Source organism: Umboniibacter marinipuniceus, from assembly GCF_003688415.1.
Classification (GTDB): Bacteria; Pseudomonadota; Gammaproteobacteria; order Pseudomonadales; family DSM-25080; genus Umboniibacter; species Umboniibacter marinipuniceus.
In genome coordinates this window covers 170,610-228,280 of the sequence record NZ_REFJ01000001.1, presented here as the reverse complement: position 1 = coordinate 228,280, position 57,671 = coordinate 170,610, and the positions used below count along the sequence as shown (strand labels likewise).

Sequence of the window (57,671 nt, the reverse complement as noted above, 5' to 3'; positions counted from 1 at the left end):
ATGGCGTTATCACGCGAGATTACTTCCTGCGGATGAACGTCCAGAACTTGCTCCATGATATTCTGCTTACGGCCAATCTTATCCACAACTGGCACAATGAAATTGATACCAGGGCCAATGGTCTTGGTGTAACGTCCAAACCGCTCAACGGTATACATCCAACCTTGATCAACCATTTTGATTGACATTAAGACAGTGATTATCGCTACGATCAGTATGACTATCGAAACTATATCCATCGAAAAACTCCTTTTCTGTATTATTTGTTAACTATTATTAACACATAGTTAATATAACTTCAAATTAATTATTTAGTATCGTAATATTAAGTATGTTTAACAAAAGGTGATTTGGAAATGGCTGGCAGTAATTATGATACCCCTGCATTGCGTGAGACGCTCAAACGCCTTATTCGCTCACAAATGGTACTTAAGGGGATGGAATATAAAGAACTCTCCGAAAGGCTGGAAGCCATGGGCATTCATCAGCGCCCCGGCACATTGCGCACAAAGATAACCACGGGCACCCTTGGCGCTCAGCTACTCCTTGCTATTCTTATTGCAATTGGCATGCGTACGTTGGATCTAGAACAGGTTCAGGATGTGATTGAAGATATCGAAAATGAGCTAGTACAGGATCACTCGAACAACCCCGCAACGCCCACCATGTAGTCGCCGCTCTTAAAACTTCGCAAGAGCACGTTGCGGATAAGCTAGCAGACACAAAAAAGACGTCCAATTGGACGCCTTTTTCTTTTCTACGCGCTTACTACGCTTCGAAAGGGTGACGCAACACCACCGTCTCTACACGGTCAGGACCGGTTGAAACGATATCAATGGGCACACCACAAACCTCTGAAAGACGAGCAATATAGTCTAATGCTGCCTGCGGGAGTTGCTCCATTGAAGTTGCACCTACGGTGTTTTCAGTCCAACCCGGCATTGACTCATAAACAGGTTTAATTAGCTCGTACTCGTCGGCGGAGGTTGGCGCCGCTACAGACTCGCCATTCGCATCATGGTAGGCAATACAGATTTTCACTTCTTCTAGGCCGTCCAGTACGTCCAACTTAGTTAGACAGATACCAGAGATAGAGTTGATACGAACCGCTTGCTTTAGCGCCACCGCATCAAACCAACCACAGCGGCGAGCTCTACCAGTAGTGGTGCCAAACTCGTGACCGCGCTCTGCTAGACGAGCACCTACATCATCAAACAACTCGGTTGGGAAAGGCCCCGAACCTACGCGCGTAGTGTAAGCCTTGGTGATACCTAAAATGTAATCAAGGTAAAGCGGCCCAACACCAGATCCGGTTGCGGTACCACCGGCAGTGGTATTCGACGACGTTACAAACGGGTAGGTACCGTGATCAATATCTAATAATGAGCCCTGTGCACCTTCAAACATGATGTTCGCACCATTTTCACGATAGGTGTGAAGTAGCTCTGTAACATTAGCAATGAGTGGACGAAGGTCTTCAGCCATCGCCAGCGTCTGCTCAAGTGTTTCTTCGTAAGAAATTGCTTCCTCACCGTAGTATTCAGTTAACATGAAGTTGTGGTACTTCATGACGCCCTTCAATTTTTCAGCGAACAACTCAGGATTAAGCGCATCACCCAAGCGCAAGCCGCGGCGTGCAACCTTATCTTCGTAAGCTGGGCCAATTCCACGACCGGTAGTACCAATCTTCTTGGCACCGCGTGCTTTTTCGCGCGCTACGTCAAGCGCTACGTGGATAGGGAGAATAAGCGGGCAAGCGTTAGAGATGCTTAGTCGCTCACGAACTGGCACGCCGTTGTCCTCTAGACCCTTCATTTCTTTATGAAGCGCATCCAGAGCCAGCACCACACCATTACCAATGGCACAGTGAACTTTATCGCGCAAAATGCCCGATGGAATTAGGTGCAAAGCGGTCTTTTTGCCGTCGATAACCAACGTGTGCCCTGCGTTGTGGCCGCCTTGAAAGCGAACAACCACCTGTGCGCGGTCTGTTAGTAGATCAACGATTTTACCCTTGCCCTCGTCACCCCATTGCGTGCCAAGTACAACTACGTTATTTCCCATGGTATCTCTGCCAGTCGTTTTACAAGTTAAAGATTAATCAGCGCTGCGCGCTGATCTCGATAAATTAATTGTCGGCCGCCCTCAGGCGCATTGCCTTCAACTACCGTTTCGCCGTTTTGACGACGCACTTCAATTTCTTGCCACAAAGCTTCTACATCCGATGATGCGACATAGATTGGCGCCAACATCTCTGGCGGCTCAACGGTTGCAACGAGGCTCAGCGCCTTCAAGTCACAGTTAAACCCAGTGGCCGCACGATCTCGGCCAAACTGGTGGCTGATATTGTTATATCGGCCGCCGTTCGCGAGCGGCTTTCCTGACGAACTAGATAATGCCGAAAAAACGAGCCCAGTGTGATAGTCAAAGCCACGCATCTCTGTAAGGTCAATAAATACGGCAACCGATGGAAAGCGCTTAGCGATGGTCTGAAAACTAACTTGTAGCTCATCTAAAGCTATATCCAGATTGGCGCTCGTGCCTCGCAATAGCTCATCTAGTTGACGGAGCGCGTCACTGCCACCTTGAATAGTAGCAACAGCACGAAGTTGTTGCTGAATTTTTGTATCAATCGTCAGTTGAGCGAGGACCGCATCAAACTGCGCCATCGACTTAGTCTTTAGCGCCGCTGCGAGCGCATCGCGATCAGTGGCACTCAGCTCAGCGGCTAACTGCAGCTCTTCCAGAATGGAAATATGCCCCAAATCTAGGGTCAAATCAGCCACACCGATGGTGCTGAGTGTCTGCAACATTAATGACATCACTTCAACATCACCACTAACAGACGACTCGCCGTATAGCTCACAGCCTATCTGTATGGGCGAGCGCGATGCCAAAGGTGCTGACGGAGTGGTATGCACCACAGAACCTGCATAGCAGAGACGATTGGCACCTTCGTTACGCATCGCATGTGCATCAATACGGGCAATTTGGGCAGTAATATCAGCCCGAAGCCCCATCATCTTGCCACTAATTCGATCCATGACCTTAAGGGTCTTAAGGTCTAAGTCGCTATTTTGATCTAGTAGCAGCGACTCAGTAAATTCAACTAATGGAGGAATAACTAATTGATACCCCCAAGAGGTATAGAGGTTGAGTAAATGTCGACGGAGAAACTCTACGCGACGCGCTGTCTCAGGCAAAAGTTCTTCGATGCCCTCCGGAAGCAACCAACGATTAACGCTACTCATTTCAACTCTATCCTTTAATGGTTTCGCTATACCGAAGGTCGATTTTAGCGCCTTCAGCTAAGCGTTTTTTTCGCACAAAAAAACCGGGCAAGCCCGGTTAACGGATTCTACCACCCTATAGACGGGGCGGCTAACCTTTTTTAGTCAGCCTTTCCGTTAGAGTCCTTCAGGTAATTGAAGAATTCTGAATCAGGCTGCAAGACCATGATGTCCCCGTCACGATTAAACGTATGACGGTAGGCATCAAGTGAGCGCCAAAACGTATAGAACTCGGTGTCTTTGCCGTAAGACTCAGCATAGATAGCCGCCGCGCGGGCATCACCTTCACCTCGAAGAATTTCGGCGTCGCGATAAGCGTTCGCTTCAATCACAATCTTTTGGCGATCAGCGTCGGCACGGATACCTTCAGCAACTTCTTGACCCTGCGAGCGGTATTCACGAGCCTGTCGCTCACGCTCTGCACGCATACGGCGGAATACGTCACTGGATACATCGTTAGGCAGCTCAATCTTCTTGACGCGAACATCAACAATTTCAATGCCCAGCTGCTCACGAGTCGCATCAACGAGGCCGGCCGTTAGATCTTCCATCATCTCGTCACGTTCGAGCGCTACGGCTTCAGAGAGTGAACGCAAGGCGAACTCGTTACGCAAGCCTTCAGAGATTCGCTGCGCAAGTAACGACGCCGCTCGGCGAACATCACCGTTGGTTGAGGTGTAGTAACGATCAACGTCAATAATACGCCATTTCGCAAAGGAATCGACCGTTAGTAGCTTTTTCTCAGCGTTGAGGAAGTCTTCCGGTGGCGCGTCAAGTGTCTGTACTCGTGCATCGAAGAAACGGACGTCTTCAACAAAAGGCACCTTTAAGTGTAAGCCGGGTGCAATATCTGCCTCTTCCATTTTACCGAAACGGAGCTTTACCGCTCGCTCGGTTTCCGACACCACATAGAGTGACTTCGATGCGATGAAAGCAAGTACTAGCAGGCCAATTAGGATAAAAACTGGTTTATTCGAGTTCATCGACGTGGCCCCCTTGTATTAGTTGGAACTTCTGTTGGTTGTGTCCGTAAAGACTCGAGCGTTGCCTGTGCTTCGCGCATGCTTGTTTCACTAAGATTTAGACGTGGCGCATTAGACTGCATAAGACGATCCAGCGGTAGGTACATCATGTTGTTACCCCCTTCCACATCAATCAACACCTTATTACTGTCACCCAAGACATCTTGCATCATATCGATGTAAAGGCGCTGGCGAGTTACCTCTGGTGCACGCTGATACTCAACGAGTAACGCATTAAAACGCGCGGTCTCACCTTCTGCTTCGGCAATCACACGATCACGGTACGCCTCAGACTCTTGATAAACACGCTGTGCTTGACCACGAGCAATAGGGACAATACCCAAAGCGTACGCTTCGGCTTCCTGTCTTAGACGGTCACGATCTTCCAATGCGCGACTCACGTCGTTAAATGCGTCGCGAACATCGGCAGGCGCTTCCGATTGCTCAATAGCAACTTTCGTTACCTCGATACCGGTAGCATAAACTTCCATCAATTCTTGAAGACGAACACGCGCCTCAGTAGCAATGGCTGCACGACCATCCGTTAGCACCGCGTCCATATCCGTTGCACCAATGACTTGGCGTAACGCTGAGTCCGTTGCTTCACGTAAGGAACGCTCTGGGTTGTCGACTTTAAGAACGAAGTTCTGAATATCTGAAATGCGATATTGCACCGAGATGCTCACTTCAACCAAGTTCAGATCCTTAGTCAACATACGGCCGCTGGTGCGGTGTGGACGGAGATTGGTCACGTTCTCAATCGTCACGTCATCGATTAGCGGTGGGTTCCATTGAAGACCAGGACCAACCACTTCATGGAACATACCTAAACGCAAGACCACGCCACGTTCCTGTTCATTCACCTGGTAGATACCTGAAGCACCCCAAAGTAGAACGACAACAGCGATAACTAAGCCAACAATCCCCATAGAAGATCCCGAACCACCTTTACCGCCATTTGACGAGCCGCCACCAAACAGGCCGCGAAGGCGGTCATTTAGCTGCTTGAGTGCATCATCAAGGTCCGGTGGTCCGTCGTTCTTATTACCGCCACCCCAAGGGTCGCGGCCTTTATCGCCGGGCTCATTCCAAGCCATAATTTTTCTCCAGTATTGATAAGCAAGTTGTTATGTATGCAAATATAGTCATTTGACGCCTCAATTACTACCGCAGTAACCGAAGTGCCCTCTAAAAAATCAGTAGAGTGTTGGCTTTGGCTTGGGATGCCCCGCGGCGGTAAAAGCGTCATCAGCCTCGGCATCATGGGCCCGCATCTGCGCGAGATTTACCGTGCTAATTTTCACCTCTAAACTGACGTTGCCATTGTCCAAGTATTCTTCGTTACTCACGACGCCCCGATTATGGAGTTCCGCGCGAAGGCGCCCTTGAGATGGCTCAAGCTCTAACCTAGCGCTAATCACGCCCGTCCCTAATCGTTCACGCAAGGCGGCCGCCAGCTGACCAATCCCAGCGCCGGTAACCGCTGACACCCAGACGCGCCACGGCACGCCGTGCTCATCGCGATCTATCCGACCTTCTTCGTGCCCTAGAAGGTCAATTTTATTAAATACCATCAAGGTAGGTAACTCGTTGGCCTTAATTTCTTCAAGCACTTCATCTACGTGAGCGATTTGTTCATCGCGCCCCATTTCGCTAGCATCCACAACATGCAAGAGTAAGTCTGCCGTGGCAGCCTCCTCTAAGGTGGCGCGAAATGCCTCCACAAGGCGGTGAGGCAAATGACTAATGAATCCAACCGTATCGGCTAGCACCACTGGGCCCACATCTTCCACCTCTATCCGGCGCATTGTTGGATCAAGTGTTGCGAATAATTGGTTCGCTGCGAAGACATCGGAATCAGCAAGCCGATTAAATAGCGTACTTTTCCCTGCGTTGGTGTAACCCACCAGCGAGACAGTGGGAACTGATGCACGGCTCCGGGAACGACGACCTTCGGCTCGCGTTTTTCGTACTTTATCCAGACGACGTTCTATGTACTGTATACGCTCGCGAAGCATTCGCCGATCAGATTCAAGCTGGGTTTCACCCGGCCCGCGAAGTCCAATACCACCTTTTTGACGTTCTAAGTGGGTCCAACCGCGGATTAGTCGCGTGGACATATGGCGAAGCTGCGCAAGCTCAACCTGCAGCTTACCTTCGTGGGTTCGCGCACGCTGGGCGAAAATATCAAGAATTAGACCGGTGCGATCAAGCACACGACAACCCAGGTAGGCTTCAATGTTTCGCTCTTGCGATGGGCTTAAGTTATGGTCGAAGATAACCAGCTGAGCGCCTTCTTGCTCAACGGTTTCGCGAATTTCTTCCAGCTTCCCGGTGCCAACGAAATACTTGGCGGTTGGCATGGCTCGCTTACCGGTAATAAAAGCGACGGGATCTCCGCCAGCTGCTAGTACTAGCTCTTCAAATTCGCGGGGGTCTTCGGAAGATTCTAATTGAGAGAACTCTAGGTGAACCAGAACAGCAAGTTCACCTGAGTCGGGTCGATCAAAAAACAAAGGAATATCTTTCCTTATTCAGCGTCACTAGCCTCAGCAGGGTTAGCAACTGGGACGCGCACGGCACGAGCAGGTACAATTGTTGAAATTGCATGCTTGTAGACCATTTGGCTAACTGTATTCTTAAGGAGGACAACAAACTGGTCAAATGACTCAATTTGACCCTGCAACTTAATACCGTTGACGAGGTAAATTGATACAGGAATGCGATCTTTTCTAAGAACGTTTAAATAAGGGTCTTGTAGGGTATGCCCTTTTGACATGACTTTCTCCTTGAGTGGTTAAGCAATCTAATACGGCTATAGCAAACTTAGGTATAGCACGACTGCCAAAAAAATGACGAATAAATTATCCGCTCGTCGAAGTGTACCACCGTTAGTCCCGCTGATAGTAGCGCAAAGCAAGATTATTTAACGCCTCCAAGTCAGGGGTTCCCGAAACATCGAGATGATAGACGTCTTCCCAACCACGCAACCAGGTAAATTGGCGTTTGGCGAGTTGACGCGTTGCGGCAAGAATCTGATCACGCATGGTGGCAAAGTTAATCTCGCCAGCAAGGTAGCGCCACATTTGCCGATACCCCACCGAACGCATAGACGGGAGATCCAGGTGAAGGTCTTCACGCTGCATCAACGCCATCACTTCCGCTTCAAAACCTAACTCCATCATCTGATCAAAGCGTTGCTCAATTCGTCCATGTAGGATTTTTCGATCGATTGGCATCACCGCCATCTGCCTGACGTTATAGCGTTCGCATAACGCGTCGCGTTCCTGCTCGGAATGCCACTGCGAGAGCGGCTTGCCCGTTTGCAGGAAGACCTCATAAGCACGTGACAAACGTTGTGAGTGATTGGGATGGATGCGTTCAGCCGCGACCGGGTCAACCTGCGTCAGCAGGGCATGAACAGCTTGCCAACCTTTTTCTTCCGCAATTGCCTCTACTTTTGCACGCACTGCAGCGTCGGCCGAGGGCATATTCGCCACGCCTTCCAATAATACCTTGTAATAGAGCATTGTTCCGCCAACAAAGAGTGGTATCCGATTGCGAGCGTGACTGCGTTCAATTTCTCGTAGCGCGTCATTGCGAAAATCAACCGCATTGTAGGCCTCTGCGGGATCGCGGATATCAATAAGACGGTGAGGCGCCTGGACTAGTTCTTCTTGGGAGGGCTTCGCGCTACCGATATCCAAACCGCGATACACCATAGCGGAGTCCACCGAAATAATATCAAAGCCACCGCTCTGGTAGAGCTCTATTGCTAAGGCGGTTTTTCCCGACGCAGTGGGCCCCATCAGGAAACCCACGCGATTTAAGGCCGAGTTCGCCACCTTACTGCCCTCGCAGGAATAGTTTGTCGAGCTGGTTAAGCGTCATTAGCGTCCAAGTTGGACGGCCGTGGTTACACTGTCCACTGCGCTCGGTTTCCTCCATATCACGAAGTAGAGCGTTCATTTCCGGTACCGTAAGTTTGCGATTTGCGCGAACCGATCCATGGCAAGCCATGGTGGAAAGCAGTTCATTAACGTGGGCTTCGATACGATCAGAGGTGCCGTACTTCTCGAGGTCCACCAGCACATCATAGACGAGCTGCTCAACATTCGCCTGGCTCAACAGCACCGGAACTTGACGAATAATCAAACTCTCATCACTGACGACATCGACCTGAAATCCAAGTTTCACGAACAACTGCTGATGCATTTCTGCGGCTTCTACCTGACCTGCCGACGCAGCCAATCCCTGCGGCACCAAAAGCGGCTGACCCAATAGTCCATTCGCCGAAAAATCAGCCTTCATTCGCTCGTAGGTAATTCGCTCATGTGCCGCATGCATATCTACCACGATAAGCCCTTGCTCATTTTCGGCAAGAATATAAATGCCCTTCAGTTGAGCGATAGCAAAACCAAGCGGCGGGATATCGTCAGAACTTGTCTCACTGAGTGGCTGTGGTGTAAAGGCAGTATTAGCCAAAGAGTCACTGCTACCGTCTGCTGCGCTCGCAGCTGAATACAAACCTTTCCAATCATTATTCTGACTGGGCGGGGCGGGCTGATAACCAGTGTTAAAGCTTCCAGAGCCACCCTGGGGTGTCGAGGCCGTGGCGCTAGCAAAACCTAAGGGACGCTGTTCGTTAATGGCATTCAAGACGGCTTCGTTGGCCATGGCAATTTGTGCCGTTGAGGTATCGACAGCGCCAGGAAGTGAGTCGCTGGGCTTCAACTCGGCAATCACGCGGTGAAGTGTTCTAAACAAAAAATCATGCACTAAACGCTGATCCCTAAAGCGAACTTCATGCTTAGTGGGGTGCACGTTGACGTCAACCGTTGACGGATCTAGCTCGAGGTATAAAACAAATGCAGGGTGGCGGCCATGAAACAGCACATCCCGATATGCCTGGCGAACGGCGTGACTGACTACCCGATCTCGAATGGCACGACCATTGACGAAGAAGTACTGCAAGTCCGCTTGCGACCTAGAAAAAGTAGGCTTCGCTAACCAACCCCAAAGTTTCAAGCCCGATGCAGCGACATTGACGTGTATGGCGTCTTCCATAAATGCCCTACCGCAAAGCTCTGCGATCCGCCGCTCCATTGATAATTGATCTTCGCCAGAGCGGAGTGAATGGATCGTTTTACCGTTGTGCCTCAGGGTAAAGTTGGTACCGAAATTCGCCAACGCAACGCGCTTGAAGGTATCATCAATACGTCCGAACTCGGTCTTTTCGGTGCGTAGAAATTTTCGTCTAGCTGGCGTGTTGAAAAAGAGATCGCGAACTTCTACGGTGGTCCCCTGGGGATGCGCTGTAGGACTCAGCTCTGGCACCATATCAGCGCCCTGAGTACGAGCTTGCCAAGCCTCTTCACCATCCTCACTGGAGCTCATCAATAGCTTCGACACCGAACTGATCGACGCCAAAGCCTCGCCACGGAAACCCAGCGACGTGACCGCCTCGAGATCGTCCAACTGATATATTTTCGACGTAGCATGACGAGACAACGCGAGGGGCAGGTCATCCGCCGCTAAACCTGAACCGTTATCACGCACACGAATGAGCTTGACGCCACCTTGCTCTACCTCAATATCAACTCGCGTCGCCCCAGCATCCAAGGCATTCTCCAACAATTCCTTTGCCACCGAGGCCGGGCGCTCAACAACTTCCCCTGCCGCAATTTGGTTTGCCAGTCGAGGGGTTAGGGTACGAATTTTAGTCATATTACTCGTTTGGTATGATTAGTGTTTGACCGATGTGGATAACGTCGGAAGTCAAGTTATTCGCCGCTCTAATGGCTTGGACTGTCACGCGATTGCGCTGCGCGATCAAACCAAGTGAATCGCCTCGGGCTACCGTGTGCTGGCGAATCAAACCGTTCTTATATGCCGCTAAGAGGGTGCCCGCTGGCGGCAGGGCGCGAAAATAGGCATCGACACCATTAAATATACGCTGCGCCATTTTGCTACGATAATCGCGAGTGGCCAACTTTCTTGCTTCCCCGGGGTTGGAAATAAACCCCGTTTCAACCAAGATGGAGGCAATATCAGGGTTTTTAAGCACCACAAATCCTGCTTGCTCAACGCTTCGCTTATGGAGGCGTGCGATGCCGCCAATTTCTTCAAGCACCTCCGAACCTACCTCGAGGCTATGGGACAGTGTGCCCGTCATAGACAGGTCCAGCAAGACGCCCGCGAGCACCTGATCTTCCATATCTACTAAATTAACACCGCCTACTAAATCCGACTGATTCTCGGTTTCCGCCAAAAATCTTGCCATTTCCGATGTCGCGCCGCTCTCAGAAAGGGCAAAGACCGAAGCACCATTAGCTTGAGGATTGGTGAAGGCATCGGCATGAATGGAGATGAAAAGATCGGCCTGACGCTGACGGGCGATATCGTTGCGCCCTCTAAGAGGAATGTAGTAATCACTGTCTCGCGTTAAATAGGCTTCGTATCCAGCCGTCGCATTGAGCTTATCTACCAGCCGCTTAGCAATATCAAGGACCACATTTTTTTCGCGCAAACCACCTGGCCCAGATGCGCCGGGATCCTCGCCGCCGTGCCCGGGGTCAACCACAACCCGAATATTACGATTGGCAGATGTATCAACCGTTATCACGGAAGAGGGTGCGTCAAGCTCTGGAATATCCACCACGAGGCGCGGTCCAGCATCCGCTGTGGCCCCTAACGTAAGGGTTTTAACGCCCACACTACGATTTAAATCAATTACGATGCGCAGTTTTTCATCGCTGGTTGAGTAGCGTATGCCATCGACACTGCTACTCGCTTCGAAGCTCGGTAGCGCGACGTGAGATAGCAAATCCCCGCGCTCAATATCAATGACAAATCTGCTGGGGCTATCCAGTGCGAATGAGCTGTAGGCAACGGCTTCGTTCATATCGAAGACAATACGCGTGTTATCCGGCGCATGGTAAGTCCGGATTCCCTGCACCGCATTCGCGACAGTCGCGGTGCTCAGCATTAGCAGCAACACGGCGATAAAAGCATTGCGAAGCATCATCATTGCGCACCCCATAACTCAAGCTCGGTAACTAAGTTGTCCGCCTGATCTGTGCAGGCTTCGAAGCTAACCTCTCGCCCGGTGTCCTTGGCATTTAGATTGATGATCAAATCGGGCTGAGGCAACATTCCTGCGCCGCGCTCGTCCCACTCAATCAGGGCAATGCTCTGATCGCTGAAGTAATCGCGAATGCCCATGTACTCTAATTCTTCGGGATCTCCTAGGCGGTACAAGTCGAAATGAAAGAGTTGCCAAGGTTCTAGCTCGTAGGGCTCAACTAGCGTGTAGGTTGGACTCTTCACTGCGCCACTGTGGCCGAAGCCGAGCAAAATACCGCGAGTAAGTGTTGTTTTACCCGCGCCTAGGTGACCGCGAAGGAACACAACGGCTCCACCCTTTAAACCTTTTGCTATTTGCTGTCCTAGCGAAATTGTAGCGGCCTCGTCTGCTAACCACATGTGCCTGATTCTACTCCATTGATCTGTGCCCGAATAAGCACTAATAATTCACTCACGCTTAAACCGCGCTCACCATGTTTCTCTCGCCAGAGATCAGCCGCCCTTCCATGCCAATAGACACCCGCAGCGGCGGCATCGAAGGGAGAAAGACCCTGAGCCTGGAGCGCCGCGATCACACCGGTAAGGATATCACCTGAGCCCGCCACACCTAAAGCAGCATTACCTGTAGAATTGATGATACATCTATCCGGGCCACAAACAATGGTACCCGGGCCTTTTAACACCACCACACCGCCGAATTGCTGCTGGATTCGTTTTGCAGAGCCAATTCTATCAGCATTAACCGCTACCGAAGATTCCCTCAAAAGCGCTGCCGCTTCGCCGGTATGAGGCGTCAGGACCCAGCGCTCCGAATACTTTGGATTGGCGGCCAGTACACGAAGCGCCCCAGCGTCCAACACAGCAGGGCAGGTGAGCTGAAGACATAAGTCTAGCGCAGCCTTATCGCTCGCTGCCAAACCTGGCCCTACCGCCACAACGGATGCCGTAGCGACGCTTGGAACCGCTTGATGACGACAAACCATGACCTCTGGTCGTCGAGCGTTGATTGCCATTTGGCCGGGTTCATCGGTTGCCAGAGTCACCAGTCCAGCTCCACTAAAAAGCGCTGCTTCCGCCGTAAGCATTGCCGCGCCTGCCGTCTGCTGAGCGCCCCCGAAGGTAAGAACATGCCCTGCTTGGTGCTTGAAGTGGTTCAGTGAGCGCGCAGGAAGCGCATCGACCTCGGTGAGCAGCTGAACGTCCGAGTGATAGCTGGATAAGAATCTGGCATGGCAACCCAAATTGAAGCTCACAACGTTGCCTGACGCCGCCTTGCCGTCGCCCGTCAGCAACCCTGGTTTTAGCGCCAGAAAAGTCGCGGTTAGTACAGCTGGAAGAGCGTGTTGGGCATCACCTGTGTCCACATTGAGCCCTGACGGGCAATCCACAGCAAGGACTGGAATACCTGTTTCGCTTACTGCATTGATTAGTTGCTTTAAATCAGCCGTTAAAGGTGGTTTAAAGCCGATACCAATGAGCGCATCAACGAGGAGGTCCGCTTCAATCTGGATGCCATTCGTCCAGCGACCCCAACAAACCTTAGCTGAGGACGCGGCATCGAAGGCCAGTCTAGCGTCCCCAGAGAGCGTTTGCGGATCAACCGAACTCAGCACATTAACGGACCAGCCAGTGGCCTGTAATTCTGCTGCAATCTGCCATCCGTCGCCACCATTGTTACCGCCTCCGCACAGCACCGTACAATGCCGAGGATTGAAGTGGCTTTGGATAAGTTCCACACAGTGATGTGCGGCTCGCTTCATCAGCTGATAGCCAGGCATGCACTCCGTTTGTTGAAAGTCTCTATCAAGCGCTTTCACTTGCGAACATGATAGAGAGGGCTGCCAATGCAACATGGCTCGTCTCCGCTTCGTTTCTAACTAGTGTTTCGTGTTACAAAGCGAGTTGCAAGGCTCGAGTTAAAGTTAGTTCGCCATGGCCGCGAAATACGCTGCCAGATTCTCTATATCAGCGTCTGACAAGGCGGCAGCTTGACCAGCCATCACCGCACCGTTGCCGACAGGCTTGCGGTCACCACTGCGGTAGGCCTTCATGGAATTGACCAGGTAGAGTTCATTCTGGCCTGCTAGATTTGGATACCCTGGAATCACGGCTTTACCATCGGCCCCGTGACACGCTGCGCAGACGGCAGCCTTAGCTTGACCTGCTGCGGGATCTCCTGCACCGAGTACTACAGAACTTGCGGCGAGCCCAAAAATTAAAGTAGCTAACTTAGCTTTATTCATATTGTCATCTCCGTGAATGAAATCGTGATTGTGTATAACTTATACGCTAAAATTCGCAAATCGTCTCTATTGATGATAGCAGCAATTCCACCGTTAACTGACGCGAGTGTTATGACTCAAACGCATTCTCATAGTCTGCAAATAGCCGCCAACCAGATCAAGGCTTGGGGTGCGGAGCTTGGCTTCAACGACGTCCGTATCACTGACACGGATCTTGACTTGGATGCTGCGCGCTTAAAAGCCTGGCTGGGAAAAAGTATGCACATGCCCTTAGAGTGGATGACAGACCACGGCGACATGCGCTATACCCCCAACTCACTGTTAGCTGGGACACAACGTGTGATCTCTGTGAGACTCAACTACTTGCCCGCCGACGTCGACCTCGTGGCACCACTTAAACAAGAAAACACGGCTTATATTTCGCGCTACGCGCTAGGCAGAGACTATCACAAGCTTGTTCGTAAACGCTTAGCTAAACTCGCAGCAAAAATTGCTACCGCCTACCCCGGGAGTGCTCAACGAGCCCTAGTCGATTCAGCTCCCGTCATGGAGAAAGCGCTCGCTCGTAAAGCAGGTCATGGCTGGGTGGGAAAGAATTCATTGATCATCCACCCAGAAGACGGCAGCTATTTTTTTCTCGGCGAAATTTATACTGACCTGGAGTTGCCGATTGATCAACCCGACGACCACGACCGTTGCGATGATTGCGAAGCGTGTCTTAAGGTCTGCCCCACCGACGCCTTCGTGGCCCCCTACCAACTTGAGGTTAAGCGCTGTATCTCGTACTTAACCATTGAGAACTCTGGTCCGATTCCACTGGAGTTTCGCGAGGCTATCGGTAATCGGGTTTTCGGCTGCGATGACTGCCAAATCATTTGCCCATGGAACAAACAGGCCGCCACCACCCAAGAGGAAGATTTTTCCCCACGCAATGACCTCGACAGTGCCGACCTATCGCGCCTCTTCCGCTGGACGGAGGACGAATTCTTAGCGGCTACTATTGGTTCGCCGCTACGTCGAACTGGCTATCATAACTTTCTGCGAAATTTGGCCGTGGGGCTCGGAAACGCGCCTAGCAATGATGAGCATGTAACGCTGCTGAAACAGCGCCTTGATGAAAACCTCAGCGAGATGCTCAACGAACACATCCAATGGGCAATTGAGCGTCAGCAGTCACAGCGCAAGCGCCGGCGCAAAAGCAGACGATCCTAGAGCTTGAACAGCTGCTCTCGATAGACCACCAGCTCAGCAATAGAATCGTGAATGTCGTCTAAAGCGAGATGAGCACCTTTCTTTTTCACCTGATCGAGGGTGGCTGGGCTCCAGCGACGCGCCAATTCCTTGAGCGTGGAGACATCAATCATACGATAGTGAAAATAGGACTCGAGTAGCGGCATATACTTGACTAGAAACCGGCGATCTTGACCTACCGAATTACCGCAGATGGGCGACACACCGCTAGGTACCCACTGTCGCAGAAATTCTAGCGTCATAGCTTCAGCCTGGGCGAGGTCGATTTCACTGTTAAGGCAGCGCTCAGTAAGGCCCGATTGACCATGGTGCTCAACGCACCATTCGTTCATTGCCGAGAGAGCCTCCGCACTATGGCGAATTGCGATACTAGGACCTTCAGCTAACACATTCAGCTGGGCGTCGGTGACGATGGTGGCTATTTCAAGAATGGTATCAATCTCTGGCTCGAGGCCCGTCATCTCAAGATCGATCCAAATTAAACGCTGATCAGCAGACATAGTGAATTCCTAAAAAAGATCCCAGCGATGATAGCACAGCTTAACGCCCCACGTAGAATCCACATTGAAAGGCCATTAGTTTCAACCGCAACTACTGTAACCCTCCCGTTATTTGTGCAATACTAATACCTCGAAAAAAACAACTATGGACTCAAAAAATGAAGAAGCTGCTTGCGTTTTCCCTCGCTATCTTCGTGGTCACTGGTTGCCAGCAAAACAATTCGTCAGACGAACTTGTTTTACCGGCCGGTGTGCGCCTCGTTGAAACCGTCAACTCAACGCCAGATGATGTGGTCATTTCATATCAGAAATTTGAGCTTGATAACGGCCTTACGGTGGTGCTCCACCAAGATCTATCAGACCCGCTAGTAGATGTGGATGTCACTTATCACGTCGGTTCAGCGCGTGAACAGGTTGGCTACTCCGGCTTCGCACACTTCTTTGAGCACATGATGTTCCAGGGCTCAGAGCACGTTGCTGATGAAGAACACTTCGGCATCATCACCGAGTCTGGCGGCACCTTAAACGGCACCACGAATAGCGATCGCACCAACTATTTCAACACCGCACCATCTAATCAGCTCGCCACGCTATTATGGCTTGAGTCGGATCGTATGGGATTTTTGCTGGATGCCATCACCGAAGAGACCTTCGAGAACCAGCGCGAGACCGTTAAAAACGAGCGCGGTCAGCGCGTTGATAACGCCCCATATGGCCGCGTTTGGGAAACCATGGCGATGCACACCTATCCCGCCGGCCACCCATACTCTTGGCCGGTTATTGGTCACATGGACGATTTAAACCGTGCGCAAGTTGATGCAGTCAAACAGTTCTTCCTGCGCTGGTATGGACCTAACAACGCTACGCTGACCATTGGTGGCGACATCGACGTCAGCGAAACACTGGAAATGGTGGTTAAGTACTTCGGCTCTATTCCAGCGGGCCCCGAAGTCGAGAAGATGCCAGCGATGCCAGCGGTACTGGACAGCGATCGCTACGCCACCCTAGAAGATCGTATCTTCATGCCAGCATTGGCCATGTCTTTCCCAACCGTCAGTCTGTTCGATCAAGACGAGCCAGCACTCGATGCCGCTGCGAAGATCATCGGCCAAGGTGCATCTTCTATTCTCTACAAGAACCTTGTGCAAACGGGTCGAGCGCTATCGGCTAGCCTGAATCACAGTTGTTCTGAGCTCGCCTGCACCATGACGGCTATCGTTGTGCAGAATCGCCAAACTGGTGAAAATCTTGCCGATATGGAACAAGCTGTTCGCGAGAGTTTTGACGAGTTCGTAGCCCGCGGTGTAAGCGATGACGACGTCGCTCGTTTCATTACAGATGTTGAACGCAGCCAAGTATTCGGTCTGCAGTCAGTATCCGGAAAAGTCCGACAGCTCGCCTACTACGAGACCTTCCTCGGCACGCCGAATGGTATGGCTAACGAGCTTTCTCGCTACCGCGCTGTCACCGCCGATCAGGTTACCGATGCATTCAATCGCTTCATTGTTGGCAAACCTGCCGTCATCGTGAGCGTTGTGCCAATGGGGATGACGGAACTTGCTGCGGGCGCAGATAACCACGAAGTGGAGCAACTTGCTCCCGAAGAGCCGATGAGTGGTTTGGCCTTCCGTCCCGCTACGGATAGCTTCGATCGAAGTGCTCGTCCAGCCGTCCCAAATGCCAAGCCAATTAGCTTGCCAACTATCTGGGAAGGCGAGCTTGCCAACGGTGTTCGTGTGCTTGGTGTAACCAATACCGAAACACCAACTAGCCGCGTTGTTGTTGGCTTTGAAGTGGGCCAGCGAGACCTCGAGCCAGGGCAAGAGGGCTTATCAAGCTTTACTGCTGCGCTGATGAGCGAAGCGACCACCAACTACAGTCTCGCTGAACTTGATGCCATGCAGGAACGTATTGGCGCGAGCGTTGGCTTTAACATGAGTGACTACCAAGCAAGTGCTAGCTTGTCAGTGCTAACTGATACGCTTGATGGCGGGATGGAAATTTTGGTTGAACGCCTGCTTAACCCAGCCTTCAACGAGGCCGACGTAGAGCGAATTCGCGGAGAAATACTTCAGGGCATCCAGCAGTCAAAGACCAGCGGCCCCGCCCTAGCTCAAGATGCTTTGAACCAAGCAATGGGTAAGCCGAGCAATCCGCTTGCTCACCCAAGCTCTGGTACTACTGAAAGCGTTAGTAATATTAGCCGCGATGACCTCGTCAGCTTTTACTCCGCTAACTTCCCAGAGCAAATGGCAATTGTGCTCGTTAGTTCAAACCTCAGCCAAGAAGAGGTGCTCAGCGCATTATCTCCGCTTGGTGAAATTGCTGTGGCTATGCAAGAGCGTCCCATTGAACAAATCAGCTGGCAAGCACCTGAAGCGAATACCATTTACTTCATGGATAAGCCCGAAGCCGCTCAAAGCTCCATTCGTATCGCTACGAACGGCCCGCTCTGGGATGTTAACGGTGACTACTGGCATGCTCAGCTCATGAACTTCAATCTCGGCGGCAACTTCAATAGTCGTATTAACCAGAACCTCCGTGAGGATAAAGGGTATACCTACGGTGCGAGATCTGGGTTCAGCGGTGATATGGAAACGGGAACCTTTATTGTCAGCGCGGAGGTTCGCGCCGACTCAACGCTAGCTTCCATTCAGGAAGTTTTAGCTGAGCTAGCCGCATTCAAGGCAGAAGGCATGACTGAAGCAGAACTCAACTTCATGCGTTCCGCCTACAGCCAGCGTGACGCTCGCGCCTACGAGACACCATCGCAGAAGCTTCGTTTGATTAGCCAAATGGCTACCTACAACGTTGATGCGTCGTACCTTGATCAGCGTAACGAAGCGCTCGCCAATGCCCAGCTTAATGAGCTAAACGCCTTGGCGAATCGGTTGATAACTGATGATCGCCTCGCCATCGTCGTAGTGGGTGATAAGGCAACTGTTTATGAAGACCTTCAGGCCTTAGGCCTACCCATTGTAGAACTTCAGCCTACAGAGTAACTATTTGTTGCTAAGTACGCTATTATTCGGGTCCCTAGGGACCCGAATTGCATTATGGCTAAAAGAAAGTTAACCCGCCGTCAAAGTTGGCGCATTCAAAAGATTCAAGACGAGCGCAGTGAACGTGCCGGCAAGCGTGCCAACAAGGCCGAATCAAAGCTTCAAGACACTCACTTAGGTGACGAGGAGTTTGGTGTGGTCATTGCTCACTACGGCGTCCAGATCGATGTTGAGTCCAAACTCACTGGTGACGTTGTTCGCTGCCATGTGCGCGCGAACGTCCCTGCTTTGGTCACCGGCGACAGAGTCGTCTTCCATAACGGCAACCCAACGGGTGTTGTGGTGGCCCAGGAGGAGCGTGATAATATTCTTGAACGCCCCGACCACCGAGGGCAGTTAAAATTAGTGGCCGCCAATATCAACCACATGTTGTTAGTTGTAGCGCCCTTTCCCGAAGCTCATGCTAATTTAATTGATCGCTATCTTATCGCCGCCGAAACCAACGATATCGAGCCGGTGTTGCTACTCAACAAGACCGACCTAATTGATCCCGCGAAACACGCAAAGCTGATTCGTATGGTAGATAGCTACGAAGAGCTCGGTTACCGAGTGGTTCGCGCCTCCTGTGTGAATGAGGCAGGTTTAAGTGAGCTAACTGAATTCTTGAAGGATCACACAACGGTATTCGTTGGCCAGTCCGGAGTGGGTAAAAGTAGTCTTATTAACGCCCTTATGCCCGGAACGGATACGCGTGTTGGCGCACTTTCTGAATCCTCACAGAAGGGTCGCCATACCACCACTACCGCGAAACTCTTCCACTTTCCGTCCGGTGGTGATCTGATTGATTCACCAGGAATTCGAGAGTTCTCCCTTTGGCACATGCAACCCGACGATGTGTATGGCGGATTCAAGGAAATTCGTCCCTTTTTAGGCCTTTGTAAGTTTCGCGATTGCCATCATGATCGCGAACCTGGCTGTGCTGTTCAGGCTGCACTGGAAAATGGTAATATATCGGCGAATCGATGGCAGTCTTGCCAGCAGATAATTCAAGGTCTTGGACAACCCAAATAGGAACCAACAATGCAGTTGCCACGCTTAATCGAACCCGAAGCGCTACTCGAGTACCTCGACGACCCACGTCTGGTGATTGTTGATCTGAGTTCCCCCGAGCACTTTGCTCAAGGCCATGTTCCGGGGAGCATCAATTTGAATTTTCGCGAGCTCATCGTGGGCACACTTCCAGCGCCCGGAAAAATACCTCCCGAGGCTAAGCTTATCTCCGTACTTCGACAGCTTGGTATCAATCACGATTCATGGGTAGTGGCGCTTGACGACGAGGGCGGTGGTTGGGCTGGCCGACTCCTCTGGACGCTTGACCTCTTTGGGTTTAGCAGTACCAGCTACCTAAATGGCGGCTTAGTAGCGTGGCGTAATGAGGGTTTCATCTGCTCCACGAAGGGACACGAACCCGAAGAGGGCGACTTTAACGGCTCGATTTCCTCAGAGAAACTCATTGAAGCTAACGAGCTAATTAGCTCGTTCAATTCGCCTAAGCCTATTCAGGTCATAGACGCTAGGTCACCGGCAGAGTTTAGCGGCGAAAAGCAGCTCGCCCAACGCGGCGGGCATATGCCCAACGCCATTAATGTTGAGTGGACCGAATTAATGGACCAGCAAAAGAACTTGCGAATACGAACGGACGCGAAGGAATATTTGCAACAACGAGGTGTTGACCTCGCACAACCAACGGTCACCCATTGTCAGTCACACCACCGGTCCGGGTTTACCTGGCTCGTTGGCACCCTTCTAGAACTCGATATCCGCGCCTACCATGGTTCATGGTCTGAGTGGGGTAATCGCGAAGACACACAGGTAGAATTATGAGCACCAAACTTTCAGATCAACTCTTCGTAGCGCTTCAGCATGTGTTGCCGCAGCATACGCTTTCTCGCGTAGTAGGCCGCTTAGCAGCCAGCGAAACACCCTGGATCAAGGATGCCTTTATTCGCAACTTTGCAAAGAAGTTTGACATTGATATGAGCGATGCGCAGGAGCAAGAGCTCACCGCTTTCGCCTCGTTTAATGACTTCTTCACTCGGGCACTAAAGCCCGATGCGCGCCCAATTGACTCCGGCGACAATACCCTGGTGAGTCCAGCCGACGGCGTAGTTAGCGAGTGCGGAAAAATTGAAAATGGTCAGCTCATGCAGGCCAAGGGGCAATATTTCAGTCTTCATAGCCTGCTTGGCGCCCAACCTGAGCTGACGGACACCTTCGCCAACGGTAGCTTTGCAACCATTTACTTATCACCGCGCGATTACCACCGCGTGCACATGCCATTCGGCGGGACTTTGCGTAAAGCCATCTATGTTCCGGGAGATCTATTCTCCGTGAACGGTGTAACCGCTCAATTGGTTCCTGGCCTATTTTCCCGTAACGAACGCTTAGTATGCGTATTCGACACACCAAAGGGCCCCGTTGCGCTTATTCTAGTTGGCGCGATGATTGTGGCGGGCATAGAAACCGTCTGGGGTGGTCAAGTTTGCCCGCTGAGTAAAGATATTGTGGTCAGCCAATTTGACAGGGCGGGTCGCTCCCCTTCAGTAAAGCTAGCCAAAGGCGCGGAGATGGGGCGTTTTAAGCTTGGCTCTACGGCTATTGTGGTCACCCCTAAGGATGCGAGCGAGTGGATTGATGGCTTCTCAGCAGGCACGCCGGTTCGCATGGGTGAAGTGATTGGCGCATTTAATGATAGTACTGAATTATCAAGTGATGCTTAAGACGCTAGCTCACCCAGCCCCCTTGAATCAGCGCTGATCCACTCCAGCGGTTCGCCTTAAGCGGGGCACAAAAAAACCAAAGGTCGTTTCGGCCTTTGGTTTTTTAATACTTCCAGATAACTATTAAGCGGTCTAGAGACTATGCGCCAAAGCCAAAAAGCTTTTTAAGGCTAAAGCCGCCAGTATTGATATAGCCATCTCGAATGGCGGCAATATCAATATCAATGGTTCCGGGCTCAATATCCGCTTTGATGGTGATGGGTGACTCACCCTTCGACAATTTAAGCTCAGCATCACTGCTCATATCGAGAATTTTCATTTTTTCCAAAGTTTCACCAAGCGCATTGCGAACAATAGCTACTACCGGGCGAAGACGACGCGCGAAGTTCTGCTCGACTACCACTCCAACATCACCCGTTGATAGCTCAACAACAGTTCCCGTTGGATACACACCAATGGCCTGAATAAACTCGACCACAAGCTGCTCTTGAAAGAGACGATTGCGTACCTTATATAACCAACCAATTGCCTTGCTTGGCGATAAGGTTTGGCGAGTTCCACGTGGATTGGAGATCTCATCGTACACGGTGACCAGTCCTGCTATCTTCGCCAGCAGCGGGATCTTATCGCCAACTAACTTATTGGGGAAGCCACTACCGTCAAGTCGTTCGCAATGGCTAGCGACTACTTTGATAACTCGACGATCTAACTCGGGGATTGAACGAAGAATATTGACGCTGTGGTCAACGAACGTACGGTATAACTTTTCTTGCGCGGGATTTCGTTTGCCTACCGTTAGCACTGACGCCGGGATTTTAATCTTTCCCACATCCTTCAGTAGTACGCCGGTTGCTAGAATCTGCAACTCTTCACGCTTTAGACCAATATGACGCCCAAATAACACCGCCCAGACAGACGATCTTACCGAGTGACCCCACGTGTGCTCATCTCGGTCACGGATTCGAGATAGCCAAGTAAAGGCGTCCGGGTTACGGAGGACGCTATCTACCATCTCTGTAGCCGCCTTTTGCGTGCCCGCCAAATTAGGTGAACCGCCGGCCGAAACCTGCTCGTAAACTTTTTCTACCGCGTCAGTCACATGCTTGTGCATCTGCCGCGCTTGTATCACTTCCTTCTTGAGCGGTGTAACTTCGGCGTATTCGTCATGGACTACCGGAATACGCTTAACATCAATGGATTGGTTCGTAATTGAAACCGCTTCCTTTACCGCTCCTTTCATAGAGGGGGCTGCGGCGTCTGCGCGCTTACGGTCGACGTTTATCGGCTCGCGACCTTTCTCGGTGTCGATGTAGACATACTTACAATGAAAGTTTAATTCTTTAATATCGTTAGCGGATTTGATAAAGAAACCCTGAAGCGGAAATGGGGTTTGCGTCCACGGCTTATCCAAACGCGACACATACATGCCCAGCGTTAGATCCGTGGTGAAAACTTTAACCTGCTTTAAACCCATTTTATTATCTCTTTACCAACTGCATTAAGTACTGAATTGCTCCAGTCCTTGTAAATGTAATCCTAATTTCAGGAATCGCTCGGACTAGTGTCACAATTTGACGGTTGGCCAATTCGTGAATGTGATCTAGTTAACATTACCGTTCTGTTAGCGAGATGACAAGTCCACAACCGCATCAAAAAACGCTTTAACCGCATCAGGTTTTACATGCGGGGTAATGCCATGCCCTAAATTGAAAACATGACCAGGATGATCACCAAACTGATCAAGAATTCGCTTCACCTCCGCACGGATCTGTGCCGACTCAGAATAGAGGACTGCAGGGTCCATATTCCCCTGAAGGGCAACACGGTGACCAACTCGCTCCCGCGCCTGATTGATTGGCGTGGTCCAATCTAAGCCCAACGCATCGCAACCTGAATCGGCCATAACCTCAAGCCATTGACCTCCACCTTTGGTGAAGAGAATAACGGGAACCTTACGACCCTCTGATTCACGCTTTAGACCCGCAACAATCTTCTTCATATAGAAGAGGCTAAATTTTTGATAGGCATCATCGGATAGCGCGCCACCCCACGAATCGAAGATCTGAACGGCTTGTGCGCCCGCATCGATCTGCGCATTCAAATAGTCAATCACTGATAGCGCCAGCTTGTCGAGCATGGCGTGCAGTAGCTCAGGCGTACGATACATCATGCTTTTAAGGTTGCGGAAGTCCTTAGACGACCCGCCCTCAACCATGTATGTCGCCAGCGTCCAAGGGCTACCTGAGAAACCTATGAGTGGCACGTCACCAGCCAAAGCATGGCGGATAGACGTTACCGCATCCGTCACATAACTAAGATCTTTTTGGGTATTGACCACGGGGAGTGCGGCGACGTCAGCTTCGGTTCGAACGACCTTTCGAAAGCGCGGGCCTTCGCCGGTTTCGAAATAGAGACCAAGCCCCATCGCATCGGGAATGGTGAGAATATCCGAGAATAGAATCGCCGCATCAGCGGGGTAGCGCCGAAGAGGTTGAAGGGTCACTTCCGTAGCAAGCTCAGTGTTCTTGCAAAGACTCATGAAATCCCCGGCTTGCGCACGAGTAGCACGGTACTCAGGCAGATATCTGCCCGCCTGGCGCATCATCCAAATAGGCGTGCGGTCTACAGGCTCGCGATTTAGCGCGCGGAGAAATCGATCGTTCTTTAATTCGGGGAATGACATAAGGGCTCCTTCTTCACAGGCGCCTATTGTCGTACAAAACGTCGCCAACAGAAAGCCTGTGAAGTAAAAAAGCCCTGAATACTATACGTCGAGGTAATCCATGATTCCGGCCGCGGCCTTGCGACCTTCATCTACGGCCGTCACAACCAGATCAGAACCACGGACCATATCACCTCCCGCGAAGACTTTCTCATTAGTTGTCTGATAGGCAAAGTTGCCTTCGGCCGGCGCCACAACACCATTCCAACTGTTCAGCTCAATCCCGTAATCGGCGAACCAAGGCGCTGGACTTGGCTGAAAGCCAAACGCAACTAAGACAATGTCGGCGGGGATGATTTGCTCGGAGCCTTCAATGGGCTCTGGTCGACGACGACCATTTTCATCCGGCTCGCCTAGGGCGGTCTCAACCACTTTAATCCCTTCAACGTGATCATCGCCAACAATTTCAATTGGCTGACGGTTAAAGAGAAACTGAACGCCTTCTTCTTTTGCATTCGCTACTTCGCGCCGTGAACCCGGCATGTTGGCTTCATCACGGCGGTAAACACAGCTCACCGCGTCAGCCTGTTGGCGAATTGACGTGCGATTACAGTCCATCGCGGTATCACCGCCGCCAAGTACGACTACCCGCTTACCCGCTACCGAAATAAAGTCATCGGCGGACGCTTCCCAGCCCTGATTGCGGTTGACGTTTGAGATCAAGAACGGCAACGCGTCGTAGACGCCTTGCTTATCTTCACCAGGGAAACCGCCGCGCATAGAAGTGTAAGTACCCATGCCAAGGAACACGGCGTCAAACTCTTGAATGAGCTCGGCGAAGTCAACATCTTTGCCAACTTCGGTATTGAGCTTAAACTCAACGCCCATCTCTTCAAACACTTCACGACGCTGGCTCAACACTCGCTTTTCTAGTTTGAACTCAGGAATACCAAACGTGAGGAGGCCGCCGATTTCAGGATACTTATCAAAGACCACTGGCGTCACGCCGTTGCGAACAAGTACGTCGGCACAAGCGAGCCCTGCTGGGCCAGCGCCGATAATTGCCACACGCTTATCGGTCATGACTCGTGCCGAGAGATCTGGACGCCAACCTAGGGCAAAGGCCGTATCGGTAATGTACTTCTCGACGTTACCAATCGTCACCGCACCAAACTCGTCATTTAAGGTACAAGCGCCTTCACAGAGCCTGTCCTGAGGGCAAACTCGCCCACAGACTTCCGGCAGTGAGTTAGTCTCATGACAAAGATCCGCCGCTTCGAAGATTTTTCCTTCCGACACCAAGCGTAACCAGTTTGGAATGTAGTTATGCACAGGGCATTTCCATTCGCAGTAGGGATTACCGCAATCTAAGCAGCGATGAGATTGAGACGCCGCTTGTTTTTCTTCAAACGGCTCATAGATCTCTACAAAGTCCGCCTGACGGGAATTAAGGGCAATTTTTTTTGGATCTTTACGATCTACATCCAGAAACTGGAAATCATTATTTAAACGCTTATTCATTACCGTATCCTCACTCTGGTCGGGTACGAATTTGACTCAACAAATCGTCCACAGCTGCTGCCTTTGGCTTCACTAACCAGAAGTGGCTAATATATCGATCGAAGTTATCTAGCACTTCTTTACCCCACGTTGAGCCGGTGCTATCAACGTGCTTTTGAATCAACTCGCGCAGATGCACTCGGTATTCTTCGAACGCCGCGCCGAACAAGCGACGAATCTCCACGAGCTCGCGGTTGTAGCGGTGCGGGAAGTTATCCTCTAGGTCCAACACGAAACCAACTCCGCCGGTCATACCCGCACCGAAGTTATACCCTGTCTGCCCCAAGACAACGACCTGCCCGCCTGTCATGTACTCACAGCAATGATCGCCCGCGCCTTCAACCACAACTGTCGCGCCCGAGTTACGGACCGCAAATCGTTCACCAGCCTGGCCAGCAGCGAATAACTCGCCGCCCGTCGCGCCATACAAACAAGTGTTGCCGACAATTGAGGTATCTTTGGCGACGAAACGTGATCCCGACGCTGGACGGATGCTCACGCGCCCGCCTGACATGCCCTTGCCGACATAATCGTTGGCGTCGCCTTCAAGATTGATATGTAACCCGGCCGAGTTAAATACTCCAAGTGATTGCCCCGCAACACCTTTGAGATTCAATACTAACGGTTCATTCGGCAGGCCTTTATCGCCATAGCGCACCGCAATCTCGCCTGAGACTCGAGCGCCAATAGAGCGATCTTCGTTGTCCACATCGTAGTGGTACTCGCCACCTTGAGCTGTTTCAATGGCCGAAAGTGTATCGCGAACCATTTGTTCGGCTAACTCAGCCTTATCGTAGGGGTCGTTACTTTCAACTTCACAATATTGCGGCTTCGATTCAAGGAATTCATCGCTATGGATAAGAGGCGATAGATCGAGCCCTGCGCGCTTCGGCATGTCAGTGTCCGTGCGCTCGAGCAAATCGACACGACCGATTAGCTCGTTCATTGAGCGCAAACCAAGTTGCGCCAGTAAAACACGAGTTTCTATCGCAACGAATTTGAAGAAGTTCATGGCGTTTTCAACGGTGCCGCTGAAATGATCTTCGCGAAGCTGTTCATTCTGTGTGGCAACACCCGTTGCACAGTTATTAAGGTGGCAAATACGCAGATACTTACAACCCAGAGCAACCATTGGCGCGGTACCAAAGCCAAAGCTCTCCGCACCCAAGATGGCCGCTTTAATCACATCAAGACCAGTTTTAAGGCCGCCGTCAGTTTGTACGCGGACCTTTGCTCGAAGATCATTCGCGCGGAGCATCTGATGTGCTTCCGCTAAACCCAACTCCCACGGAGACCCTGCATGGCGAATTGAGGTCAACGGCGAAGCCGCGGTACCGCCATCGTAGCCTGAGATGGTAATGAGATCCGCGTAGGCCTTCGCAACCCCTGCAGCGATGGTGCCAACCCCCGGTTCGGAAACCAACTTCACCGAGATCAAAGCATTTGGATTCACCTGTTTCAGGTCAAAGATCAACTGAGCTAAATCTTCAATGGAATAAATATCATGATGCGGTGGCGGCGAAATAAGCGTGACACCCGGAACCGAGTAGCGGAGACGGGCTATGAGCGCGTTCACTTTACCACCGGGCAGCTGACCACCTTCTCCAGGCTTAGCGCCCTGAGCCACCTTAATCTGAATAACTTCCGCACTGCGCAGGTACGCAGCGGTAACACCGAAACGTCCAGACGCGACTTGCTTAATCTTCGAGACTTTCTCAGTACCGTAGCGAACCGGATCTTCGCCACCTTCACCTGAGTTTGATCGGCCACCTAGGCGATTCATCGCCACCGCTAAGGCTTCGTGCGCCTCGGGTGAAAGCGCACCTAAGCTCATACCTGCCGAATCGAAGCGCTTCACAATGGCTTCCCATGGCTCAACTTCATTGAGGTCGATAGCAGCTTGCGGCTTGATACGAAGGAGATCACGTAAGGTCGCAACAGGTCGGTCATTCACGAGCGCTGCGTATTTTTCCCAATCAGCATAGTCTCCTGATTTCACGGCGACTTGAAGCGCCATGACCACATCCGGGTTAAACGCGTGGTACTCGCCACCGTGAACGTACTTGAGTAGGCCACCTGCGTCGAGCCCTAAACGCGCCTTCCAAGCGCGCTTTGATAGCGCTTTTAGATCAGACTCTATCTCACCGAAACCGGCACCCTCGATGCGGCTTGAGGTGCCTTTGAAACACAGCTCAATAACATCGGAAGACAAACCAACAGCCTCAAATAGCTGCGCGCCGCGATAAGAGTTAATGGTAGAGATACCCATCTTCGAGAGAATCTTGAGCAGCCCTTTGTTAATTCCTTTTTCGTAATTCTTGTAACCGCGCTCACGCTCTACGAGCACGTCATCACTGGCCACCATGTCATCAATTATTGCGTAGGCAAGGTAGGGGAATACCGCTGTCGCCCCGTAGCCAATCAATGCGGCAACTTGATGTGAGTCTCGGGCTGAACCCGTTTCAACCAACAGGTTGGTATCACAGCGCAAACCACGCTCAATGAGGTAGTGATGCAGAGCCCCGGTTGCCATGAGCGCCGGAATCGACAAGGTGTTAATAGCCGGATTACGATCGGTAATAACCGTCACGCTAAAACCGTCTCGAACGGACTGGGCGGCCTTCTCACAAAGCCCCCTTAACGCCGACTCCAGAGTTTGCTGCGTGGGATCATAGCTGAGGTCCAAATCGAAGACCCGATGAGCCTCGAAGCCACTACGAACCAAGGTGTAGTATTTGTGTGGGGTCAGTACCGGAGAGCTCATGATGATCCGCGAGGCATGGTCTGCGGTGGTGGTGAACATCGATTTCTCGCGACCTACACAGGTCTCGAGCGACATAACAATGGACTCTCGCAACGGATCGATGGGTGGGTTAGTCACCTGCGCAAACTTCTGGCGGAAATAGTCGTAGATTGACCGTTCCTTGGCTGAAAGCACGGCCATGGGTGTATCATCACCCATCGAACCAACGCCTTCCTGACCACCTTCGGCCAACGGACGCATTACTTGAATTCGCTCTTCCGTAGAAACACCGTGTAGTTTTTGCAAGGTACTCAGTTGATCACCCGAGACAACGGGCAAATCGCCATCGTAGCTAAGATGCTCAAGACGAATCGCCTCACGACGAAGCCAATCACGATACGGCGCGGCTTCTTTTAACAACTTATCAATATCTTCGGTTCGCAGGAGCTCACCGGTTTCAGTGTCAACAGTAAGTATTTGACCTGGCCCCAAACGCCCTTTTGCCACCACGCTTTCAGGTGCGTAGTTATAGACACCAATTTCGGAGGCGATGGTAAAGAAGTTGTCATCAGTTAGAACCCAGCGACTTGGGCGAAGTCCGTTACGGTCAAGCGTACACACAGCATAACGGCCATCGGTGATAACTAAGCCCGCTGGTCCGTCCCAGGCTTCCATGTGCATCGAGTTGTATTCGTAAAAGGCACGAAGATCGGGATCCATATCCTCGAGGTTCTGCCATGCAGGGGGAACTAGCATGCGCACGGCTTTATGCAATTCCGTGCCACCGACGAGCAACAACTCAAGCATATTATCCAGGCTTGATGAATCAGAGCCCGAGCGGTTAACCAGCGGTCCAATTTCCTTCATCTCGGGTAGCAGCTCACAGTTGAACTTGCTTAAACGCGCTTCCGCCCAATTACGATTGGCCGTAATGGTGTTGATTTCACCGTTATGCGCCAGCATGCGGAATGGCTGAGCGAGATGCCACTGAGGTAACGTGTTGGTAGAGAAACGTTGATGGAAAACACAAATGCCGGTTGCTAGGCGCTCATCCTGCAAGTCACAAAAGAAGTTCGGTAGATCTACCGGCATCATTAGCCCTTTGTAGCTAACAACTCCTGTTGACATACTTGCGATATAGAAGCCTGTCTGTCCAGCAAGCTCTAAGTGGATACGACGGCGTGCCGCTAGCATTCTTGCGTTGAATACATCGTTCGCAAGCTCATTTGGCGCAATGAAGACATGGTAAAAATCAGGTTGCGAGCTCAAGGCAATGGGCCCTAGACAGTCGGCATTCGTTGGTAGTTTTCGCCAACCAAGTACTGACATCCCTTCCTTCGTAATCCAGCTATTCACCGCCGACTCTTGGACTGCGAATTGAGACGCCTCTTTAGCGGCCATTACCACCGCTACCGCATAGCGCTCGGGTAACTCAAAACCCGCTTCCTTTGACACAGTTCGCATAAAAACGTCTGGCATCTGCAATAATAGCCCGCAGCCGTCACCCGTTTTACCGTCGGCGGCGATACCGCCACGGTGGGTCATCGCGGCCAGCGATTCAATAGCAGTGGATAGCAGGCGGTGACTCGGCTCGCCATGCATATGGGCGATCAGGCCGAAGCCACAATTATCTCGAAATTCATCGACGTTATATAAACCGTTCGACATGGGATCCCCTCGGAAACAGTAGACTGGGTGAAGCATTCTCGGGTAGGCACGCGAGAGATCACGGACCTCGCAGTGTACACTAATTGCGAAGATACGGGCTATTACGACTTACAATGCACCTTGTAACGTGTGGTTATGCGTGCGGCTACCTAGCGGAGAGGCCCGTTTTCACGGGCGTATGCTCTCGGGCGCGTACCGAATCAAATTTCCTTTCGGCAACGATCAAGCGCTACTTTAACAGATTCTTCGGTAATATCGTCAAAAATGGCACTTTTGCCGTGATCAACGTTGAGTATTAGGCGTAGACGGCCGTCTAATACCTTTTTATCTACAGCCATTAGCTGCAGAAACTCTTCATTTGTCATTGCTGAAGGGATATGAATCGGTAGGCCTGCGGCCGCCATCAACTTTCGAATTCGCGCAACAAAGGTGCTGCTGATGTAACCACGCACGGCAGAGAGTTCTGCTGCCACAACCATACCCGTGCCTACGGCCTCCCCATGAAGCCAAGCGCCGTAGCCCTGGTGAGTTTCAATCGCGTGTCCAAAGGTATGCCCTAGATTCAAGATAGCCCGCAGGCCGCCTTCACGCTCATCCGCAGCTACCACTTGCGCTTTAATCGCACAAGATTGCTGGATAGCGTATTCCATTAGCGTCAGATTGCACTGTCGTAGCGCCTCCATATTTTCTTCTAGCCACTCAAAGAATTCATGATCCCAGATTAGACCGTATTTGATGACCTCAGCGAGACCCGCTGACAATTCGCGCGCGGGCAGCGTGGTGAGCACCGTCAGATCGATGGCGACTGCCTGAGGCTGGTAAAAAGCCCCAATCATATTCTTCCCCGCCGGATGATTAACGCCGGTTTTGCCGCCAACCGACGAGTCAACCTGCGATAACAAGGTGGTAGGAACCTGAATGAAATCAACGCCACGCTGATAACACGCAGCGGCGAAGCCCGTCATATCGCCCACTACGCCGCCACCAATAGCAATTAGCGTAGTGGTTCGATTATGCCTTTGCTCAAGGAGTTGATCGAAGATTCGCTGCAGCGTATCCAACGTCTTAAAAGCTTCACCGTCAGGCAGCACCACTGTAGTTAGTTGGTAATCACTTAAAGTTGCGGCAACCTGCTTCGCATAGCTATCGGCCAAGGTTTCATTGGTAACTATACAAACTTGTTTAGCGCGAATATGTGCATCGAACAAGACTCGCTGCGATAACAGATCTGAGCCTATGTAGATTGGGTAACTACGTTCATCGAGGTCGACATTAAGCGTTTTCATTATGTTGATCCAGCTGGCGCAGAATATCGTTCACCAAAAGGCGTGGCGCTGACCTATCGGTCGCAACCGTAATATCTGCAAGTTCTTGGTAGAGGGGAAGACGAGTTTCGAAAATTTCAGCAATGACGTTTCTTGGATTATCGTTCTGTAGCAGTGGACGTCGGGTGTCTTTAGCGGTGCGATCTACGAGTTGGTCGACCGTTGCCGAGAGGAAGATAACAATTCCGTCGCGACGGATTGCCTTTCTATTTTCTTCGTTGATGACAATACCGCCACCCGTCGCGATAACCAGCGCCTGTTCCTGCGCCAATTCCGCACAGACGGCCTGCTCTCTCCGACGAAATCCAGCCTCGCCCTCAACGTCAAAAATCCAAGGAATATCGGCACCTGTTCGCTCTTCAACGACTCGGTCGGTGTCATAAAAATGCCGACCTAAGCGATCGGCAAGTAATCGGCCAATGGTAGTCTTTCCTACTCCCATTGGCCCAATTAGAAATATATTCTGACGAGACTTCATTCCTACCCTATTAGCTTTCTAGGGGCGTCTCCAGAATACGTGGCGTAATGAAGATAAGCGTTTCTTGCTTATCATTCTGACGGCTCGTTTGCTTGAACAGATGCCCGATTAGCGGTAGATCACCAAGAATTGGTGTCTTCGCTTCCGATTCGACCACAGCTTGCTCAAAAATGCCACCTAAAACAATGGTTTGTCCATTATCTGCAATGACCTGAGTCTCCAACTGAGTGACATCAATGGTTGGTACGCCCGCGACCACTTCACCAATCGAGTCTTTGTTAATGACTAACTGCATAATGATTCGGTTGTCAGGCGTAATCTGCGGCGTCACTTCCAACTTCAAGGTCGCTTCCTTGAACTGAACAGCCGTTGCACCACTTGACGTTGCCTGCTGGTAGGGAATCTCCGAACCCGATTGAATTACTGCGGTTTGCTGGTTACCCGCAATCACTTTTGGCTGCGAGATCACCTCACCACGACCTTCGGCTTCCAGCGCCGAAAGCTCGAGAGTCAGGAAGTTTCCACCCGAAGAGAGCAGACCCACAGCAAAAGAAGAAGCCGTACCTGCGGATGGTGTAGCGGCCAAATCAACCACGAGGCCGCCTGGTGCATCACCGTAGCTGAGAGGGTCGCCGTTAACGATATCTACCACGCCATCTACGGTACCTGTGCCAATACCGATATCACCACCGCCTACGTCACGTGCGTAGTCATAACCCCAACGAACACCAAGATCACGACTGAAGCCCGTGCTAGCCAGCACGATTCGTGCTTCGATAGATACCTGACGAACCGGAATATCTAGCTTATGCAGTAGCTCGCGAAACTCCATTAATTTAGCCTGAGTGTCACTCATAATGATTGAGTTAGTGCGCTCATCTACAATGACACTACCGCGACCGCTAAGGAGACCAGAGGCAGTCTCTTCATTCATCTGCTGGAACAAGGCGTTAATTTCCGCTGCATCCGCGTAATTCACCTCAAAGTGCTCAGTGTAGAGCGGTGCTAGCTGCTCAAGATCGATACTATTCTGAAGTTCTACTCGCTCTCGCTCAGCGATTTCTGCCGCTGGCGCAACCATCAAAACGTTACCAATGAGTCGCTTATCTAGACCTTTAGTTTTCAGTACTAAGTCAAGCGCTTGATCCCATGGAACATTAACTAGGCGTAGCGTGATATCACCTTGAACGCTATCACTCGCTACCAGGTTAAGCTGAGTAATATCAGCAATAATCTGCAGTAGTGAGCGGATCTCAATATTTTGGAAGTTAAAGCTTAAGGTCTCGCCCTGGTAGGCGAATTCGGCTTCGCGCTCTGCACGTTGTTCACGTGTCAACGGCGCTACGCTCACCACAAACTCATCATTCGCTTGGTAGGCTGACATATCGAAATCATCAGAGGTGCTAATTGTCACCACTGCATCTCGGCCACGCTGCTCAAATGAGACGAGGCTTACCGGTGTGGCAAAATCCACAACGTCCATTCGATTTAGTAGTCTTGCCGGCACGGTGTAGTTTGGAATTGTGGCAACAATGTCGCTACCGCGAGACTCGACGTTTACGTTAGCACTTGAGCTACCCAAGTCCAGAATGACGTTACCCTCACCGCGATCACCGCGTCGGAAATCGAAACCATCAAGCTGATTATTGGACGTTGAAGCGCTAGCAAATTGTTGTGTCATTCCCCCTGAGCTGGCGGTGGCAATGGGTTTCTCAATGATCACTGACACCTTATTACCGCGCGTCAGCATTTCATACTGGCCCGCTCCGCTAAGGTTGAAAACTAAACGGGTTTTTTCGTCGGTAGACAGCAGCATGGCGCTAGTTGCTACATCGCCCGATAGGTTGAAACGGCGTTGATCAACGCCGTTGTCCGTATCGGGCAGATCAACAATAATCCGAGCGGGAGACTCCATAAGGTAACCGGAGGCAGAAGGTGCAGCGGTATCAAACGTGAGTACCGCTTCTAGCTGCTCGCCGGGCAAGGTGTTGAATTCAACATTCGTCAATTCCGTTGCTAGCAGCGGTGCTGAAGTCAGCGCGCTTGCCAGCATAGTCAATGCAATTTTAGTTTGACGGATCATCTCTAGTCTCTCTTTTTAGTTGCTGCCCAATTGTTCCAACCCGACCATTTGAATGGTGCGGGGCCGCTCAATCCATGAGCGTGGACCGTTGGGAACAATTTCGAGTAATTCAATATGTGTTGACGTTATTTTGGTGATGCGACCATAGTTCTTACCAATATAGCTACCCACCCCAATGCGATGAACCGAGCCCGACCCATCCTGAAGTGTTGCCCAGCGCGAACCCTGATGGTCAACGTAGCCAATCATTCGTAAATCTGAGATGGCATATAATTCAAGTGGTTGCGGCGTGTGATCAACCGGAGGTTGAATTTCACTGACTTGTGCCGCGCGCTGCGCCAACATCTGTTCTGCTGAAACAGGCGGCTCGAATGGTGCGCGTCGCCCCGATGCTGCGTAAACAAAAGTCTCGTAGGGCGCGAACTCAGGAAGCGGTTCAACGCGACCGGCTGGCCGGGCTTTGACTTGATTCACATACCCTTGAAGGTCAGACTGATCGGCAGCACAGCCGCTCAGAGCGATCACTAACGCCAAACTGCTGAGGAGTGACTTCTTCATTATTCGTCACCTCCCTTGTAACGGTAGGTGCTGGCGGTAATTTCCATTTTTAGATCATCAGGGTTACTGCCGCTGATATCGAAGTTGTGAAGTGTCACAATTCGCGACAACCCCGCTACGCCACTTACGAAGGTACCCATATCGTGGTAGCCACCGGAAACCGTGATCTGAATGGGTAGCTCTACATAGTATTCGCGCACTTGCTCAGGGCGTAACTGAATATTTTTGAAGGATAGGCCACTGTTAATTCCGGACTCGGAAATATCATCCAAAAGGCCTGGCACTTCGGTTTCGGATGGAAGCTGAGATAACAGCGCAGAGAACGACTGCTCAATCTCAACGAGCTGGGCTCGATACACATCGATACTTGAAGCTTGGGCGGCCATCGACTCAAACTGACGTCGCTTTTCAACCTCCTGGCTTTGAGCGCGTTCAAGCTCATCAATCTGCGGCTGAATAACAAACCAGTAGCCAGCACCGGCGATGATCACCGCAAGCAGAACCCAAACGACGATTCGTCCACCAATTGACCACGTACCAATATTCTCAAAATCGAGATCATTGATATCAATCTCGTTTAGCTTGGATAGCGATTCCTGTAATGACATTTAGCTATCCTCCTCTTCATCTTGCTTCGGCTTAGTAATCTGGACTACTAGACTGAACTGACTGGCGAACTCACCGTATTGGGGCGCTGCCTTAATCTCTGTTGGACGCGGATCGGCAAACCACTCTGAAGCCTCAAGGCGTCTTATCAGAGCTGAGATACGAGCACTTGACTCAGCGATACCAACGATTTGAATCCGATTACCCTCACGCTTAACCGTGTTGTAGAAAACACCCTGCGGCAAGGTTCTCGCCAATTGGTCAAATAGATGAACAATCATTGGTCGATCACCCTGGAGGCTTTGAATGACCGTCATGCGGTCAATCATTTCCTGCTTTTGTTCTCGCAATGACCTAATTTCATTGACCTGCAAACGCAACTGCCTAATTTCATTGTCCAATAGCGCATTGCGCTGCGCCTGGTTGTCCTGCGCCGCTGAATACCACTGAGACACAGCGAAGAGCACACCCACCACGGCAACAAGAACAAGGAAGCAAACCTGGATAAACTCTTTCTTCTTTAGCTCGCGGCGTTTATCACGCCACGGGAGTAGGTTAATGTTTGCCATCAATAAAACTCCACATCGCTAAACCTGTTGCTACGGTCATTGCCTGAGCATCTGACTGGAGCGCACGTTTGTTAATCCGCTTGGCAAAATTCACCCGAGCGAAGGGGTCGGCAACAAAACTCTGAATTCCTGTTCGGGCTTCAAAAGCCTCCGCTAAGCCAGGGATAGCTGCGCCACCACCCGCCAAGACAACGTAATCAACCTCACTAATTGACGCCGCAGAAACATAGTTCCGCAAGTTACTTTGCAGCTGATCTACGGCATCTTCAATCCATGGCGCAAGAACCTCTGACTGATAGTCATCAGGCAAACCGCCTAAACGTTTCGCCTGCCCAGCTTCCTCGAGTGAGAGACCATAGCGCTGCATAATCTGATCTGTGAGAAGGTGACCACCGAAGTTCACCTCCCGAGGTACGCCAGTGCCGCCACCCTGAATAACCGTAATATTAGTTGCGGTAGCACCAATATCAAACAGCGCGATTGCCGAGTCTTTATCGGCCTCGAGTTGCGGCGCCACAAAACTAAACGCTCGGGTCAGCGCGAAGACCTCTACATCAACGACTTCTGGCACCAAACCCGCCGCTGAAACCACTTCAGTTAGCATATCTACATTCTCGGAGCGACAAGCAACAAGAAGTATGTCCAGCTGACCTTCGGTTTGCGAAGGCCCCAGCACTTCAAAATCTAGTGAGACCTCTTCGATAGGGAAGGTGATATATTGCTCAGCGTCCATAATGATACGGGTCGCTAACTCCGCCTCAGAAAGCCCTGCTGGCATTTGTAGTCGCTTGATGATCACTGAAGATCCCGTCACCGCAACGGCAGCCCCTTTTAACTTGGTTCCCGTTCTTGAAACCAACTTACGAATGACGCTAGATACTGCATCAGGGTCCTTGATGGTGCGATCAACAACAGCACCCTCTGGCATACCGAGAACGCCATAGGCTTCTATTCGGTACTTGTCTCCCGACTTACTCAGCTCCAGCAACTTCACTGCCGTTGAGCTGATATCGAGGCCTAGAAGGCGACGTTGGGGTTTTGCAAACAGCCCCTTTAAACTCATTATTTCGATTCCTAACGAAGAAATGTTATTCAGTCATGTTATCTTACACAAAATTCGCGGCGCAAATGTGATACGTTCGTCAGCTCGGCCACAAAAGCACGATATACTGCGAAAGTACTCGCCTTTACGCTACGGATTGGTAAGTATATTTTTATTCCCGAGTCCCAGTGTTAAACTGCACTAGGCAACTTGTAACTACTTTTGGATTATCGACTTTTACTATGCAGCTACCCGCTTTTATACGTTTTATTCTCTGGTCTGTCACCGCCGTTTTAGGTGGTGGCATCATGGCAGCAGCTGGCATATACCTCTATCTGAGCCCAAAACTGCCACCGTTGCAAGAGCTCAACGATATTCAGATGCAAACACCACTCATGGTTTATTCACGAGATAATAAACTGATTGGGGTCTTTGGCGAGCAGAAACGTATCCCTATCCTAGCAGAAGACATCCCAGAAGTAGTGGTAAATGCCTTCCTCGCAGCTGAAGACGACCGATTCTTTGAACACAGTGGCGTAGACTACCGAGGTATCGCTAGGGCTGTGGTGCAACTCGCTAGCACCGGCGAAATTCAAGGCGGTGGCTCAACCATCACTATGCAGGTGGCGCGTAATATTTATCTTCACCGCGGCCAAACCTTCACCCGCAAGTTTTCCGAAATCTTACTGTCGTACCAAATTGAGCAGCAATTAAGTAAAGACGAAATCTTCCAGCTCTACGTCAACAAGATCTTCCTCGGAAAGCGCGCCTACGGGATACAAGCTGCTGCCGAAGTGTATTACGGCAAGCCTATTTCCGAACTAAGCCTTGCACAGGTTGCGATGATTGCCGGCCTACCGAAAGGCCCAAGTATTTTTAACCCTATCGTCAATCCAGATCGCGCACGAATTCGCCGAGACTGGATTTTAGGACGAATGCTGGAGCTAAACTACATCACTCAGGCAGACTACTCAGAAGCTATTGCCCAGCCTGTCTCAGCAGGCATACATGATGTAGTGGTGGATGTTCACGCTCCGTTTGTTGCCGAAATGGCGCGGCAGTTCGCTGAAGAGACTTATGGCCCAAGTTATCAGAGCGCTGGATACCGTGTGTACACTACCATTGACAGCACGCTACAACAGGTTGCCCAGCAGAGTGTTATCAATGGACTAGACGAATTTGATGCACGAAAGGGCTACCGAGGAGCTGAGTCCACGCTTAGCCAATGGAGCTCAGACAACCCTGCGCCAGCAGATTGGGAGCCTAATGCCGAAGTCTGGAGCTCCCGACTCGCCGATATCCGAGAAATCGGCGGCAAGATCCCAGCTGCCATTCTCAGCTTAGAGAGCGGCATAATTACTTTAGTCACCGCCGCAGGTGAGCAAATCGTCCTAGATTATCGCGAAGACCTGTCAGATTTTCGTCGTTTCATTAGCGAAGACCTTCGTGGCAACACCCCAGTAAGTTTGGCCGAAGTCTTTGCCGTAGGCGACGTTGTTCGACTCAACGAAACTCGTGACGCCATTGTCCAGATACCTGACGCCCAAGCGGCGCTAGTTTCGCTGTCTCCGAACGACGGCAGTGTGCGCGCACTAGTTGGCGGTTACGATTATTTCCTCAGCAAATTTAACCGTGCTCAGAAGGCGATTCGTCAGCCTGGATCTAGCTTCAAGCCGCTCATCTACTCGGCGGCGCTAGAGAGCGGCATGACTGCCGCTACCATGATCAACGACTCCCCAGTCGTCATTGCCGATGCCGGTGGCGAAAATATCTGGCGCCCCACCAATGACGGGGGCCGTTTCAGCGGTCCCATTCGTTTGCGAGAGGCCCTGTATCGCAGTCGCAACATGGTGTCTATTCGCCTAGTGCAGCAAATGGGGATTAATCCCACTCGCAGCTTTATCTCACGCTTTGGCTTTGAACGCCGAAATCTGCCAGCTTACGTGTCAATTGCGCTTGGCTCATATGGCACCACGCCAATGAAGATGGCGGAGAGCTACGCGGTATTGGCGAACGGCGGTTACCACGTCCAACCGTTTGTCATCGACCGAGTAGAAGACCGCACGGGACGCAAGGTATTTGAGCATCCACGCGTGGTTGTTTGCGACATACAATGTGAGCGAGATCGACTTCAGGCACAGGCAAAAGAGGACGAATTTGAGGCGTTATCACTCTCGGACTTTGAAACCGAAGCTGAGAACGACGCCCCAGCTTATGCGCCAAGAGTGCTCGATGAACGCGCTAATTTCATTCTTGATAGTATTCTGAAGGACGTTATCCAACGTGGCACGGGCCGACGAGCTCGCGTCCTAGAGCGACCAGATATCGGCGGGAAAACGGGCACCACCAATGGGCCAGTTGATGCCTGGTTCTCTGGCTATCAACGCCACGTAGCAACCACGGTTTGGGTGGGTTACGACAGCACGCAAAAGCTCGGCTCGCGCGAATATGGCGGCTCTGCGGCGCTCCCTATCTGGATAGACTATATGCGGGCAGCTCTGGCCGACGAACCGATTTATGAGCGCCCCATCCCTGACGGTGTTGTCTCAGTGCGAATTAACCCCGAGAACGGGCTGCGCACTCGTGATAGCCAGAATAGCGTGCAAGAATACTTCCGTCGTGAGCTACTGCCTGAGTACGAACCTGATGCTATTCAGGACCTCTACCAATCGGATGAGGTTCAACAGAGTCGGGATCTGGAGGATATCTTTTAGCACCCGAAAAACCAGGGCTAAGTCGGATTTGCGCCGCGAGAGCGGGCTCTACCGCCAGGCCACTGTTAACTAATGGTTGCGCGCTCAGAACAGCGAATGCGCTCACAGCAGCGAATGCACCCACTAAAAAGGCCTCCACACAAAGCGTGTCGAGGCCTTTTTAGTCACTTCCTGCTGAGCAGTAAGAAGTCCTTTGAGGCTAAAGCCGAAAGGACTTAGCCGCTAGCGATCTAATCCGTGACGAGACTTAGACCGCAATGGCTTAGCGAATCTTAGGATCTAGCTCGCCACGGTCATAACGCGCGACCATATCATCCAACGAGATTGGCTTTATCTTACTGGCCATTCCGGCGGTGCCGAATGCTTCATAACGATCTACGCAGATCTCTTTCATCGCATCGGTGGTGCGCTGCAGGAATTTACGCGGATCGAACTCGCTTGGGTTCTGCGCCAAGAAACGACGCACCGCACCAGTAGAAGCTAAGCGCAGATCCGTGTCGATATTCACCTTGCGAACACCATGTTTAATACCTTCACAAATCTCCGAGACAGGAACGCCATAAGTCTCAGGGATTTCTCCGCCAAATTCATTAATAACTGCTAGCCATTCCTGTGGTACAGAGGATGAACCATGCATTACCAAGTGCGTACCTGGGATACGCTGGTGAATTGCCTTAATGCGGTCAATCGCCAAGATGTCGCCTGTAGGCGGGCGAGTAAACTTGTAGGCGCCGTGCGACGTGCCAATGGCGATTGCCAGCGCGTCAACATGTGTTTTAGAGACGAAATCAGCTGCTTCCTCCGGATCCGTTAGCATTTGTTCATGGCTAAGGATGCCCTCGGCACCAATACCATCTTCTTCACCAGCTTGACCGGTTTCTAGGGAGCCTAGACAACCCAGCTCACCTTCAACGGAAACACCACAGGCATGCGACATTTCCACCGTGCGGCGGGTGACATTGACGTTATAGTCGTAGTCAGTTGGCGTCTTGCCATCTTCGCCTAGCGAGCCGTCCATCATCACCGACGAGAAACCAAGCGCGATTGAACGCTGACAGACCGCCGCACTCGTCCCGTGGTCTTGGTGCATCACGACAGGGATATCTGGAAATTCCTCAACGGCGGCAAGAATCATATGGCGCAAGAATGGCGCGCCTGCGTATTTGCGAGCGCCTGCCGATGCCTGAAGTATCACTGGGCTGTCGGTGGCTTGCGCCGCCTCCATAATTGCCCGCGTCTGCTCTAGATTGTTAACATTAAAAGCTGGAACACCATAATTGTATTCAGCCGCATGATCGAGTAACTGCCTCAACGAAATGAGTGCCATGATTAGATCCTCTTTGTTGTTGCGCGTGCGCAACGTTCCCTATTTGCTTTTTGATTAGGCCCTTGATTCCAACATCGCAACGGCGGGCAACACTTTTCCTTCAACGTACTCAAGGAAAGCTCCCCCACCTGTAGAGATGTAAGATACCTGGTCTTTTATGTTGTACTTATCGATTGCTGCCAACGTGTCACCGCCACCAGCTAACGAGAATGCAGGGCTCTTTGCGATAGCCTGTGATAGCGCCTCCGTCCCTTTTGCAAATTGGTCGAACTCAAAAACGCCGACCGGTCCATTCCACAAAATCGTTTTCGCCTCAGTGAGGAGAGCCGCCATTTGGCGAGCCGATTCAGGACCAATATCGAAGATCATGTCGTCTTCGCTTACATCCTCCACTGCCTTCACAACTGCTTCAGCAGTAGGAGAGAATTCTTTACCCACCACAACATCTACCGGAAGTGGGATGTTGGTTTTTGCCATCAGCGCTTTCGCCGCCGGAATTAAGTCCGCTTCGTAGAGCGATTTACCCACTGGGTGACCCGCCGCAGCCAAGAAGGTATTAGCAATACCGCCGCCAACGATCAGCTGATCAACCACATCAACGAGTTGTTCCAAAACCGTTAGCTTAGTTGACACCTTGGAGCCGCCAACGATAGCAGTCATTGGCTTGGCTGGCGCCTGAAGCGCTAAGGCTAAAGCGTCAAGCTCGCCCGCCAACAGTGGCCCTGCTACCGCGATTGGGGCAAACTTTGCCACCCCATGCGTACTCGCCTGCGCACGGTGGCTGGTGCCAAATGCGTCCATTACATAAACATCGCACAACGCCGCCATTTTCTTGGCCAAGGACTCATCGTCCTTCTTTTCACCCACATTAAAGCGAACGTTTTCAAGCAGCACAATTTGCCCCGGCTCTACGTCTACGCCGTTGAGCCAATTTTTGATCAATGGTACATCCTGACCTAATAGCTGACTTAGATGCGCTGCCACTGGAGCTAGCGAGTAGGCTTGGTTTTCTAAATCCGAACCACCCTCTACAGGGCGTCCTAGGTGTGACATGACCATCACCGCAGCGCCAGCTTCTAACGCGAGTTTTAAACTGGGAAGAGCGGCCAAGATACGCGCATCGCTCGTCACTGTGCCGTCACTGATCGGAACATTTAAGTCTTCGCGGATCAATACTCGCTTACCAGCCAATGATTCGTTTGCCATTAATTTTACAGTCATGTTAGCTCTCCCAAGCTGATCATCTGTTGAACATGGAGCGCGCTATCAACTAGTCGATTTGCATAGCCCCATTCATTATCGAACCAAATTAGCACTTTGACTAAATGGTGGTTTACTACCGCACTCTGCGGCACATCAATTACCGCACTATGGTGGTCGTGGATAAAGTCACACGATGCCAATGGTTCGGTAGAGATGCTGATATATTGATTGCTGTCCGCCAATTGCTGTAAGCAGGCTGTGAACGCGCCGCGAGTAATTGCTCGATCGGTTTGAACCGTCAGCTCAATGGCCGAGACATTCGACGTGGGCACGCGTATCGATGAGCTATGCAGTCGCCCCTCCAGATGAGGAAGTAAACGATAAACACCTCTGTCGAGCGCAGTTTCTACTGGAATCATTGACTGCATTGCGCTGCGTGTCAGCCGTAAATCCACATCGTGGTAGGCATCAATAACGGGTTGATCGTTCATCGCCGAATGCAACGTTAGACTGCTACCGGCTACCACCCCAAATTGTTCGTCCAACACCGCCACCATCGGTATTAGTGCGTTTGAGGTACAGGATCCGCAGGAAATCACGCCATCTTGCCGAGTAACTTGATCCTGGTTAAAACCATAGATCAAAGTGCGATCGACATCGGGCTGTGAAGGGTTGGAGATGAGCACATGCTTTAAGCTGCCACCTACTTGGCGGCGTGCCTCCTCAGCACTAACACTCCCCGAGCACTCAATGAGCACATCAACGTCAATTTGAAGTGCCGTAAAGTCGGCCTCGTGAGTAATGTTAATGACATGCCCGTTAACCACTAGGCAATTATCCTCAATCACCACCGACCCCGGAAATCGCCCATGGGTAGAATCGTATTTGAGCAAGTGGCAGATTGTTTCGATAGGCGCCAGCTCGTTGATAGACACCACCGCGAGGTGGTGCCAAAGATCACGTTCAACTATGGCGCGGAGTACCGATCGCCCGATACGTCCAAAGCCATTAATTGCAAGTTGGGCGCTCACGCGAACTCCTAAGCTAGTAGCTCCAACGAAACCGTCACAACATTATCTACGCTAAAGCCAAACATTTCGAATAGCTCATTCGCAGGGGCTGACTCGCCGAAGGTCTCCATCGCAACAATGCGACCATCTAGACCCACGTACTTGTACCAGTAATCGCGATGCGCGGCTTCGATCGCTACGCGCGGCAATACCGCGCTTGGCAATACCGCCTCGCGGTATGCGGCATCCTGTTGATCGAAACGCTCACAACATGGCATGGAGACAACGCGAACGTTCTTGCCCTGAGCAGCGAGCACTTGCTTCGCCTGAACAGCTAGCTCTACCTCGGAACCCGTGGCAATCAGAATAAGCTCTGGCGTACCGTCACTATCGGATAGGATATAACCACCGCGCGCTGCGTCGGCGACTTGCGCTGCAGTACGAGGCTGCGGCTCTAGGCCTTGGCGGGTAAAGATGAGGGCACTAGGACCATCATTGCGCTCAACCGCGGCCTGCCAGCTTACGGCGCTTTCGACCACATCACAGGGGCGCCATGTTTCTAGGTTCGGCGTAGAGCGAAGCGACGTAAGCTGCTCTACCGGCTGGTGAGTAGGACCGTCTTCGCCCAAGCCGATTGAATCGTGGGTATAAACGAAGATAGCACGCTGCTTCATCAACGCCGCCATGCGGACCGCATTACGCGCGTATTCCATAAACATCAAGAAGGTGCCGCCGTAAGGTACGAAGCCACCATGAAGCGCGATACCATTCATAATAGCGCTCATTCCAAACTCGCGAACACCATAGTAGATATAGTTACCGGAGGCATCCGCACCCGTAATCCCTTTACTACCATCCCATTTGGTTAGGTTAGATCCCGCGAGGTCCGCCGAACCGCCAACCATTTCAGGAAGAATGGGGCCGAGTTGATTCAAACAAATTTGACTTGCCTGACGGGTAGCCACCTTTTTAGGGTTTGCTTGTGCGTCGGCAATGAACGCGGCCATATCGGCAGCGAAGCTTTCTGGGAGCTCACCCGCCATGCGACGTTTGAATTCAGCGGCTAGCTCTGGGTGATCGGTGGCATACTCAGCGAAACGATCATCCCATTCGGCTTCTTCCGCCGCGCCTTTGTCCTTGGCATCCCATGCTTCATAGATATCTTCAGGGATAACGAAAGGCTCGTGAGTCCAGCCTAGCGTCTTACGTGCCGCAGCAATCTCTGCATCACCTAGTGGTGCGCCATGAACGCCAGAGGTGCCCTGCTTGTTCGGTGAGCCGAAACCGATAACGGTCTTAGCGCAGATTAAGGTTGGTTTACCAGTTTCAGCCTTCGCGGCCGCAATCGCCGCTTCGAGCGCTTCAGCATCATGTCCATCAACATTTGGTATGACGTGCCAGCCATATGCTTCAAAACGCGCTGGGGTGTCATCGCCGAACCAGCCACCAACTTCGCCATCAATGGAAATATTATTGTCATCGTAGATAGCAATGAGCTTACCTAGCTCGAGAGTTCCTGCCAGCGAACAGGCTTCGTGAGAGATACCTTCCATAAGACAACCGTCACCAAGGAAGGTGTAGGTGTAGTGATCAACAATGTCGTGATTGTCACGGTTGAACTGGGCCGCCATCATTTTCTCAGCCAGCGCCATACCCACCGCATTGGTCACACCTTGACCCAGTGGGCCAGTAGTTGTTTCCACGCCTGGCGCATAGCCATATTCAGGGTGACCCGGCGTCTTTGAGTGCAGCTGGCGGAAGTTCTTTAGCTCTTCGATAGAAAGCTCATAGCCGCTAAGGTGTAGCAGTGAGTAGATCAGCATTGACCCATGGCCATTCGATAGCACAAAGCGATCTCGATCTGCCCACTCAGGATTACTTGGATTGTGCTTTAAAAATTTATTCCAAAGAACCTCAGCAATATCCGCCATCCCCATTGGGGCGCCTGGGTGACCGCTGTTAGCTCGCTGAACAGCATCCATTGATAATGCGCGAATAGCATTGGCTAAGTCTTGACGAGAGGGCATGTAAAGCTCCTTGTTGAATCGAATAAAAGGTCGAAAAGCATCTGAATCTTGTCAGAGGGTATTCTCACTGATGCCTGTACTAAGAGCAACGGCAAAATGAGTGCTTTTCGGCTATGTAAATTGCAAGATCATAACGACCCTTTATATCAATATATTTTGATATATTGAAATTTTTTGATATTATGCCGCCATGAGTCGAATTTCCGCGCCAATATCCCGCCTAGATAACACTGCAGCATTCCTGAAAGCTGCGGCGGACCCGCTTCGCCTGTTAATCCTGCGCGTTTTAGCAAGCAACTCTTATAATGTAGCTGAGCTTTGCCAAATCTTCTCGCTGCGACAACCTGCCTTGAGTCATCATCTGAAGCTATTAACCCACGCCGGCTTGATTTTAAGCCGAAAAGAGGGCACGAGTGCGTTCTATCGGCGGGTTCCGGTTTCTGGTGAACTCTCGGCGTTGGCCGATGCTCTCTATCTCACTACCGACCGACTTGCGTTAGATAGCACTATCCAAGGAAGTGTTGCCGATGTGCATCAGGCACGCACCGCTACCGCCCAACAGTTTTTCGAAGCCAACGCTTCCACGCTTCGAGAGCAACAGGATCTCATCGCCGATTTCGGCGTGTATGGCGAGCAGGTTGCTGAAATGATCGACCGGCTGAGCAAGCGCAGAGGGACGGCATTAGAAATAGGGCCTGGCCGCGGCGAGTTATTAGCGTTCCTCAGCCAACGATATCAGCAGGTTCAAGCGGTAGATATTTCATCAACTATGCTTGAGGTGGCGCGCCGAACGGTAGAACAGGCAGAACTGAATAATGTCACGCTGCTTCATGGCGATACGACTCAAGAAGATATCCAGTCGGCAGATCTTATTGTCGTCAATATGGTCCTCCACCATACGCCTTCTCCGGTCCGCATATTCAAGGACCTTGCCGGTCATTTGAGCCGCGATGGAATTCTGGTCGTATGCGACTTAGTTCGCCATGACCAAAGCTGGGTGAAAGACGCCTGTGGCGACCTTTGGCAGGGCTTCGAACAAGAAGAGCTATTGAGTTGGGCGCGCGATGCCAGCTTAAAACCAATCGACAGTCAGTTCTTTGCTTTGCGCAATGGCTTTCAATTTCAACTTTTTACGTTTACAACACGAGTAGGCAACACAGATGAGTGAGTATACCCTTTTTACTTCAGAGAGCGTCTCTGAAGGACATCCTGACAAACTAGCAGACCAAATCTCTGACGCCATTTTGGACGCTATGATTGCTCGCGACCCACACGCTCGTGTGGCGGTCGAAACGCTAGTAAAGACCGGCATGGCAGTGGTTGCCGGCGAGGCCACCACCACCTGCTATGTCGACCTCGAAGACATCGTTCGCAAGGTGATCACGGATATTGGCTACAACAGTTCGTTGGTTGGCTTCGACGGCGAATCTTGCGCGGTCATTAACGCCATTGGTAAGCAGTCTCCTGACATTGCTCAGGGCGTCGACCGCAGTGCCCCAGAAGAGCAGGGTGCAGGCGATCAGGGCTTGATGTTTGGTTATGCAACCAATGAGACTGAGGATTTCATGCCTGCGGCGCTCTACTACTCACACAAGTTAGTTCAGCGTCAGGCCTATTTACGCAAGAACAAGATTCTCCCTTGGTTGCGCCCGGACGCCAAGTCTCAGGTAACGCTTCGCTATGATGACGCCGGACAGCCCGTTGCCATCGACGCTGTAGTCCTGTCTACCCAACATGACCCAGACGTATCGCTCGAGACGCTTCGCGCTGCGGTTCGCCGCGAGATCATTGAGGCAGAACTGCCTGCTGAATGGCTTCACGCTGACACTAAATACCACATTAACCCTACTGGTAACTTTGTAATTGGCGGGCCAGTGGGCGACTGCGGTCTTACGGGTCGAAAAATTATTGTCGATACATACGGCGGTGCAGCACGACACGGAGGCGGTGCATTCTCCGGCAAAGACCCGTCAAAGGTTGATCGCAGCGCGGCATACATTGGTCGCTACGTGGCCAAGAACTTAGTCGCCGCTGAGTTAGCTGACCGTGCCGAGGTTCAAGTGTCTTACGCCATTGGCGTTGCCGAACCAACTTCGGTATCAGTTAACAGCTTTGGCACTGGTAAGTTAAGCGACGCGCGTCTCGCAGAGATCGTTCGGGAAGTGTTCGACCTCCGACCTTACGCCATCACTAAGCAATTGAACCTGCTGTACCCAATGTACCAGCTGACCGCAGCTTACGGACACTTCGGTCGTAAACCGTTCGAACATACCTATGAGTGGACTGAAAGCGAGAAGGGTGAAGTGACGAAACACTCAAAGACCTTTACCGCGTTCACCTGGGAAAAAACTGACAAGGTTGAGGCGCTCCAAGCCGCTGCCAACGTATAAAGATTAGAGGTTTTAACAATGACTGATTACAAAATTCGTGACATCAACCTAGCCGATTGGGGCCGCAAGGAAATTCATATTGCCGAGCAGGAAATGCCTGCGCTGATGGCTCTTCGTACACGCTACCAGGCGGATAAGCCACTTGCTGGCGCGAAGATTTTGGGTTGTATTCACATGACAATTCAAACGGCAGTGCTGATCGAGACACTTGTGGCGCTTGGCGCTGAAGTTCGTTGGTCGAGCTGCAACATCTTCTCGACCCAGGATCAGGCCGCCGCGGCCATCGCTGCTTCGGGCGTCCCGGTTTTCGCTTGGAAGGGTGAAACCGAGGAAGAGTACGAATGGTGTTTGCATCAAACTATCCTCAAGGACGGTGAGCCTTGGGACGCAAATATGATTCTGGATGATGGCGGTGACCTTACACTGCTTATCCACAACGAATACCCTGAGATTCTGGATCGAATTCACGGTGTCACCGAAGAAACAACAACCGGCGTTCATCGTCTCTACGAGATGATGGAGAAAGGTGAACTTAAGATCCCTGCGGTGAATGTTAATGACGCAGTGACCAAGAGTAAGAATGACAACAAATATGGCTGCCGTCACTCGCTCAATGACGCCATTAAGCGCGGCACCGATCATCTCCTAGCCGGTAAGAAGGCGCTGGTCATTGGTTACGGTGACGTTGGTAAGGGTTCAGCACAATCGCTTCGTCAGGAAGGGATGATTGTTCGTATTACTGAAATTGACCCAATCTGTGCAATGCAGGCTTGCATGGACGGCTTCGAGGTTGTGAGTGCCTACAACGACGGCATTAACACCGGCAAAGTAGAAGACACCAATACCGAAGTACTCAGCAATACCGATCTACTGGTCACCACAACAGGTAACGTCAATGTAGCGGATTCAGCCATCCTTAAGGCGCTGAAGCCGGGCTGCGTCGTGTCAAATATTGGTCATTTCGACAACGAGATCGACACCGCATTCATGCGCAAGCATTGGGAGTGGGAAGAAGTGAAGCCTCAGGTACATTTAGTGCACCGCGATCGCGCGAACAACGATTACCTAATCCTTCTGTCAGAAGGTCGTTTGGTGAACTTGGGCAACGCAACGGGGCACCCGTCGCGCATCATGGATGGCTCTTTCGCGAACCAGGTGTTAGCACAAATGTATCTATTCGATCGCAAGTTTGCCGACTTAGCTGCTGCGGATAAAGCGGCCAATATCACGGTAGAACTTCTACCTAAGAAACTTGATGAAGAAGTGGCTGCCAACATGGTCGCTGGCTTTGGTGGCGTGTTAACACAACTAACTCCACAGCAAGCCGCGTACATCAACGTCCCGGTTGAAGGCCCTTACAAGCCTGAGACCTACAAGTACTAAGTTGCTGAATGGCTAGGTTAATTCGGCTACTGGATCGAGCGTTATCGCCTTCGGCGAGCACGCTCGAGCTTTCGGCTGCGCCTAGCCATCACTTGCTTAAAGTGCTTCGTGCTAAGCCCGGTCAAGCTGTTGAAGTTTTCGATGGCAATGGACGTTTCGCGCGCGGTAACTTAGGGACACTTTCCAGCAAGAAAGTTGCCGCCATAGACATCTCAGAATGGGGCAATGCCTCACTGGAATCGCCTCTTGATATCACCCTTTGCTTAGCCATTTCGAAGGGCGATCGCTTCGATTATGCGCTTCAGAAAGCAACTGAATTGGGCGTCAATCGCATTATCCCCATGATTGCCGAACGTAGTGAGTTCAAGCTAAAAGGTGAGCGACAGGAAAAGAAAAAATTGAGTTGGCAAGGGATTGTGGATGCTGCCGCCGAACAATGTGGCCGGTTTCATAGCCCAGTAGTAGCAACGCCCACAGCGACTGAAAAACTCATTCCATCCATGGGCGGTGAGTTCGATCTAAAGCTTGTTCTTCACCACCGATCTGCCACTAAACTAGACAGCACGATTACGCCGCGAAGTGTTGCACTATTGATTGGCCCTGAGGGTGGTCTTTCCGAGCAGGAAATTAGCTTGGCTGAAAGTGTTGGCTTTAGATCCGTATTATTCGGTCCGAGGGTGCTGCGAACTGAAACCGCCCCTATCGTTGCGCTATCCATTCTCCAGCAGTTTTACGGCGACTTCACTTAGCGCTTAGCAAGCTGCTCCACATATTCAATCCAGTGCTGTTCAATTTCAACCAAGTCCGGAAGCCAATACTGCTGTTCGTGAATCTGCAGTGCCATCGTCATACCGGGAAGCGTGACGTTTTCAACCGCGGCTAAATCCGGTGCCATAAGTCGCAAGATCCGTGGCACGGTCTGCAAGCGAATGGCGAAAAATCGGTAGTGATCACTCCCACCGGCGCTGTTGAGTACCGCGATAGGCGCTCCGTCTTGGTAATCGAATTCGCGCTCGGTTGCCAAGTACTGTAGATCAATCAATGGTACCGCTCGCTCCCGCCAGCGCACCTCACCCGCCAGCCATTTGGGGCCATCCTTTACCGGTCGAATAGTCACTCCAGATACGATTTCCGCAACGGACATCGTCGGTAGCGCCACGCTCATTTCACCCAGACTCATGAGAAGTGTAGGGATGTCGGCGCTCGGCTTTTCCAATAATGGATGATCTACAAACGACACTGAGGTCTCCTTTCTACTGTCCAGTTGATCACAGCATCCGCGATATCATTAGGATGAATCTGTGCTTCAACGTTAATTACTGCTTTAACATCATTAATCATTCCGTCAGCTACCGCTGAAGCGGGGTCTTGCACCCAAATCGTAGCACCAGCTCCCTGAGCTAGGCGGGCACCGCTTGGTCCCTCACCACTCAGCCCACTGAGATAAATCACTAAACTCTGGCCTCGAAACCGCTTAGTAACAGAACCGACTACGTGATCAATCGAGGGAGCAAATTTCCCGCTCCACGGGGTGCTAGATCGTGCCAAAGTCAGGTTGCTACCAAAAGTAACTTTATCTTCTGCACTCAGTACATAGACATAGCCACCAGCTAGCTGACTGACCGATTGAACCGCGACCACTGGCCAACGCCCCTGTTTCGAAAACTGATCAATCATCGAACGTTCAGCACCCACTGATTGGTGCTGAACGACAAGTAGCGCGGCGTCCTCAATCACAGGTAACTGCGCGAGTAGCTGGCCGATAACCTGTGGGCCACCTGTTGACGCGGCGAGAATAATCAACTTAGTGAGTGATTGACATCCATGCTGATCAAGCTGCTTTAGCCTGCTTACCCAATTATCGAAGCCTCGTGTATTGAGGCTTGGTAACTGGCCATCACTGACTAATACCGCCAATGATGTAGCGTCCTCGTTGGCTCGCCCATGAAGCCAGCAAGCCACTTCTTTGTGATTGTCATTGGGCGTCCAGTCATCATCAATATGAGCACTAAACGCCACCTTAAACCCGGACGCCTTCGCAATCGCGCGCTGATTGGATAGCGCCAACAAATCGTTCGCAAGCAATCCAATCAGTGGCTTGTCCATCAGTTAAACTCTGCCAACCCCGCGCGCTCAGATAGAAACTCCCTGATCTGCGCGAGTAGTCGATCTTCTTGATATGGCTTACCCATATAGTCTTCCACCCCAATTTCCTTCGCCCGCTCACGGTGCTTTTCACCGGTACGCGACGTAATCATGATAATGGGGACATGCTTCAATCTCACCGAGGTCTTAACCGTTCTCGCCACCTCGAAGCCATCCATATTCGGCATTTCGATATCAAGTAGCATGACATCGGGCACCACATCTTGGAGCTGACGCACTGCATCAACACCATCTTTAGCTGTTACCACGTCGAAGCCTTCACGATTGAGAAGACGACTGGTCACTTTACGTACGGTTACCGAATCATCCACTACCATGATCAACGGCGTTTCTCTCGACGCAACTGAACTCTCAAGTAGATCATGCGCATGCTTTTCATAGCCAAGGGCCAGATCGGCACGTAGCATCGCCACCAAATCAAGGATCACAACAACGGTACCATCACCCAGGATGGTTGCCCCATTTAGCCCTGGGGTTGATGCAAACTGAGGCCCTAAACTCTTCACTACAATTTCGCGCGAACCGTGGAGCTGATCCACGTGCATCGCAAAATGATGATCATCGGTTTTGACTAGTACCAATGGAATGGCACCCGTATCGTCAATGCTTTGCGGCTGTGCCGACAAGCCCATGACTTCACCTAAGTAACGGAGATCGTACTCGTTATCGGCGAAATTAAATTTGGCTTCTGGGTTGTTATAAAGCGCTCTCAACTGCGCGGGCTCAATTCGGGCAATACCCTCTACACTGGATAGTGGCAACGCAAAGGTATCATCCGCCACGGTGATCATCAGCGCGCGGTTTACTGATAAGGTAAATGGTAACCGCACTACAAACTGAGAACCTTGACCTCGCTCTGAGAATACCTCAATTTGACCGCCAAGCTGACGCACTTCCTGCGCAACCACATCAAGGCCAACACCACGTCCAGAAACCTGACTCACGTCATCGCGAGTAGAGAACCCAGGGCGGAAGATAAACTGATAAATTTCCTGTTCGCTGAGCTCCTGGGAATCTGCCAGCAGCCCCGAATCAATCGCCTTGCGACGAACTCGCTCAACGTTAATGCCGTCACCATCATCGGCGAGGCCGATAACAACTTGCGCACCTTCGCGTGCCACAAAGATACGGATAACACCTTCCTCATCCTTGCCATTGGCTGCACGAGCGGCGGCATCTTCAATACCATGATCAATGGCGTTTCGAAGCATGTGCTCTAACGGACCAACCATCTTATCAAGCATGTTTCGGTCGAGTTCGCCTTCCACGTTACCCAGCTCTAAACGAACCGGCTTTCCTAACTCTGAAGAAACTTGGCGAACTACCCGTCTTAATCGCGGTACAAGACGCGAGAACATAACCATTCGACTTCGCATCAAGCCTTCCTGAAGATCGGTATTAATTCGACCTTGCTGGAGTAATAGCGTTTCCGTGTCTCGGGCATTATCCAGTAGCGATGACTTCAAATCTTGCAGATCCGATGCCGACTCAGACAGTGACCGAGAGAGCTGCTGAAGGGTGGTATACCTATCCATCTCGAGCGGGTCGAAACCCTCTAAACTAGCCAGTTCTGCCAGCTGCTCCTGACGAAATAGAATTTGTGCCTCGGTTTCAATATCTAGGCGGCGAACCTGTTCACGCAGGCGGTTAATGGTGTTATCCATTTCGTCCAAGTTAAAGGCAAAGTCAGTAACCTGCTGTTCAACTCGCGAACGGGCAATACTCGTCTCGCCGGCCAGGTTGACCATTTCATCTAGTAGCGTGGACGATACGCGAACCACCTCTTGCGGCGCTTTGTGTTCAAACTGCGTAGCAGCCCCAAGGTCAGCGAAGCTTGCGGCTGACTTGGTACTCTGAGAAGCGGTATTTTCAACAAGTTTACTTAGCGCTTGGTTACCTTCATCCCCAATAACCGTTAGTGCATTTTCATCCACTGTTTCAGGGGATGACTCGCTTACTTCCCCAGCTGCGGAAACCGCACTTAGGCTCGAATCGCCTTCGACAATACGCTGAATAAGGTTAAAATTCTGGCTACCCAGCCAGATACGACTTTGCTCTACACTATATCGAAGCTGGTCAATAGCCGTGGTTAATGTGCCTCGCTCGGCTGACGGAACATCCACCCTGAAGTATCGAATGAGCCAGCTCTCTAAATCGTGTGCGATTTCACCGGCTACGTTCAATCCAGCCATGCGAGCACTACCCTTGAAGGTATGCAAGTGGCGCTGAATATCTTCATTAGGCGCCGTTGCTGCAGGATCCTGACTCCACTGGTCGGCAGCCGAATCTAGCAATACCACCAATTCTTCCGCTTCATCAACAAACAGCGCGAGAATTTCCGCATCAATCTCCAACATCGCTGCGTCAACATCTAGCTCTCCAGAGCCTGAAGGCGCTTCAGCCACTGTGGAGGGTTCCGAATGACAGTGCTCGAGCTGACTATCCGGCTGAGCCTCAATAGTCAGCGAATCATCAAACTCGGCCTCGTTTGAGGCGTCGTTAGGAGGTTCATGATTTACTTCAGCTACGGCAGACGTAGGCATGGATGACGCTTCATGATGCGCTTTGAGCGCTTGAGTTTCGTCTTCCGGCACTTCATGAGCAGGTGGCTCTTCATGCTCCTCGTCGTGCTCACCCACGAGCTCAAGGGGAGTGATTAAGCTTGGATCAACAGGTGGCTCAGTAGGATTATCCTCTGTTTCAGAAGTCGACAGTTCAGAAGCCTGCTTCAAGCGCGACATAAGCTCTTCAATGAGCTCGAGCTCACTGTCTATAGGCGTCATTTTTTGACTGGCTACGAGCTGGTTAATGCGATCGATCAGCGTATCGCAAAGGTGGCGAAGTCCGAACACGGTGGCTTCGTCATCTCGAGATAACCTAGCATCTTGTAGCAAGCTAATGAGTCCAGCCATAAAGCCGGACAGAGCTTCCTCATTGGTCTTCAGCGAAAGTTCATAAAGCGCTTGAGTGGCCTCAACGAGCTTAGGAATGGCGCCATCGCTATCACCATCAACCCAATCATCAACAATGTCTTCGGCATCGAATAGGGCATCGATGGCCGGTGAAGAAATCAGCGCAATAAATTCTGGATTGGAGCTATGGAATTGTCCAGGGAGGCCACCTAAAATAGGTTCAATCCAACGGTCATGAAGCCCTTCAATCATTGCGAACAGCGCATCTTGATCAATTAAATCGGCAACCGATCGCCCCGCTACAACCTCCGGAATTAATGCTTCAATCGTGGTCACTACACCCGCGAGTAAATCTGTGAAAGCCTTATCAACTTTTACTTGATGTGCGATGAGAGCCTTCGTTAAGCGCTCCACGGGGGCCGCAACCTCGGCCAGATCTTTAAGCTCAGACATATACGCCGAGCCTTTGAGAGTATGAAGTGCGCGGCGCACATCCTCACTGGGAACGTACTCAAGTGGCTCGGTACTGCGAACCTCAGCAATAAAGGCTTTAATCGCAGCGAGGTGAACACCAGCTTCAGCAACGAAAATTCCGATCAACTCATGATCAATTTCATCTGGGACTACGTCTGACGCAGGTAGCTCCTCTGAATGTGTTTCAGGCTCAACCGCTAGTAGCGCAGCCGCCGCCTCTAAATCTTCCTTTTTCAAACACTCTGAGACATCAACCAAGCGTCTTTGTAGTGCCGAATCCGGATCGGGTTGCACGGTAGCAAAGGCATCAACTAAGCGCGGCGCCAAGTCGCGAACGCCTTGAATAAATGCCACGCCTTGATCGGAGGGCAAGACAGCGCCGTCGAGGAGTCGATTCAGATAATCCTCCACGGCAAAAGCAACCTCGCCTAGCGCTTCCGCCCCGACCATTCGGCCACTGCCTTTTAGGGTATGGAAAGCACGACGAAACTCGGTCAAGGAAGAGCGGTCAGTTCGATCAAGCTGCCAAGCGGCAAAATGAATATCAATCTGTTCGAGTACTTCTTCCACTTCCTCTAAGAAGATTTCTAGAATCTCTTCATCAATATCTGGGCGTGCGATTGACGGCATCTCTTCGGACACCTGCGCTGCTTCGGTATCTGCTGAAGCCTCAATAGGGGTGCTATCTGGCTCGCCGAAGGTGTTGGCTTCGTTATCCGCGTTGCTGTCGTTCTCGGCCGGGCTAATTAACTGCGGTATCTCATTAGTATCAATAGGCGGCTTCGACAAGTCGATTGCTGACGAAATCGGTGCTACGGCATAGCCCAATTCCGCAACATCGTTCTGTGCTTGAAGAATTAATCGTGTGCGTTCGGCCGCTGAAGCATTAACACTCTCTACCAAGTATTCAATCGCAGTGATGGCACTCGCAAGGGTGTCTAGTTGATCCCAATTTACCTGGCTTTCACGAGCGAGCTTTTCCTCGACGTACCTAGCAAGTGCGCCCAGCACGCGTGCAGCTTCGAGCTCTTCGGCAGCTTCCAAACATAGTCGCGCATCGGTAAGGAGTTTCGGGACTGGACCTATGGCGTCTGGATTGAATTGTTGAGCAATAAATAGACTTATAGCATCTTTACAATTTTCCAATCCCGTAAGCGCCTCATCCACAGCTCGGTACTGTTGAGCATCTCGCTCAACAAGCTCATGGGAAGGGCGACCGGCTTCAATCTTTAACAACTGTTCCAGCACGACATCAATCGTCCGAATCGTGATGGAGTAATCACTCACTTCGTCGCTAACAATATTTCTCAGAATAGACTCTAACTGCCCCGCATGCTTGCCCTCGCCTAATAGCGAGAGGGCATCAGCGGCTCGGCGCAGCGCGCCGATTAGCCGCCTTTGCGTAGCCGCTAAGTCTGAGTGATTATACTGTTCGGAAGTACGTCGAGCGTCATTCAGCTCAAGTCGGATTCCCGCCACAATCCTAAGGCGGTCAACGGCACTGAGTACTGGCCAAGCGTTACCAGATTCATCGTCTACCTCGAGGCGAGGTAATGCGTTTACTAAGCCATACTGTTCTCGCACAGAATCAAGATGATCGGATGGCGTGTTGAGGAGCGCAACCTCATAGAGAAGGTTCTTAATCAAACCTCTAGGTGCCATTTCTGTGAGCGCTTTCGCTCCGTATTGTTCGATGAATTTAAGGTAGCGATCAAGTTGTCGCAGGACAAAAAGCAGGGCATCCGAGGGCTTAGCCTCTCCCTCTTTTAGGCGACAAGCGAGCAGGTATGCTAGGTCCCAAATTGGCGACACGGCTGTCTGCTTGGTAATGGTGGATACCCGAAGCGTCACTTCAACTAGGTAGGTAGCTGCCTTTTCTTGGTCTTGCTTTCGCAACAGCGCAAGCAATGCGTACTGATACATTTTACGCAGCTTCGCGATGGCCCCCTTAAGGGTTGCATCATCAAACCGGGGGTCAACATGCGTGCGTGAAGCCAGCTCTAGCGGAGCAAGATCGGGGAGAAATATTGGCGTTTCACTAAAGAGGTTGTGCGATCGAACAGCACGGATGTCATTGAGAATTGGCAACAGGGGTAACGGATCATCGGCGCGCTCTGCCACCGCGACTTTAACAAATGCTGGCAAGCTTTCAATGCCCTTGCGCAAAACGCTCGTGGCTCGACTCACTTCGGCTACTCGGCTATTTATTATCGCATGGCAAAGAAGCTCTAGCTCCTCGGCCAGCACTGCGACCCCATAACACTCAACCATTCGCAAACTTGCAGCGGATTGGTGCAGGTAACTAAGACAGAAACGCAGCTGCGCTTCATCGTCAGTCTTTTGCAACCATTGGTTCAAAGCGCCCGTTGCAGCATTTAGTACTTCGTCTAGTTCGGATGAAATCCAATCCAGTGCTGTGAAGTTACGGTCAACCGCCATAACATCTACCTTTTTTATTCTATTATTTTTTGGTAAGCGACAACATCACCCTTACCAACGAATCGTAACTTCGGATGCTGCCATTGGGTCATCTCTCCAGGACCAATAATCAGCAAGCCGTTAACATTCATTCTCGAGACCATTAAATCAAGTACTCGACGGCGCCTCCACTTACGGAAGTAAACCAACAGGTTTTGACAGAACAGGACGTCATATTTAAGCCCATCTCTGCTCATTTCGATAATATTGCCAACATTAAAGGCAGCTCGCTGCCGCAGTTCCGGCGCGATTCGGTAGCGACGCTCCACCGCTTCTAAATAGCGTGCACGCTCACCGGTTGTTAGCTGGCCAACCTGCTGTTGCCCGTAATCACCTTCACGACTCTGGCTAATTGCTTGCATACTAACGTCGGTGCCTTGAACTGCGAAGTAACCCTCATGCTCAACCGCAAGATTAAAGCAATCGTTAGCGACCATAGCCAGCGACCAAGCCTCTTCACCTGACGAGCAGCCAACACTCCAAAGACTGTAGAGCGGCCCAATAGAGCCATCGGCTAATCGGCCGTTGATATGCTCCCGCAAAAACTCAAAGGACGCGCGATGGCGAAAAAAACGCGTATCCTTAACAACGAGTTCATCTACCAAAAGCGACCACTCTAATGCTGCGCCGGGGCCCTGCATGAGCTCCCAGTAGGCGTCTTCGTTAGCAGCGCCCGAGGCGACTATGCGACGCGCTACAGCACCTTTCACATGTGCCGAACGCGCGCTCAGAAAAACGCCTGTTCGGTGCTCGAGGTACTCCTCCCACCGAGCGATATCAATATTCGTCAAAACTTAGACTTAGCCCCTAACCAATGGCTGTCGGCGCTGCAGTCTCTTCTTCTGCAAGGTCAATGAGCTCGTCGATAGCATCTTCAGGAATCTCTTCAGGTAAATCACTTGGAAGCTTAAAGCCCGCAACCGAATCCTGTAACTCAACCGCCATTTCAGCCAGCTGGCCAATAGAGTCTGCCGCGTCACTCGTACCCTGCGAAGTCTGTACAGTAATTTCCTGAATCACGTTCATCGTGGTAGAGATATGGCCTGCTGACGCTGCCTGCTGACGCGCCGCATTGGAGATGTTCTGAATCAATTCAGCTAGGTTAGACGATACGCTTTC

45 protein-coding genes (2 of these 45 cut by a window edge) are annotated in these 57,671 nt (G+C 51.3%); 11 read left to right on the top strand and 34 right to left on the bottom strand.

Going from position 1 to position 57,671, the window contains the following annotated elements; translation table 11 throughout:
• Positions 1-239: the start of an SPFH domain-containing protein gene (locus DFR27_RS01115; protein WP_121875617.1), read on the bottom strand. The gene continues 664 nt to the left of window position 1, outside the view; only the first 239 of its 903 coding nucleotides appear in the window; it begins with the start codon at positions 237-239; the stop codon falls past the left edge of the window.
• A gap of 117 nt (positions 240-356) precedes the next feature.
• On the opposite strand from DFR27_RS01115, the gene DFR27_RS01110 reads away from it, so the two are divergent.
• A complete protein-coding gene (locus DFR27_RS01110; protein WP_121875616.1) occupies positions 357-671 on the top strand; it encodes a DUF6471 domain-containing protein in 315 nt (104 codons plus the stop codon).
• A gap of 97 nt (positions 672-768) precedes the next feature.
• Here the strand turns inward: DFR27_RS01110 and DFR27_RS01105 are convergent, their stop codons facing one another.
• From DFR27_RS01105 to DFR27_RS01050, 12 genes are all read right to left on the bottom strand, one after another.
• Positions 769-2,064, bottom strand: a complete 1,296-nt coding sequence (locus tag DFR27_RS01105) for an adenylosuccinate synthase (RefSeq protein WP_121875615.1) — start codon at positions 2,062-2,064, stop codon at positions 769-771.
• Between the two features lie 26 nt (positions 2,065-2,090).
• On the bottom strand, positions 2,091-3,251 hold the full coding sequence (locus DFR27_RS01100; protein ID WP_121875614.1) for an ATP phosphoribosyltransferase regulatory subunit: 1,161 nt from the start codon (positions 3,249-3,251) through the stop codon (positions 2,091-2,093).
• A 140-nt stretch (positions 3,252-3,391) separates the two neighbouring features.
• On the bottom strand, positions 3,392-4,273 hold the full coding sequence (gene hflC, locus DFR27_RS01095) for a protease modulator HflC (protein WP_121875613.1): 882 nt from the start codon (positions 4,271-4,273) through the stop codon (positions 3,392-3,394).
• The gene (gene hflK, locus DFR27_RS01090) at positions 4,270-5,409 is read right to left on the bottom strand and encodes an FtsH protease activity modulator HflK (protein ID WP_121875612.1); all 1,140 of its coding nucleotides are present in this window, start codon (positions 5,407-5,409) and stop codon (positions 4,270-4,272) included. The genes hflC and hflK overlap by 4 nt, the downstream gene beginning before the upstream one ends.
• Positions 5,410-5,508: 99 nt before the next feature.
• Entirely contained in the window at positions 5,509-6,828 is a 1,320-nt protein-coding gene (gene hflX / locus DFR27_RS01085; RefSeq protein ID WP_121875611.1) for a ribosome rescue GTPase HflX, read from the bottom strand.
• Positions 6,829-6,842: 14 nt separating this feature from the next.
• Positions 6,843-7,091: an RNA chaperone Hfq gene (hfq, locus tag DFR27_RS01080; RefSeq protein ID WP_121875610.1), complete on the bottom strand. Its 249-nt coding sequence runs from the start codon at positions 7,089-7,091 to the stop codon at positions 6,843-6,845.
• A 112-nt stretch (positions 7,092-7,203) separates the two neighbouring features.
• Positions 7,204-8,121, bottom strand: coding sequence for a tRNA (adenosine(37)-N6)-dimethylallyltransferase MiaA (gene miaA / locus DFR27_RS01075; RefSeq protein ID WP_121876084.1), 918 nt, complete (start codon positions 8,119-8,121; stop codon positions 7,204-7,206).
• Between the two features lie 37 nt (positions 8,122-8,158).
• Positions 8,159-10,039, bottom strand: coding sequence for a DNA mismatch repair endonuclease MutL (gene mutL / locus DFR27_RS01070; protein WP_121875609.1), 1,881 nt, complete (start codon positions 10,037-10,039; stop codon positions 8,159-8,161).
• A 1-nt stretch (position 10,040) separates the two neighbouring features.
• Positions 10,041-11,342: an N-acetylmuramoyl-L-alanine amidase gene (locus DFR27_RS01065; protein WP_121875608.1), complete on the bottom strand. Its 1,302-nt coding sequence runs from the start codon at positions 11,340-11,342 to the stop codon at positions 10,041-10,043.
• Complete coding sequence (tsaE, locus tag DFR27_RS01060; RefSeq protein ID WP_121875607.1) at positions 11,339-11,797, bottom strand: tRNA (adenosine(37)-N6)-threonylcarbamoyltransferase complex ATPase subunit type 1 TsaE; 459 nt, start codon at positions 11,795-11,797, stop codon at positions 11,339-11,341. Before tsaE ends, DFR27_RS01065 begins: the two co-directional genes overlap by 4 nt.
• Positions 11,788-13,251 carry an NAD(P)H-hydrate dehydratase gene (locus tag DFR27_RS01055; protein ID WP_121875606.1) on the bottom strand — a complete coding sequence of 488 codons (1,464 nt, stop codon included), beginning with the start codon at positions 13,249-13,251 and terminating at the stop codon, positions 11,788-11,790. The genes tsaE and DFR27_RS01055 overlap by 10 nt, the downstream gene beginning before the upstream one ends.
• Positions 13,252-13,320: 69 nt before the next feature.
• Positions 13,321-13,641 carry a c-type cytochrome gene (locus tag DFR27_RS01050; RefSeq protein ID WP_121875605.1) on the bottom strand — a complete coding sequence of 107 codons (321 nt, stop codon included), beginning with the start codon at positions 13,639-13,641 and terminating at the stop codon, positions 13,321-13,323.
• Between the two features lie 111 nt (positions 13,642-13,752).
• On the opposite strand from DFR27_RS01050, the gene queG reads away from it, so the two are divergent.
• Positions 13,753-14,853, top strand: coding sequence for a tRNA epoxyqueuosine(34) reductase QueG (gene queG / locus DFR27_RS01045; RefSeq protein WP_121876083.1), 1,101 nt, complete (start codon positions 13,753-13,755; stop codon positions 14,851-14,853).
• Here the strand turns inward: queG and orn are convergent.
• Entirely contained in the window at positions 14,850-15,392 is a 543-nt protein-coding gene (gene orn, locus DFR27_RS01040) for an oligoribonuclease (protein ID WP_121875604.1), read from the bottom strand. The genes queG and orn overlap by 4 nt on opposite strands.
• 158 nt (positions 15,393-15,550) lie before the next feature.
• Here orn and DFR27_RS01035 point away from each other — a divergent pair, with 158 nt between their 5' ends.
• Genes DFR27_RS01035 through asd form a run of 4 tightly spaced genes read left to right on the top strand, consistent with a single transcriptional unit; the run spans position 15,551 to position 21,174 of the window.
• Positions 15,551-18,394 (top strand): M16 family metallopeptidase, encoded by a 2,844-nt coding sequence (locus tag DFR27_RS01035; protein WP_121875603.1) that lies wholly within the window; start codon positions 15,551-15,553, stop codon positions 18,392-18,394.
• Between the two features lie 54 nt (positions 18,395-18,448).
• Complete coding sequence (rsgA, locus tag DFR27_RS01030) at positions 18,449-19,465, top strand: small ribosomal subunit biogenesis GTPase RsgA (RefSeq protein WP_121875602.1); 1,017 nt, start codon at positions 18,449-18,451, stop codon at positions 19,463-19,465.
• 9 nt (positions 19,466-19,474) lie between these two features.
• Positions 19,475-20,278, top strand: coding sequence for a sulfurtransferase (locus DFR27_RS01025; RefSeq protein WP_121875601.1), 804 nt, complete (start codon positions 19,475-19,477; stop codon positions 20,276-20,278).
• Positions 20,275-21,174, top strand: coding sequence for an archaetidylserine decarboxylase (gene asd / locus DFR27_RS01020; RefSeq protein ID WP_121875600.1), 900 nt, complete (start codon positions 20,275-20,277; stop codon positions 21,172-21,174). Before DFR27_RS01025 ends, asd begins: the two co-directional genes overlap by 4 nt.
• Before the next feature lie 139 nt (positions 21,175-21,313).
• Here the strand turns inward: asd and DFR27_RS01015 are convergent, their stop codons facing one another.
• The 11 genes from DFR27_RS01015 to pilM all read right to left on the bottom strand — a co-directional run bounded on the left by DFR27_RS01015 (position 21,314) and on the right by pilM (position 36,489).
• Complete coding sequence (locus tag DFR27_RS01015; protein ID WP_121875599.1) at positions 21,314-22,648, bottom strand: cyclic di-GMP phosphodiesterase; 1,335 nt, start codon at positions 22,646-22,648, stop codon at positions 21,314-21,316.
• Between the two features lie 147 nt (positions 22,649-22,795).
• Complete coding sequence (gene hemE, locus DFR27_RS01010; protein ID WP_121875598.1) at positions 22,796-23,857, bottom strand: uroporphyrinogen decarboxylase; 1,062 nt, start codon at positions 23,855-23,857, stop codon at positions 22,796-22,798.
• Positions 23,858-23,938: 81 nt separating this feature from the next.
• The gene (locus DFR27_RS01005; RefSeq protein WP_121875597.1) at positions 23,939-25,357 is read right to left on the bottom strand and encodes an FAD-dependent oxidoreductase; all 1,419 of its coding nucleotides are present in this window, start codon (positions 25,355-25,357) and stop codon (positions 23,939-23,941) included.
• 10 nt (positions 25,358-25,367) lie between these two features.
• The gene (gene gltB / locus DFR27_RS01000) at positions 25,368-29,807 is read right to left on the bottom strand and encodes a glutamate synthase large subunit (RefSeq protein WP_121875596.1); all 4,440 of its coding nucleotides are present in this window, start codon (positions 29,805-29,807) and stop codon (positions 25,368-25,370) included.
• Positions 29,808-30,007: 200 nt separating this feature from the next.
• Complete coding sequence (aroB, locus tag DFR27_RS00995; protein ID WP_121875595.1) at positions 30,008-31,093, bottom strand: 3-dehydroquinate synthase; 1,086 nt, start codon at positions 31,091-31,093, stop codon at positions 30,008-30,010.
• On the bottom strand, positions 31,080-31,610 hold the full coding sequence (gene aroK / locus DFR27_RS00990; RefSeq protein WP_121875594.1) for a shikimate kinase AroK: 531 nt from the start codon (positions 31,608-31,610) through the stop codon (positions 31,080-31,082). Before aroK ends, aroB begins: the two co-directional genes overlap by 14 nt.
• 10 nt (positions 31,611-31,620) lie before the next feature.
• Complete coding sequence (locus DFR27_RS00985) at positions 31,621-33,693, bottom strand: type IV pilus secretin PilQ (protein ID WP_121875593.1); 2,073 nt, start codon at positions 33,691-33,693, stop codon at positions 31,621-31,623.
• A 15-nt stretch (positions 33,694-33,708) separates the two neighbouring features.
• Positions 33,709-34,251, bottom strand: coding sequence for a pilus assembly protein PilP (locus DFR27_RS00980; protein ID WP_121875592.1), 543 nt, complete (start codon positions 34,249-34,251; stop codon positions 33,709-33,711).
• Positions 34,251-34,859, bottom strand: a complete 609-nt coding sequence (locus DFR27_RS00975) for a type IV pilus inner membrane component PilO (protein ID WP_121875591.1) — start codon at positions 34,857-34,859, stop codon at positions 34,251-34,253. Before DFR27_RS00975 ends, DFR27_RS00980 begins: the two co-directional genes overlap by 1 nt.
• Positions 34,860-35,426: a PilN domain-containing protein gene (locus DFR27_RS00970; RefSeq protein WP_121875590.1), complete on the bottom strand. Its 567-nt coding sequence runs from the start codon at positions 35,424-35,426 to the stop codon at positions 34,860-34,862.
• The gene (gene pilM, locus DFR27_RS00965) at positions 35,413-36,489 is read right to left on the bottom strand and encodes a type IV pilus assembly protein PilM (RefSeq protein WP_121875589.1); all 1,077 of its coding nucleotides are present in this window, start codon (positions 36,487-36,489) and stop codon (positions 35,413-35,415) included. The genes DFR27_RS00970 and pilM overlap by 14 nt, the downstream gene beginning before the upstream one ends.
• Before the next feature lie 221 nt (positions 36,490-36,710).
• Here pilM and DFR27_RS00960 point away from each other — a divergent pair, with 221 nt between their 5' ends.
• Entirely contained in the window at positions 36,711-39,182 is a 2,472-nt protein-coding gene (locus DFR27_RS00960; protein ID WP_121875588.1) for a penicillin-binding protein 1A, read from the top strand.
• Between the two features lie 262 nt (positions 39,183-39,444).
• On the opposite strand, the gene fba is transcribed toward DFR27_RS00960, so the two are convergent.
• Genes fba through tkt form a run of 4 tightly spaced genes read right to left on the bottom strand, consistent with a single transcriptional unit; the run spans position 39,445 to position 44,749 of the window.
• A complete protein-coding gene (gene fba / locus DFR27_RS00955) occupies positions 39,445-40,509 on the bottom strand; it encodes a class II fructose-bisphosphate aldolase (protein ID WP_121875587.1) in 1,065 nt (354 codons plus the stop codon).
• Between the two features lie 54 nt (positions 40,510-40,563).
• A complete protein-coding gene (locus tag DFR27_RS00950; RefSeq protein WP_121875586.1) occupies positions 40,564-41,730 on the bottom strand; it encodes a phosphoglycerate kinase in 1,167 nt (388 codons plus the stop codon).
• The gene (locus DFR27_RS00945; protein ID WP_121875585.1) at positions 41,727-42,743 is read right to left on the bottom strand and encodes a type I glyceraldehyde-3-phosphate dehydrogenase; all 1,017 of its coding nucleotides are present in this window, start codon (positions 42,741-42,743) and stop codon (positions 41,727-41,729) included. Before DFR27_RS00945 ends, DFR27_RS00950 begins: the two co-directional genes overlap by 4 nt.
• A gap of 8 nt (positions 42,744-42,751) precedes the next feature.
• Entirely contained in the window at positions 42,752-44,749 is a 1,998-nt protein-coding gene (gene tkt, locus DFR27_RS00940) for a transketolase (protein ID WP_121875584.1), read from the bottom strand.
• 190 nt (positions 44,750-44,939) lie between these two features.
• Here tkt and DFR27_RS00935 point away from each other — a divergent pair, with 190 nt between their 5' ends.
• Genes DFR27_RS00935 through DFR27_RS00920 form a run of 4 tightly spaced genes read left to right on the top strand, consistent with a single transcriptional unit; the run spans position 44,940 to position 49,271 of the window.
• A complete protein-coding gene (locus DFR27_RS00935; protein ID WP_121875583.1) occupies positions 44,940-45,917 on the top strand; it encodes an ArsR/SmtB family transcription factor in 978 nt (325 codons plus the stop codon).
• Positions 45,910-47,139: a methionine adenosyltransferase gene (gene metK / locus DFR27_RS00930; protein WP_121875582.1), complete on the top strand. Its 1,230-nt coding sequence runs from the start codon at positions 45,910-45,912 to the stop codon at positions 47,137-47,139. The genes DFR27_RS00935 and metK overlap by 8 nt, the downstream gene beginning before the upstream one ends.
• A gap of 18 nt (positions 47,140-47,157) precedes the next feature.
• Positions 47,158-48,522, top strand: coding sequence for an adenosylhomocysteinase (ahcY, locus tag DFR27_RS00925; RefSeq protein ID WP_121875581.1), 1,365 nt, complete (start codon positions 47,158-47,160; stop codon positions 48,520-48,522).
• Positions 48,523-48,530: 8 nt separating this feature from the next.
• On the top strand, positions 48,531-49,271 hold the full coding sequence (locus DFR27_RS00920) for a 16S rRNA (uracil(1498)-N(3))-methyltransferase (RefSeq protein WP_121875580.1): 741 nt from the start codon (positions 48,531-48,533) through the stop codon (positions 49,269-49,271).
• On the opposite strand, the gene DFR27_RS00915 is transcribed toward DFR27_RS00920, so the two are convergent.
• The 5 genes in view from DFR27_RS00915 to DFR27_RS00890 are tightly spaced (at most 16 nt apart) and all read right to left on the bottom strand, a layout consistent with a single transcriptional unit that may run on beyond the window.
• Complete coding sequence (locus DFR27_RS00915; RefSeq protein WP_121875579.1) at positions 49,268-49,762, bottom strand: chemotaxis protein CheW; 495 nt, start codon at positions 49,760-49,762, stop codon at positions 49,268-49,270. The two genes, DFR27_RS00920 and DFR27_RS00915, sit on opposite strands and share 4 nt — an antisense overlap.
• Positions 49,750-50,628: a chemotaxis protein CheB gene (locus tag DFR27_RS00910; RefSeq protein ID WP_121875578.1), complete on the bottom strand. Its 879-nt coding sequence runs from the start codon at positions 50,626-50,628 to the stop codon at positions 49,750-49,752. Before DFR27_RS00910 ends, DFR27_RS00915 begins: the two co-directional genes overlap by 13 nt.
• Positions 50,628-56,513, bottom strand: a complete 5,886-nt coding sequence (locus DFR27_RS00905) for a hybrid sensor histidine kinase/response regulator (protein ID WP_121875577.1) — start codon at positions 56,511-56,513, stop codon at positions 50,628-50,630. The genes DFR27_RS00910 and DFR27_RS00905 overlap by 1 nt, the downstream gene beginning before the upstream one ends.
• 14 nt (positions 56,514-56,527) lie before the next feature.
• On the bottom strand, positions 56,528-57,343 hold the full coding sequence (locus tag DFR27_RS00895; RefSeq protein WP_121875575.1) for a CheR family methyltransferase: 816 nt from the start codon (positions 57,341-57,343) through the stop codon (positions 56,528-56,530).
• Between the two features lie 16 nt (positions 57,344-57,359).
• Positions 57,360-57,671: the 3' portion of a methyl-accepting chemotaxis protein gene (locus tag DFR27_RS00890; RefSeq protein ID WP_121875574.1), read on the bottom strand. The gene runs 1,776 nt beyond the window's last position; only the last 312 of its 2,088 coding nucleotides appear in the window; the start codon falls outside the window, past its right edge — the gene reads right to left on this strand; it ends in the stop codon at positions 57,360-57,362.

Coding starts and splice junctions, on each gene's coding strand:
- DFR27_RS00975 (WP_121875591.1), bottom strand. CDS start 34,859: ATGTCATTACAGGAATCGCTATCCAAGCTAAACGAGATTGATATCAAT.
- aroB (WP_121875595.1), bottom strand. CDS start 31,093: ATGAAAACGCTTAATGTCGACCTCGATGAACGTAGTTACCCAATCTAC.
- tsaE (WP_121875607.1), bottom strand. CDS start 11,797: ATGTGGTTAGCAGACGAGGCCGCTACAATTTCGCTAGGACAGCAAATA.
- tkt (WP_121875584.1), bottom strand. CDS start 44,749: ATGCCCTCTCGTCAAGACTTAGCCAATGCTATTCGCGCATTATCAATG.
- pilM (WP_121875589.1), bottom strand. CDS start 36,489: ATGAGTTTAAAGGGGCTGTTTGCAAAACCCCAACGTCGCCTTCTAGGC.
- queG (WP_121876083.1), top strand. CDS start 13,753: ATGACTCAAACGCATTCTCATAGTCTGCAAATAGCCGCCAACCAGATC.
- ahcY (WP_121875581.1), top strand. CDS start 47,158: ATGACTGATTACAAAATTCGTGACATCAACCTAGCCGATTGGGGCCGC.
- hfq (WP_121875610.1), bottom strand. CDS start 7,091: ATGTCAAAAGGGCATACCCTACAAGACCCTTATTTAAACGTTCTTAGA.
- DFR27_RS00935 (WP_121875583.1), top strand. CDS start 44,940: ATGAGTCGAATTTCCGCGCCAATATCCCGCCTAGATAACACTGCAGCA.
- rsgA (WP_121875602.1), top strand. CDS start 18,449: ATGGCTAAAAGAAAGTTAACCCGCCGTCAAAGTTGGCGCATTCAAAAG.
- hflK (WP_121875612.1), bottom strand. CDS start 5,409: ATGGCTTGGAATGAGCCCGGCGATAAAGGCCGCGACCCTTGGGGTGGC.
- DFR27_RS00970 (WP_121875590.1), bottom strand. CDS start 35,426: ATGGCAAACATTAACCTACTCCCGTGGCGTGATAAACGCCGCGAGCTA.
- DFR27_RS00920 (WP_121875580.1), top strand. CDS start 48,531: ATGGCTAGGTTAATTCGGCTACTGGATCGAGCGTTATCGCCTTCGGCG.
- fba (WP_121875587.1), bottom strand. CDS start 40,509: ATGGCACTCATTTCGTTGAGGCAGTTACTCGATCATGCGGCTGAATAC.
- DFR27_RS00910 (WP_121875578.1), bottom strand. CDS start 50,628: ATGGACAAGCCACTGATTGGATTGCTTGCGAACGATTTGTTGGCGCTA.
- DFR27_RS00980 (WP_121875592.1), bottom strand. CDS start 34,251: ATGAAGAAGTCACTCCTCAGCAGTTTGGCGTTAGTGATCGCTCTGAGC.
- DFR27_RS01015 (WP_121875599.1), bottom strand. CDS start 22,648: ATGGGTTTAAAGCAGGTTAAAGTTTTCACCACGGATCTAACGCTGGGC.
- asd (WP_121875600.1), top strand. CDS start 20,275: ATGAGCACCAAACTTTCAGATCAACTCTTCGTAGCGCTTCAGCATGTG.
- DFR27_RS00950 (WP_121875586.1), bottom strand. CDS start 41,730: ATGACTGTAAAATTAATGGCAAACGAATCATTGGCTGGTAAGCGAGTA.
- metK (WP_121875582.1), top strand. CDS start 45,910: ATGAGTGAGTATACCCTTTTTACTTCAGAGAGCGTCTCTGAAGGACAT.
- DFR27_RS01055 (WP_121875606.1), bottom strand. CDS start 13,251: ATGTTGCATTGGCAGCCCTCTCTATCATGTTCGCAAGTGAAAGCGCTT.
- DFR27_RS01005 (WP_121875597.1), bottom strand. CDS start 25,357: ATGAATAAGCGTTTAAATAATGATTTCCAGTTTCTGGATGTAGATCGT.
- hflC (WP_121875613.1), bottom strand. CDS start 4,273: ATGAACTCGAATAAACCAGTTTTTATCCTAATTGGCCTGCTAGTACTT.
- miaA (WP_121876084.1), bottom strand. CDS start 8,121: ATGGGGCCCACTGCGTCGGGAAAAACCGCCTTAGCAATAGAGCTCTAC.
- DFR27_RS00905 (WP_121875577.1), bottom strand. CDS start 56,513: ATGGCGGTTGACCGTAACTTCACAGCACTGGATTGGATTTCATCCGAA.
- DFR27_RS00985 (WP_121875593.1), bottom strand. CDS start 33,693: ATGATCCGTCAAACTAAAATTGCATTGACTATGCTGGCAAGCGCGCTG.
- DFR27_RS01105 (WP_121875615.1), bottom strand. CDS start 2,064: ATGGGAAATAACGTAGTTGTACTTGGCACGCAATGGGGTGACGAGGGC.
- DFR27_RS00960 (WP_121875588.1), top strand. CDS start 36,711: ATGCAGCTACCCGCTTTTATACGTTTTATTCTCTGGTCTGTCACCGCC.
- mutL (WP_121875609.1), bottom strand. CDS start 10,039: ATGACTAAAATTCGTACCCTAACCCCTCGACTGGCAAACCAAATTGCG.
- DFR27_RS01050 (WP_121875605.1), bottom strand. CDS start 13,641: ATGAATAAAGCTAAGTTAGCTACTTTAATTTTTGGGCTCGCCGCAAGT.
- orn (WP_121875604.1), bottom strand. CDS start 15,392: ATGTCTGCTGATCAGCGTTTAATTTGGATCGATCTTGAGATGACGGGC.
- DFR27_RS01100 (WP_121875614.1), bottom strand. CDS start 3,251: ATGAGTAGCGTTAATCGTTGGTTGCTTCCGGAGGGCATCGAAGAACTT.
- DFR27_RS01035 (WP_121875603.1), top strand. CDS start 15,551: ATGAAGAAGCTGCTTGCGTTTTCCCTCGCTATCTTCGTGGTCACTGGT.
- aroK (WP_121875594.1), bottom strand. CDS start 31,610: ATGAAGTCTCGTCAGAATATATTTCTAATTGGGCCAATGGGAGTAGGA.
- DFR27_RS01025 (WP_121875601.1), top strand. CDS start 19,475: ATGCAGTTGCCACGCTTAATCGAACCCGAAGCGCTACTCGAGTACCTC.
- gltB (WP_121875596.1), bottom strand. CDS start 29,807: ATGTCGAACGGTTTATATAACGTCGATGAATTTCGAGATAATTGTGGC.
- DFR27_RS01110 (WP_121875616.1), top strand. CDS start 357: ATGGCTGGCAGTAATTATGATACCCCTGCATTGCGTGAGACGCTCAAA.
- DFR27_RS01065 (WP_121875608.1), bottom strand. CDS start 11,342: ATGATGATGCTTCGCAATGCTTTTATCGCCGTGTTGCTGCTAATGCTG.
- hemE (WP_121875598.1), bottom strand. CDS start 23,857: ATGTCATTCCCCGAATTAAAGAACGATCGATTTCTCCGCGCGCTAAAT.